48 protein-coding genes (1 of these 48 running past the window's edge) are annotated in these 57,671 nt (G+C 37.3%); 9 read left to right on the top strand and 39 right to left on the bottom strand.

Features of this window, described 5'->3' with window-relative positions; genetic code table 11:
• Positions 1 to 193 precede the first annotated feature (193 nt).
• The 25 genes from NSQ77_RS15595 to NSQ77_RS15475 form a co-directional block, all read right to left on the bottom strand.
• Positions 194 to 1,399 carry a CoA transferase gene (locus tag NSQ77_RS15595; RefSeq protein WP_339231035.1) on the bottom strand — a complete coding sequence of 402 codons (1,206 nt, stop codon included), beginning with the start codon at positions 1,397 to 1,399 and terminating at the stop codon, positions 194 to 196.
• Positions 1,400 to 1,433: 34 nt separating this feature from the next.
• Entirely contained in the window at positions 1,434 to 2,339 is a 906-nt protein-coding gene (locus tag NSQ77_RS15590; protein WP_339226973.1) for a hydroxymethylglutaryl-CoA lyase, read from the bottom strand.
• Positions 2,340 to 2,354: 15 nt separating this feature from the next.
• A complete protein-coding gene (locus NSQ77_RS15585) occupies positions 2,355 to 3,644 on the bottom strand; it encodes a TRAP transporter large permease (protein ID WP_339226971.1) in 1,290 nt (429 codons plus the stop codon).
• Positions 3,641 to 4,153: a TRAP transporter small permease gene (locus tag NSQ77_RS15580; RefSeq protein ID WP_339226970.1), complete on the bottom strand. Its 513-nt coding sequence runs from the start codon at positions 4,151 to 4,153 to the stop codon at positions 3,641 to 3,643. The genes NSQ77_RS15585 and NSQ77_RS15580 overlap by 4 nt, the downstream gene beginning before the upstream one ends.
• Before the next feature lie 27 nt (positions 4,154 to 4,180).
• Positions 4,181 to 5,179, bottom strand: coding sequence for a TRAP transporter substrate-binding protein (locus NSQ77_RS15575; RefSeq protein ID WP_339226969.1), 999 nt, complete (start codon positions 5,177 to 5,179; stop codon positions 4,181 to 4,183).
• Complete coding sequence (locus NSQ77_RS15570; RefSeq protein ID WP_339226967.1) at positions 5,169 to 5,855, bottom strand: GntR family transcriptional regulator; 687 nt, start codon at positions 5,853 to 5,855, stop codon at positions 5,169 to 5,171. The genes NSQ77_RS15575 and NSQ77_RS15570 overlap by 11 nt, the downstream gene beginning before the upstream one ends.
• Before the next feature lie 299 nt (positions 5,856 to 6,154).
• Positions 6,155 to 7,372 carry a DUF819 family protein gene (locus tag NSQ77_RS15565; protein ID WP_339226966.1) on the bottom strand — a complete coding sequence of 406 codons (1,218 nt, stop codon included), beginning with the start codon at positions 7,370 to 7,372 and terminating at the stop codon, positions 6,155 to 6,157.
• Between the two features lie 163 nt (positions 7,373 to 7,535).
• Positions 7,536 to 8,540, bottom strand: a complete 1,005-nt coding sequence (locus NSQ77_RS15560; RefSeq protein WP_339226965.1) for a TAXI family TRAP transporter solute-binding subunit — start codon at positions 8,538 to 8,540, stop codon at positions 7,536 to 7,538.
• Between the two features lie 32 nt (positions 8,541 to 8,572).
• Complete coding sequence (locus NSQ77_RS15555) at positions 8,573 to 10,513, bottom strand: TRAP transporter permease (protein ID WP_339231033.1); 1,941 nt, start codon at positions 10,511 to 10,513, stop codon at positions 8,573 to 8,575.
• Between the two features lie 298 nt (positions 10,514 to 10,811).
• The gene (locus NSQ77_RS15550) at positions 10,812 to 12,110 is read right to left on the bottom strand and encodes a S8 family peptidase (RefSeq protein WP_339226964.1); all 1,299 of its coding nucleotides are present in this window, start codon (positions 12,108 to 12,110) and stop codon (positions 10,812 to 10,814) included.
• 342 nt (positions 12,111 to 12,452) lie between these two features.
• Positions 12,453 to 13,424 (bottom strand): threo-3-hydroxy-L-aspartate ammonia-lyase, encoded by a 972-nt coding sequence (locus NSQ77_RS15545; protein WP_339226963.1) that lies wholly within the window; start codon positions 13,422 to 13,424, stop codon positions 12,453 to 12,455.
• 273 nt (positions 13,425 to 13,697) lie between these two features.
• Positions 13,698 to 15,059, bottom strand: a complete 1,362-nt coding sequence (locus NSQ77_RS15540; RefSeq protein ID WP_339226961.1) for a sodium/glutamate symporter — start codon at positions 15,057 to 15,059, stop codon at positions 13,698 to 13,700.
• 399 nt (positions 15,060 to 15,458) lie between these two features.
• Positions 15,459 to 16,907 (bottom strand): sodium:solute symporter family protein, encoded by a 1,449-nt coding sequence (locus NSQ77_RS15535; protein ID WP_339226960.1) that lies wholly within the window; start codon positions 16,905 to 16,907, stop codon positions 15,459 to 15,461.
• A gap of 24 nt (positions 16,908 to 16,931) precedes the next feature.
• Positions 16,932 to 17,075, bottom strand: coding sequence for a hypothetical protein (locus tag NSQ77_RS15530; protein WP_339226958.1), 144 nt, complete (start codon positions 17,073 to 17,075; stop codon positions 16,932 to 16,934).
• Between the two features lie 127 nt (positions 17,076 to 17,202).
• Positions 17,203 to 17,988 carry a glucose 1-dehydrogenase gene (locus NSQ77_RS15525; RefSeq protein ID WP_339226957.1) on the bottom strand — a complete coding sequence of 262 codons (786 nt, stop codon included), beginning with the start codon at positions 17,986 to 17,988 and terminating at the stop codon, positions 17,203 to 17,205.
• Positions 17,989 to 18,097: 109 nt separating this feature from the next.
• The gene (locus tag NSQ77_RS15520) at positions 18,098 to 19,831 is read right to left on the bottom strand and encodes a hydantoinase B/oxoprolinase family protein (protein WP_339226956.1); all 1,734 of its coding nucleotides are present in this window, start codon (positions 19,829 to 19,831) and stop codon (positions 18,098 to 18,100) included.
• Complete coding sequence (locus NSQ77_RS15515; protein WP_339226955.1) at positions 19,812 to 21,905, bottom strand: hydantoinase/oxoprolinase family protein; 2,094 nt, start codon at positions 21,903 to 21,905, stop codon at positions 19,812 to 19,814. The genes NSQ77_RS15520 and NSQ77_RS15515 overlap by 20 nt, the downstream gene beginning before the upstream one ends.
• 136 nt (positions 21,906 to 22,041) lie before the next feature.
• Positions 22,042 to 23,187 carry an N-methyl-L-tryptophan oxidase gene (gene solA / locus NSQ77_RS15510; RefSeq protein ID WP_339226954.1) on the bottom strand — a complete coding sequence of 382 codons (1,146 nt, stop codon included), beginning with the start codon at positions 23,185 to 23,187 and terminating at the stop codon, positions 22,042 to 22,044.
• A 17-nt stretch (positions 23,188 to 23,204) separates the two neighbouring features.
• Positions 23,205 to 24,479, bottom strand: a complete 1,275-nt coding sequence (locus NSQ77_RS15505; protein WP_339226953.1) for a Zn-dependent hydrolase — start codon at positions 24,477 to 24,479, stop codon at positions 23,205 to 23,207.
• Entirely contained in the window at positions 24,476 to 25,384 is a 909-nt protein-coding gene (locus tag NSQ77_RS15500; RefSeq protein ID WP_339226952.1) for a MurR/RpiR family transcriptional regulator, read from the bottom strand. Before NSQ77_RS15500 ends, NSQ77_RS15505 begins: the two co-directional genes overlap by 4 nt.
• Before the next feature lie 368 nt (positions 25,385 to 25,752).
• Positions 25,753 to 26,814, bottom strand: a complete 1,062-nt coding sequence (locus tag NSQ77_RS15495; protein ID WP_339226950.1) for a tartrate dehydrogenase — start codon at positions 26,812 to 26,814, stop codon at positions 25,753 to 25,755.
• 145 nt (positions 26,815 to 26,959) lie between these two features.
• Entirely contained in the window at positions 26,960 to 27,649 is a 690-nt protein-coding gene (locus NSQ77_RS15490) for a GntR family transcriptional regulator (protein ID WP_339226949.1), read from the bottom strand.
• A gap of 666 nt (positions 27,650 to 28,315) precedes the next feature.
• The gene (locus NSQ77_RS15485) at positions 28,316 to 29,287 is read right to left on the bottom strand and encodes an ornithine cyclodeaminase family protein (RefSeq protein ID WP_339226948.1); all 972 of its coding nucleotides are present in this window, start codon (positions 29,285 to 29,287) and stop codon (positions 28,316 to 28,318) included.
• Between the two features lie 92 nt (positions 29,288 to 29,379).
• Positions 29,380 to 29,976, bottom strand: a complete 597-nt coding sequence (locus NSQ77_RS15480; RefSeq protein ID WP_339231030.1) for a hypothetical protein — start codon at positions 29,974 to 29,976, stop codon at positions 29,380 to 29,382.
• A gap of 24 nt (positions 29,977 to 30,000) precedes the next feature.
• Positions 30,001 to 30,675, bottom strand: coding sequence for a serine/threonine protein kinase (locus tag NSQ77_RS15475; protein ID WP_339226947.1), 675 nt, complete (start codon positions 30,673 to 30,675; stop codon positions 30,001 to 30,003).
• A 212-nt stretch (positions 30,676 to 30,887) separates the two neighbouring features.
• Between NSQ77_RS15475 and NSQ77_RS15470 the strand changes: the two genes are divergently transcribed.
• The gene (locus tag NSQ77_RS15470) at positions 30,888 to 31,061 is read left to right on the top strand and encodes a hypothetical protein (protein ID WP_339226946.1); all 174 of its coding nucleotides are present in this window, start codon (positions 30,888 to 30,890) and stop codon (positions 31,059 to 31,061) included.
• 154 nt (positions 31,062 to 31,215) lie between these two features.
• On the opposite strand, the gene NSQ77_RS15465 is transcribed toward NSQ77_RS15470, so the two are convergent.
• Positions 31,216 to 32,112 carry a glycine betaine ABC transporter substrate-binding protein gene (locus NSQ77_RS15465; protein WP_339226944.1) on the bottom strand — a complete coding sequence of 299 codons (897 nt, stop codon included), beginning with the start codon at positions 32,110 to 32,112 and terminating at the stop codon, positions 31,216 to 31,218.
• Between the two features lie 271 nt (positions 32,113 to 32,383).
• The gene (locus tag NSQ77_RS15460; protein ID WP_339226943.1) at positions 32,384 to 33,793 is read right to left on the bottom strand and encodes a PLP-dependent aminotransferase family protein; all 1,410 of its coding nucleotides are present in this window, start codon (positions 33,791 to 33,793) and stop codon (positions 32,384 to 32,386) included.
• A gap of 106 nt (positions 33,794 to 33,899) precedes the next feature.
• On the opposite strand from NSQ77_RS15460, the gene gabT reads away from it, so the two are divergent.
• Both gabT and NSQ77_RS15450 read left to right on the top strand, forming a co-directional pair.
• Positions 33,900 to 35,213 carry a 4-aminobutyrate--2-oxoglutarate transaminase gene (gene gabT, locus NSQ77_RS15455; protein WP_339226942.1) on the top strand — a complete coding sequence of 438 codons (1,314 nt, stop codon included), beginning with the start codon at positions 33,900 to 33,902 and terminating at the stop codon, positions 35,211 to 35,213.
• Positions 35,214 to 35,261: 48 nt separating this feature from the next.
• A complete protein-coding gene (locus NSQ77_RS15450) occupies positions 35,262 to 36,653 on the top strand; it encodes an NAD-dependent succinate-semialdehyde dehydrogenase (RefSeq protein ID WP_339226941.1) in 1,392 nt (463 codons plus the stop codon).
• Positions 36,654 to 36,813: 160 nt separating this feature from the next.
• Here the strand turns inward: NSQ77_RS15450 and NSQ77_RS15445 are convergent, their stop codons facing one another.
• The 4 genes from NSQ77_RS15445 to NSQ77_RS15430 all read right to left on the bottom strand — a co-directional run bounded on the left by NSQ77_RS15445 (position 36,814) and on the right by NSQ77_RS15430 (position 42,549).
• A complete protein-coding gene (locus NSQ77_RS15445) occupies positions 36,814 to 38,154 on the bottom strand; it encodes an aspartate aminotransferase family protein (protein WP_339226940.1) in 1,341 nt (446 codons plus the stop codon).
• A gap of 36 nt (positions 38,155 to 38,190) precedes the next feature.
• Positions 38,191 to 39,603, bottom strand: a complete 1,413-nt coding sequence (locus tag NSQ77_RS15440; RefSeq protein ID WP_339226938.1) for a sodium:solute symporter — start codon at positions 39,601 to 39,603, stop codon at positions 38,191 to 38,193.
• Between the two features lie 422 nt (positions 39,604 to 40,025).
• Positions 40,026 to 40,991 (bottom strand): agmatinase, encoded by a 966-nt coding sequence (gene speB, locus NSQ77_RS15435; RefSeq protein WP_339226937.1) that lies wholly within the window; start codon positions 40,989 to 40,991, stop codon positions 40,026 to 40,028.
• Positions 40,992 to 41,139: 148 nt separating this feature from the next.
• The gene (locus NSQ77_RS15430; RefSeq protein ID WP_339226936.1) at positions 41,140 to 42,549 is read right to left on the bottom strand and encodes a sigma 54-interacting transcriptional regulator; all 1,410 of its coding nucleotides are present in this window, start codon (positions 42,547 to 42,549) and stop codon (positions 41,140 to 41,142) included.
• Between the two features lie 418 nt (positions 42,550 to 42,967).
• Between NSQ77_RS15430 and NSQ77_RS15425 the strand changes: the two genes are divergently transcribed.
• From NSQ77_RS15425 to gltS, 3 genes are all read left to right on the top strand, one after another.
• On the top strand, positions 42,968 to 43,630 hold the full coding sequence (locus NSQ77_RS15425) for a GntR family transcriptional regulator (protein ID WP_339226935.1): 663 nt from the start codon (positions 42,968 to 42,970) through the stop codon (positions 43,628 to 43,630).
• 258 nt (positions 43,631 to 43,888) lie between these two features.
• Positions 43,889 to 45,103, top strand: coding sequence for an NAD/NADP octopine/nopaline dehydrogenase family protein (locus NSQ77_RS15420; RefSeq protein WP_339231028.1), 1,215 nt, complete (start codon positions 43,889 to 43,891; stop codon positions 45,101 to 45,103).
• A gap of 300 nt (positions 45,104 to 45,403) precedes the next feature.
• The gene (gene gltS, locus NSQ77_RS15415; protein ID WP_339226934.1) at positions 45,404 to 46,609 is read left to right on the top strand and encodes a sodium/glutamate symporter; all 1,206 of its coding nucleotides are present in this window, start codon (positions 45,404 to 45,406) and stop codon (positions 46,607 to 46,609) included.
• A gap of 241 nt (positions 46,610 to 46,850) precedes the next feature.
• Here gltS and NSQ77_RS15410 read toward each other — a convergent pair whose 3' ends face one another.
• A complete protein-coding gene (locus NSQ77_RS15410; protein ID WP_339226933.1) occupies positions 46,851 to 47,780 on the bottom strand; it encodes an LCP family protein in 930 nt (309 codons plus the stop codon).
• Between the two features lie 713 nt (positions 47,781 to 48,493).
• Here NSQ77_RS15410 and NSQ77_RS15405 point away from each other — a divergent pair.
• Positions 48,494 to 48,901, top strand: a complete 408-nt coding sequence (locus tag NSQ77_RS15405) for a hypothetical protein (protein ID WP_339226932.1) — start codon at positions 48,494 to 48,496, stop codon at positions 48,899 to 48,901.
• Positions 48,902 to 49,011: 110 nt separating this feature from the next.
• Here NSQ77_RS15405 and NSQ77_RS15400 read toward each other — a convergent pair whose 3' ends face one another.
• Positions 49,012 to 49,608 (bottom strand): hypothetical protein, encoded by a 597-nt coding sequence (locus NSQ77_RS15400; protein ID WP_339226931.1) that lies wholly within the window; start codon positions 49,606 to 49,608, stop codon positions 49,012 to 49,014.
• 314 nt (positions 49,609 to 49,922) lie between these two features.
• Here NSQ77_RS15400 and NSQ77_RS15395 point away from each other — a divergent pair, with 314 nt between their 5' ends.
• Together NSQ77_RS15395 and NSQ77_RS15390 are read left to right on the top strand one after the other, a co-directional pair.
• Positions 49,923 to 50,465, top strand: a complete 543-nt coding sequence (locus NSQ77_RS15395; protein ID WP_339226930.1) for an NAD(P)H-dependent oxidoreductase — start codon at positions 49,923 to 49,925, stop codon at positions 50,463 to 50,465.
• Positions 50,466 to 50,712: 247 nt separating this feature from the next.
• On the top strand, positions 50,713 to 51,111 hold the full coding sequence (locus tag NSQ77_RS15390; RefSeq protein ID WP_339226929.1) for a hypothetical protein: 399 nt from the start codon (positions 50,713 to 50,715) through the stop codon (positions 51,109 to 51,111).
• 238 nt (positions 51,112 to 51,349) lie between these two features.
• On the opposite strand, the gene NSQ77_RS15385 is transcribed toward NSQ77_RS15390, so the two are convergent.
• The 6 genes from NSQ77_RS15385 to rbsK form a co-directional block, all read right to left on the bottom strand.
• Positions 51,350 to 52,288, bottom strand: coding sequence for an LCP family protein (locus tag NSQ77_RS15385; protein ID WP_339226928.1), 939 nt, complete (start codon positions 52,286 to 52,288; stop codon positions 51,350 to 51,352).
• A 70-nt stretch (positions 52,289 to 52,358) separates the two neighbouring features.
• Positions 52,359 to 53,717: a glycosyltransferase gene (locus NSQ77_RS15380; protein ID WP_339226927.1), complete on the bottom strand. Its 1,359-nt coding sequence runs from the start codon at positions 53,715 to 53,717 to the stop codon at positions 52,359 to 52,361.
• Positions 53,718 to 54,375: 658 nt separating this feature from the next.
• Positions 54,376 to 55,293: a nucleoside hydrolase gene (locus NSQ77_RS15375; RefSeq protein WP_339226926.1), complete on the bottom strand. Its 918-nt coding sequence runs from the start codon at positions 55,291 to 55,293 to the stop codon at positions 54,376 to 54,378.
• Positions 55,294 to 55,365: 72 nt separating this feature from the next.
• The gene (locus NSQ77_RS15370) at positions 55,366 to 56,304 is read right to left on the bottom strand and encodes a nucleoside hydrolase (RefSeq protein ID WP_339226925.1); all 939 of its coding nucleotides are present in this window, start codon (positions 56,302 to 56,304) and stop codon (positions 55,366 to 55,368) included.
• A 53-nt stretch (positions 56,305 to 56,357) separates the two neighbouring features.
• Entirely contained in the window at positions 56,358 to 57,593 is a 1,236-nt protein-coding gene (locus NSQ77_RS15365; protein ID WP_339226924.1) for a nucleoside transporter C-terminal domain-containing protein, read from the bottom strand.
• A 39-nt stretch (positions 57,594 to 57,632) separates the two neighbouring features.
• Positions 57,633 to 57,671: the 3' end of a ribokinase gene (gene rbsK, locus NSQ77_RS15360; protein WP_339226923.1), read on the bottom strand. It continues 873 nt past the right edge of the window; the window shows 39 of its 912 coding nt (coding positions 874–912); its start codon lies off the right edge, out of view; it ends in the stop codon at positions 57,633 to 57,635.

Raw genomic sequence — 57,671 nt, 5'->3', positions numbered from 1 at the left:
CGAGTCCTACGCTTCTTCTTTGTTTATCAGGCAATACAAAATTAAACAAAATAGGAGATTAACGTGTTTTTGTTTTAGTTAAAAACTTATCTAAGATTTAGGAACAAAAATTAAAAATGTGGTACCTCCAGCAGAATGATAAGGTACCACACTTAACTACTTTCATAGGCTTTGTATCTGCCCCTTTACATTGTTAAATAACCCCTTTTTCTTTCAATTCTTCATAGTCTTTATTATTATAGCCCAATATATTTTTATATACTTCCTCATTATGTTCCCCAAGCTCCGGTCCTGTCCAATCGACAGTACCAGGAGTCTCACTCAGTTTAGGCACAATACCCGGCATATGGAGTTCGCCAAGTTTCTTGTCTGTAATTTGCAGAATCATATCCCGCATTTGGTAATGGATATCGTTCGCGATATCTTCCGCCGTATAGATACCGCCAGCTGGAACTCCCGCTTGATCCAGCATTTCTGTCAACTCATCTAACTCGTACTGAACTGTCCATTTCGAAATAATGTTGTCAAGTTCTTCTTGATTTGCACCACGTGCATTATGACTTGAAAACTTATCGTCTTCTGACAGTTCTTCTCGATCCATTACTTTCGTTAATCGCTTGAAAATATTGTCTGCATTTGCACCAATTACAATCCATTTTCCTGATTTAGTTGGATAATTATTAGTCGGTGCCACCCCCGGCAAAATAGTTCCCGTACGTTGCCTGATAGCACCAACCTTCATAAATTCCGTTAAACTGCTTTCCATGATCGCAAAAACAGATTCATATAATGCTGTATCCACTAATTGCCCACGCCTATCCGGGGATTGATTCCGATGATGCAGCGCGATGAGAGCACCTATTACACCAAACATGGCTGTTAACGAATCCCCAATGGAAACCCCAACACGAGTAGGTGGTCTATCCGGATAGCCTGTAATGTGTTTCAGCCCACCCATCGCTTCGCCGACACTGCCAAACCCTGCCTTATCTTTATATGGTCCGGTTTGACCAAATCCAGAAATGCGAACCATTATAAGAGAAGGATTAATTTCCTTTAAATCATCATAGCCCAGTCCCCATTTTTCCATCGTACCAGGACGAAAGTTTTCTACGACGATATCCGCTTCCTTTACTAACTTCTTCGCTATTTCCTGTCCTTTATTTTCCTTTAAATTTAAGGTAATGCATTTTTTATTTCTTGCTTGAATTGGCCACCATAATGATTCGCCCTTGTACTTAGCCGATCCCCAATTTCGTAAAGGATCACCGCTCGTTGGAGATTCAATCTTAATTACTTCTGCTCCAAAGTCAGCCATTAATCTCGTACAAAAGGGTCCAGCAATAAAGGACCCAAATTCCAGAACTTTAATATCTTGCAATGGTTTGTTTTCTTTCATATTATTTAACGACATTATTCCTATCTCCCCTCTATTATGCTTGATGCAGATCAGTTGATAGACCTGCCTTCATGACCTGTCCTGGAAGCTTATATCCCAATACCTCTTCCAGCTTCTTGGCAGCCCTTATCAATTTAGTCAGATTGGGATCTATAGGGATGTTCATCTGGTAAAACATATGTGCAACATCTTCCAAGGCCACATTTCCAGTTGCCCCTGGTGCAAATGGGCAGCCGCCAATTCCCCCAAGGGACGCATCAAAGCTTCGGATTCCTGAATGGTAACCAGCAAGTATGTTTGCCAGTCCCATCCCCCTCGTGTTATGAAGATGCAAACTAAGGTCTGTACTTGGAAAGGCACCTTTCAGACTTTTTATAAAATTGGAGACCTGTAATGGATTTGCCATACCCGTCGTATCCGCAAGCATGAAGCTGCTTAAACCATTGGCTGTCAGCTTTTTCATAACCTCCGTAACCCGATTCACTTCATATATCCCTTCAAATGGGCAGCCGAAAGTTGTTGCTAATCCAACATTCACCTTTTTACCTGCTGATTCCACTAATCGATAGATTTCAATGATCCCTTCTAGTGATTCATCTACCGACTTCTTTACGTTTTTTCGATTATGTGTTTCACTGACTGAAACAACTACATTTACCTCATCCACGCTCGACTCCAAGGCAAATTCTGCACCTTTTACATTGGGAATGAGCGCAATAATATTTACATTCTCGCGATTAATATGTTTCATTACTTCTTTTGCATCCTTCAATTGAGGAACTGCCTTTGGTGAAACGAAGGAGGTTGCCTCGATTCGTTTCACACCAGCAGCAATAATTTCATTAATAATAATGATTTTCTCCTCTGTTTCAATCCAATCTTCCATCTGAAAACCATCTCTGCCTGTAACATCAGTAAGCATTACTTTTTCATGTATCAATCATTTCATCTCCATTCATCCAAGGAATAAATCAGGTAAGAATGTAACAAGCGATGGGAAAATAATAAGTATGACAATTAATATTAAAATTGGGATGATATAAGGCACGACACCCCGGACCAATTCAATAAACGGTATATTTCCGACCCTTGTAATAGCAAACAGCACCATACCAAAAGGCGGTGTAATTTCACCAATCATCAGCGCAACAATCATGATAATTCCAAAGTGAAGCGGGTCTCCTCCCACTTCCATAATCAGCGGAACTAACACAGGCGTTGCAATCGTAATAGAGACGATGGATGACAGAAACATCCCTAATAAAAGCAGAAACACAAGACACAGACCCATTACAAAATAATAGTTATCTGTGATAGCTGTAATTGCACTTGCAAACGTAACTGGAACGCGCTCACGAATGAGAATCCATGCAAATATATTCGCTACCCCAAGAATAATCATAATTACCGCACTATCACGCATCGTATGTTTGAAAATACGGTATAAATGCGGCAGTGTAATCGTTCTGTAAATGACAGTTGATAAAATAATGGCATACAATGCTCCAACCGCTGCCGCTTCTGTTGCAGTAAATACACCTGTCAGCACGCCACCAATTAAAATAACAGGTGTTAATACTGGCAGAAATGCCCTTTTAGCAGTAATTGCTATTCTCTTTAAAGATGCTCTCGCTTCTGTAGGAAAATTATTGCGGGTTGCTTGAATTGCTACAAAAATACTTAAAGAAGCAGCCATCAATATCCCTGGAATAATCCCCGCAATTAACAGCTTATTTACGGATACACTTGCAATAATTGCATAAAGCACAACAGGAATACTAGGTGGTATGATTGGTCCGATTAAAGAAGATGCTGCTGTAATACTTGCAGAAAATCGTTTCGGATATTTAGCATCTGTCATTGCCTTGATTTCGACTGCACCAAGTCCTGCAGCATCAGCTGTTGCAGATCCACTCATACCAGCAAAAATGACACTTGCCAAAATATTTACCTGTCCCATTCCGCCCTTCAGATGACCTACCAATGCTTTTGCAAAATCAAATAAGCGCGTCGTCACATTGGATTCGTTCATGACCTTTCCGACCAACAGGAATAACGGAATTGCCAGCAATGTAAAACTATCTAGCCCAAAGACTGTCCGTTGAGCGATCAGGATATCTGGAATTGCAAATAACCCTCTATCCAGCAGAAAATAGATAAGAGTAGCGATACCCATTGAAAAAACAGCTGGAATACCAATGATCAATGCGATTACTAAAGTGAGCAGCATAATCAACATTATCATTTAACATCACCGCCTTCATTTCTTTTAAAATCGATGAAATAACGAACGAGGTGATATGCAAAGAAACCTAACATAAATAACGAACTAACGAATAGAGCCAGGTACAGGATGCCCTGCGATATCGGTACCATCGTTAATGGGATATGCCAGCGATCAATCGTCATTTTTATACTGCCCGTCAGAAAACTCAGCACCACCAGCACTGAAATAACTGTGGTAAACATATAAAACCCTATCTGTGCCCTATATGGCCATTTTTTTACCAATCCGTCGATTAAATCTACTCTTAAATGATCTTTGTATTTTACTGCAAGTGCAGCACCAAGCAATACCGACCATAGATTTAAATATCTGGAAGCTTCTTCACTCCATGTTAATGGCATGTTCAAAACAAAACGAAAGAACACTTGCAAGATTACGACAATAAAAAACAAGATAAATAAGATTGTTGCTAAATGTTCAATCACAAATGCAATGCCTGCCATTGCTCTCCTATAAAGTTGTAGCATGTATTCCCCTCCTCACAATCTACCATTCTATTTCTCTATTATTCTCTGAACTTCTTCATATACACCGGGAGCTAATTCATTCTCAATTATCTCTTGAATTGCCGGCTGTGCTTTTTCCCGCAGTTCTTCTTGGTCCGGATAAATAATCTCCATGCCATTAGCTTCAATTTCTTCAAGAAAAGCCGCATTACTTTCGGCAACAATTTCATCTGCATATGCGAGCGTTTCATCGATTGCCTGGGAGACGATTTCTTGCTGCTCTGGATTTAGCTTATTCTCCCATGTTTCCTCACTGACAACCCATTGCTGAAACAGTTGGATATGTTCTGTCTTCATCAGGTATTTCTGATAATCCCACATTTGCCGACCGGCGATGTTTGTAAGGAAATTCTCCTGCGCATCCACAGTCCCTGTCTGTAATGCAGATACAATTTCTGTAGCGGCAATCGGTGTCGGAAGTGCTCCTAATTCTGCCCATACATCGACCCACCATTCAATTTCAGGCATTCTGATTTTCAATCCTTTTAATTCCTCGATGCTCGAGAATGGAACATTCGATGTTGTCCAACGTGCCCCATAACCGTGCAGCCCCATTGGAATGATACCACCTGATTCCCTTGCAATTTCTTTGATTTCATCCCCTACCTTGCCGTCCATAAATTCTCTCATGGAATCAAGATCCTCAAACAAAAATGGGATAGAAATTGCATTATACTCTGGGAAATACAGTTCGGCCTGCAATACACTATAGCCGATATCAATCTCGCCCATATTCATTTGTTCCAAAGCCTCTCGCTCTCCACCTAATTGACCATTCATGTAAAATTCAATTTCGATCGAGTCGTCACTCAATTCAGTTATTTTATCACCGAAAAAGTCCTTTATCTTTTTATCAATACCTGAATCATCCATCGTTGTTGCGAAAACAAGCGATAATTTATCTTCCTTTGAACTTGCTGTAGGACTATCGCAAGCCGAGATTACCAGCGTAATCACAGATAACATCAGTATTAACTTAATTTTCATGTCGCAAGCCTCCTGTTAGTGTTTGATTAGGAAATAAAGCTATTATTCGATCCAAATCCTTCTGTATATGTGTTTCCATTAAACGTTTGGCCTCCTCCTTTTTTTGCTCACGGATCGATTCATAAATCGCTATATGTTCTTGGATAAAACTATCCACACGCATATAATCAAACTGGACTAACACATTTCTGCAATAAAGAACTTTAGCTTGTAAACTATCCATGACTGTTATTAAATGTTTATTTTTCGAGGCACCAATGATTGTTTCATGAAACAGCGTGTTCCACTCGTATATTTCCTGCTTATTACCTTTTTCTAAAGCTGATTCTGTCATCAAAATGATTTCTTTTAGATAAGCTAGCTCTTCTTCATTTGCAGCTTCGGCAGCTAAATAGCAGGAAAGCGCCTCCAAGCTGTAACGCAGCTGATAAAGCTCAATAATATCTTCTACAGAGGGATGGTATATGTATAGATTTTGATCCTTCTTAGTAAGAAGACCTTCATGTTCCAAAATACGTAATGCTTCCCTTACCGGGCTTCTGCTCAATTTAAGCTCTGCAGCAATTTTCGACTCGATTACTTTTTCACCAGGTTTCCAATTTTGGCTCAAAATATGTTGCTTCAACTGTTCATATACTTGGAGATATAATGGATCCTTTCTATCAATTTTTAACATAGGCAGCTCCTATCTTTGTCGATTGTCGCCTGTCGACAATTGTAAATTTATAAGAGTATACCATAGTGCGATAATTTAGTAAATAAGAGTTTTGTAAAGTATCAGAATTTTTTTGAGCGCGTTTATTAATCTCTCTTAAATGAAATTGAACGTTGAAAAAATGGTCAGTTAAAGGCGATAACCTTAATCGGCAGGATTAAGGTCTAGTCAGATATATTCACAACCAACTGGAAGAATACCGCGCTCAATTTCTGCATTGACCCGTTATAACAGGTGAATGCAGACTGCGCCTTTGTCTATTAAAATCCACCAAACCAGGAACCGATAGCGACACCGGCATAGTTCCCGATGATATAGCCTAACGTGCCTACAAGCAGGATGGGGCCAACTAATTTTGTCCATCCCTTGGATATTGCCATTGCTGCTGCAGTAGTTGGTCCGCCAATATTCGCATTGCTTGTAAGGATAACTTCTTCTAATGAGAATTTAAACAGTTTACCAAACGTAAAAGATAATAACATATTAATAAACACCATAATCGTTACAAAGACTAGAATGAGTGGGGCATGCTGTAAAATTAATGGAAGTGATGCTGGAACACCAATAACAACAAAGAAAATATAAATTAAATAAGTTCCAATTTCCTGTGCACCATTTATATTTTCGAAATAACGTGGAATGAACGTTACGAGAAGCATCGTAATTGTAGTCAACATTAAGTAAGGGTCACCTAAGATTCCATTTAATACATTCCAGACAAAATTCACATTCTCACCAGAAGGGATGATTCCCGCCAATATTTCAGCAAGCTTAAATGATACAGCTACTATAACGAAAGCAGTACCAACTGCCAGTGCGATGTCCTTTAAAGACATATCTTTTCTTTTCCAATAGGTTTCTGCAGGATTTTCTTCTTTATCAGCTCCTTTTTGCAGTTCATCCATATATGGGGTTTTGAATCGGTTTCTAAAGAATGACAGTGATGGTATGAGAATTAAAACGAGAAAATACAAAGCCATCAGCATATTGTCTGCCACAACAGTAGCGGAAACCGTTTCACCTGGAACATCGAATCGTCCCGATAATGCTGCGAAGTTTACACCACCACCAATGTATGATCCTGTCATCATTCCTGCAATCTTATTAAGACCAGGAATAATATCCTTTAAGAGGAAAAAGCCAACAATGGCACCTGCTACTGTTCCAATTGAACTTAAAAGGAACATAATCAGTAACCTGCCACTTTCATTCCATATTTTGAAGATGTTTGAACGGAATAATAATAACGGAATAGAAAGAGGTACTACATAAGACCAAACCGTGTCATAAACCGGGGACTCAGTTGGGATGACATTAAAATTTGCTAATAACATAGCACCAATCAGTGCGATAATCGCTCCGGAAAGCTTTGATGCCCATTTATATTGTTGTTCTAAATAGATGCTTACAGCAGCCCAGCCTGCTAAAAAACCCCAAAGTATCCATGTATCATTTGGATTTACTATAGAAAAAATCATCCTGCTTCCTCCTTTGGTTTAGTAATCTATTTTCTGCATTAATACGAAATCGCTTTCAATATAACTTACAATAATTGAACAGAAATCAACTAACAAAGACCACCTGATAACAAACACATACCAAAACAGGTGAACGCCCACAGACGAATCACCTGTTTTTATTTTATTCCTCTGTAAACACATTCTCTTCTTTATAATATTGTTTTGCCCCATCATGGAGCGGTATCCCCGAAAGGTCTGCTGTTGCTTCATCAATATCAATCTGTCCTACAATCGGATGTGTTTCTTCTAATTGATCAAGATTTTCCCAGAAAACCTTTGTCATTTCATAGACTTGTTCATCATCGACTGATGCATCAACTAACAGCAACATTTTAATACCAAGCGTATCCACATCTTCCTCCTGGTTTTCATATGTACCAGCCGGAATTGTTACATTGGAATACCAAGGATATTCTTCTATTAAGGATTCACGTATTTCCTCATCAATACCAATTAGCTTGCCACCAGCAGTGGCCGTCATTTCTGTCACTGCAGCGGTCGGAAGTCCAGCTTGAATTAAAGCCCCGTCGATTTGTTTATTTCTCATTAAATCAATCGCTTCCGTAAATCCAATGAAGTTTTCCTCAATACCTTCAGGATAGTCAATCCCATAGGCAGGAAGAATAATGCTTGATTCTACTTCTGGTGTACTCCCCACAGCTCCTGGTGCAAATTTACGCCCTTCCAGATCTGCGATAGACTCAACACCGGAATCCTCTCGAATAACGAACTGGTTCGGATTATAATATAGCCCAGCCAAGACACGAACATCCTCGTATGCACGGCCCTCGAAACCACGTTCACCGTTATATGCTTCCCAAGCAATACCTGCAGTAGCGAAGGTGATCTTACCTTCTCCTTCTTTTAATAGATTCAAGTTCTCCACGCCGCCATTTGATCCTTGAGCACTGACGCGAATACCTTCCACTTCATTGTTCCATATATTTGCCATAGCAGCACCTAATGGATAAATGGTGCCAGTTGTACTTGCCGTTGGGAAATTTAATGTTGTATTTCCAGAGGAAGAACCTCCCTCCCCTTCGTTATTACTTCCACAAGCAGTTATAATTAGAGCTATCCCGATTACTATTCCAATTTTCCACAGCTTTTTTAATGACTTTTTCATCCAATTTGCTCCCTTTCCGATAATGTTTCATGTTATTTTGTGAGTTTGATCGTTTCAGAGAAATCATCCTGTTTATTTTTCTTATCCTTCGCGAATTGCCAAACAATACATATAATGATTATTCCCACCCCAACAAGATCAAGCATAAGACTAGGTTCAATCATGAAAATCCCCGCAATGATAAGTAATAGTCTCTCAAGTGGTGATGCAAATGTAATCAGCCAGCCTTGCAAACCGGAAGCAAATGCGATTACTCCAATTGAAGCAGTGATTGTTGGAATAATGCTCTCCATCGGCGTTTCCATATTAATCAGTAAATCTGGTTCAAATATGAAAAAGAATGGCAGAATAAACCCGGCCAATGCTAGCTTCATCGCTGTTAAAGATACTTTATTCTGGTTCGTATCTGCTATACCTGCTGCAACAAATGAAGCAAGTGCTACAGGAGGAGTAACATTAGACAAACAAGCATAGATCAGCACAAACATATGCGCGGCCAGCGGCTCAGCTCCCAGTTCAATAAGTACTGGTGCTGCAACGGTTGAGACAATAACATAAGCAGCCACTCCTGGAACACCCATTCCAAGAATAATACTCATGATCATAACTAGAAATGCTGCAATGAGAATACTTTCATTTGTATATTCCATAATGCTATAACCAAAAGATAGTCCGAGTCCTGTCAAAGAAACCGTCCCAATAATAATCCCAATAACCGCACAGGCCATCCCTACACCAATAGCACCTTTTGCGCCTTCTTCCAATGCTGCAAGAATCTTTTTTATTCCCATTCTTGTCTCAGGACGGATCCAGCTTGCGACAACACAGGCAAGAATAGAAAACACTGCTGCATAAAGCGGTGTATATCCCATAAATAATAAAGCCATCAAAACAATAAGCGGGATGGAGAGATGTCCTTGCTTTTTTAAAACGTGAAGAATTTTCGGAAGATTTTCTTTAGATATCCCTTTCAGACCCAATCGTTTTGCTTCAAAATGCACTACAAAAATAAGTGTTAAATAGTAAAGAAAAGCGGGGACAATAGCTGCGACCATAACAACTGTATAAGAAACCCCTAAATATTCTGCCATCACAAAACCGGCTGCTCCCATAATCGGCGGGGCGAACTGACCACCAGTAGATGCAACAGCTTCTACAGCTGCTGCAAATCGCGCTTTATACCCATTTTTCTTCATCATCGGAATGGTGATCGTACCTGTGGTTGCAACATTGGCAATCGCGCTTCCGTTAATCATCCCCATTAAGCTGCTGGCAAGTACAGCTACCTTAGCCGGTCCTCCTGGAGAACGTCCGGCAATGGTCAGCGCAAGATCATTAATAAATTGGCTAAATCCACTTATTCGGAGAAATGCTCCAAATAAAATAAACAAAAAAACGAAAGTAGCCGAAACACCAATAGCTATACCAAAGACTCCCTGGCTTCCCCAAAACATATGATCAATCACTCTATTAAAGCTAAAGCCACCGTGACCGAAAACCCCAGGTATCATATGGCCAAGGAAATTATAAAGCAGAAAGATTAACGCAAGTATCGCTAAGTTTCCTACTACTCTCCTCGCCGCTTCAAATACCATTAATATTCCAATTCCACCAAATATGTAATCCTGCGTTAGAAGAAAGCCGCCTCTTAAAGCAATATGATTATAATTTAATAGAAAATAGCCAAAAGAAACGAGCGATAAAATAATGCATATGATATCCAAGACTTTCGGATATTTCATAACTTCCTTTTTTCTCTTACGAGCCGGATATAATAAAAAAGCCATCATCAGCAAAAAGATAATATGCCATGCTCGAAGGCGAATCGCATCAAGTGCCCCAGTTCCTGTTGCGTATAACTGGAATATTGACCAAATAACAGCTAAAACGGATATAAAAAAAGCTGTTTTTCCTATATACTCCCTTGCCAATCCTTTACTTTCGTACTTTGAATCCAACTCTGTTGCCTCCACAGCATTCAAAGTTTCCCCTCCTTTTACCACTTTAAGAATAGTTAAAAAATTCTAGTTAAAAGTTTGTTTTTTAACTAGTTTTTTATTATCTAACCTTAATACAATTCAGTAAGCTTTTCAAGATAATAATCAGATAATATTTTTATTAAAAGAAATATTATCAGGTTACCTTTTACGGCTGTTTTTGGTATAGACATACAATGAAGGAGGGACAGTTTTATTGTCTATAAATCTGCTAGTCAGTTATTGATGAAATAGGAAAAGGGAGAACACTAGTGTTCTCCCCTGTTAAGCTTCCTTAAACTGCTTCCGTTGAAGCGGGCAGCTGATAATTCTGTGCCATACGGACAGCACCTTCAGCTTCGATATGCCCCCATATATCATCAAGTGTTGGATGAGATGTCGCTTTTAGAATGCTCTTAACATCATTCGGACTGAGATTCGGATTGGCTTCCAGCATTAAAGCAATGATCCCCGCACAAATCGGAGTTGCCATAGATGTACCAGATAATTGGAGATAATTTTCATCGATAACCATCTCCGGCAATTCGGATTCAATCGCTGATCCTGGAGCCAGTAGAGAAATAATATTTGTACCCGGTGCATAAATATCTGGCTTTACGAACGTATCAATTGTAGGGCCCCTGCTGGAGTAATCTGCTATAACATCATCCGCGCGCTCTAATGTGTTCTGATCATCCGTTGACCCAACTGTAATAATAAATGGGTCGATTGCAGGAGTGCTGATTGTTGCTGCAGAAGGTCCACTGTTTCCAGCAGCAGCACATACAACAATCCCTTCATGCCACGCAGCTTGAGCAGCTAATGATAATGGATCATCCCTGAACGATTCATAAGCAGGTGCTCCTAGTGAAAGTGAGATGATGCGGATATTATGCTCTTCTTTATGATCGATGCACCATTCCAAGCCTTCAATAATAGCGGATAACCTCCCGCTTCCTTGTTCATCTAAAACCTTTATTCCAATAAGAGAAGCTTCTGGGGCTGTCCCCACATACTTTCCATTAGAGAGGCTTCCATTTCCTGCTGCATCACCAGCACAATGTGTCCCGTGTCCATTATCATCATAGGCCTCACTTTCCCCGTTTATCAAGTCTTGGAAAGCGATAATTCGATTTTCAGGATTCGTTAAATCTTCATGTGGGTGGATACCTGTATCTATTACCGCAATCGTAACTCCTTTGCCCGTTAATCCAAGCTCTTCTTTAACTTTCACAGCACCTGTTTGCTCACAGGCAATATCCAAAAAGGAAGTTACAATCCGATCATAAAAAATCCGATCTACTGCTTCATGGTCTTTAATTTCCTTTATTCGATCTGGTGTTAGGTGTCCTTGCATCGCATTTATACTTCGGAGTTCTCTGCCTAGCTTGTTGCAGGAGTCTGCATTGCATACTTTTAAGAGGTCGTCTTTTTTGCCTTGATCACAATTCTTTTTCAAATAAACGATAATGGGGATTTCCTTGTTGTTGGATTCCTGATTGGTTACTTTTCGAGAATGTCGTAATTGTTCCACTAAGCCAGGGTCAAGTTTACGTTCGGCATTTTCAAACCATACTTTTTTCCTGTCAGTCATTTTACTCCTCCTCGTAAAATTATTGTAACTCAATAATAGATTATCAATGATAAGGAATTAAAACAATCGGACAGGTTTACTATTTTTCGAAAATTCCATTAAATAAATAGTAGTTTTGTTGGTAGTTTTATACAATTTTTTTCATACCGATGTAATGAAGTTACCGTGTTTATTGAACTTGTTCTGTTGCTGGTATAATGGTAATAATAGGCGGTTATCCATCTTGAGCATGCACACACTGCAGAGAGAAATCCCAGGTTAATAGGATTTCTGACGGTTTAATCGTAATATCATTTTCAATCAATTCTACTCTTTTATTGTCCATAAATAGTCCTAAAAACATTATGTTTTCGAATGCAGATCGGGAATACTATCAAACAGATTCCCAACTTCTTTGACATCAACATTGCCACCACTTATTACTACGCCAATTTTCTTATTTTCCAGTGATAGTTTTTGATGAAACGCTGCTGCTAGACCAACCACTCCTGAAGGTTCAGCTACAATTTTTAGTCTTGTCCATAAATAGTACATAGTAGTCAGAATCTCATTTTCAGAAACAGTTACAAAATCATCAGCATATTCACGAATCAGCGGAAAAGTGATTTTTCCTAATGAAGGGGTATTCAGACCGTCCGCGATTGAATTTGCAGACTCAGCCCTATGTAATACACCAGTTTTAAATGATATAGTGGCATCGTCTGATAGGCACGGTTCTACTCCTATCACCTTGCACTTAGGAAGCAAATGCTTTGTGCTAACTGCACAGCCACTCAATAGTCCTCCACCCCCACATGGAACAAAAAGGTAATCAAGTTCCCCTGCTTCTTCAATCAGTTCCTTGGCAACTGTCCCCTGGCCAGCAAGTATTTCTTCAGCATCAAAAGGTGGAATAAGCGTATAGCCGTATTGTTCAACAAGTTCCTCCGCTATTTTTTCCCGAGATTCACTGTTACGGTTATAGGATATCACAGTAGCTCCATAGCCTTTCGTTGCTGCAACCTTTACCATTGGGGCATCCTCAGGCATAATAACAGTAGCTGGTACATTAAGAATTTTACAGGTCAAGGCTGTAGCCATAGCATGGTTGCCTGAAGAAAATACTACTATACCCTTTTTTCTTATTTCCGGTGAGAGTGAACTGATCGCATTATAAGCACCACGAAATTTAAACGCTCCCACACGCTGAAAGTTTTCACATTTTAAATAAATCTGGTTGCCAGTTATTTCATTTAGAAGCGTTGAAGTCATAACCGGTGTTTTATGCACAATACCCTCTAGTCGTTCGGCTGCCTTTAATATTTTCTCATACATTCATTATTTCTCCTCTGCTGAAGTTAGTCTATTTACACTCAATAACTCCTAATTACCGGTATTGCTTTATAAAATACAATTAGGTGCTTGATAAACAACGAATATAGGGAAAGGATGATCTGAAAGTTTGTTCAAAATTGTTAGTGGCAATTCTGGCTCCCAGTAAGTAATCACCTTTCCCTGTGGTTAGATATATTCATCCTTTTTTGTCATTTAGCCCGTATATAATGCATCTACGGCATCCGTTCTTCTTAGTTTAATTGTTCCTTCCTTTTAGCTACCTATTTTTCGTTCTGTTGGCTGTATGTTTGTTGGTGCTTTTCCCCACCAGCCTAATAATTTAGTTACGACTAATATCAATATACCTATAGCAAGAGCGGTGAATGTGAAAAACCAATGATGACCAGATATTATTAATGTAGGCAGTAATGCAATCGTAATAATATCCATAAATCCTATTGGGATATAGGCCAATCCATATTCATCTAAAGCTTTGCTTTTGAGTTCAGGATCGACTATTCGCAACAATGCCATTCCCATTGCAACAGTTCCTGTACCCCATCCCCAACAGAAGAGTGATTTTTCAACAGTGTATTGATGGAAGAACTTAGGTGCCAAATAGAAATACAGAAATAAACAGAACGCAATACCAAATAGTAATAAAAGAGATAACGGAACTGCATAACTTGATACTACAGAGATGTTTATAGATGCGACTCCAAAGGCAACTAACAGATCAGTTGAAGCACCACTTGTACGTTCAAAAATCTGTTTATCAAAATAAGAATCTGCCTTTAAAGCTTTTAAAATAAGTACGATAATATAGCCTAGAATAAAGGCTAAAGAAAATACTGGAACGGTTATCTGTGGAAATATTGCATTAGCTAATTCACTTAAATAGTAACCTATCATAGCTATAAGGATAAGTAATCCACTATGATAAATTAATGGATCAATTGACATTGCGGAAACTGTATTATATCCAAATGGCTTTCTGTCATTTTTTTCTATTAAGCCTGTTCTTAATTCATTTGGAAGTTCTTTAAAGCTAGTTATAAACGATGTTTTACCCCGCTGTGTTTCAAATTTCGTTATTATTATACCTCCAACAATGGCTGTTATGATACCTATTGTTGCTGAAGTCATTCCAAGAGAATGTGCTTCTGGCCAATTCGTTCCAAAACCATCAGCAAGAGCTGCAGCTGTTCCATGACCTCCAAAAAAACCTGCCGCAAACATTAAACCAAAACCATTTGGTAATCCATTCCAAAAGGAATTTAAAATTAACAAGGCAAACAGCATTCCTGCTGCCCACTGCAATATGGTAAGTACTTGAGAAAAAGCCCACATGTTTTTCGCATTTTTTATTATTCTTGTAAAGGATTCCAGTTTTGAAGTAAAAGGCAAGGATGCCCATATTATTGCTATTAAAACAGCTGAGTAAACTGGCAAATTATCTGAAAAAGGTATAATCGATAAACCACTTGGACCTAATATTAAACCTAAAACACCCGCTATTAAACTTGCAGGCAAAAACAGCATTTGTATAAATTTTATCTTTGCCCTTAAAAATGCACCAATTAGCAGCAATAAAGAAATAAATCCAACGTCTGTTAATACATCCCACAAAGTCATCTAATCAACCCCTTATTTTTTATTACTTCCTTTCCTTAGCAAAATTCGTTTTTCTTAAATAGTCGCTGTTTTTTCCATTTCATTCTACTAATATGAAAATTGTCCAGTGAATATTTGCAAAATCTCAGTTAACAGCCGAAAGATGAATGAGCAGAATGAAACATAACCATAGGTAAATTCTTCTTTTTTTACAAGAGTAATCAACAATTATCTATTGGATAAGAGACAGTCATAGCATTTCCTGAGGAAATGGGGAATATCGTTCAAATCCTAATACTTTCGCACTCGAGAAGCATGCTGCTGCACTTCCCATTCCCCCAACACCAATTTCCGCTTCATCTGCATTCAACCGTACACTCCCTTTTCTAATAAAAGGTAACGGAATTTTATGATTTTCCTTTATGAAATATTGGAATCTGAACTAATGTCCTTCGCTAATTTATTTCGTTTAATTTTGTTTTCAAGCAACGTTCCTAATATAAGGACAGATAGGGTTATTGGCAGACCAATTAAAACAGGGTCCAGCCCCCACACAAATACTACATCTCCTTCTGAATTACTTGCCGCTCGGTTACCTAAAACAACCCCAAAAATCGTTCCAGATGCACCTAAAAACATTGCTGCAAGTGTTGTATAATATGCCTTACGCGCTGCTTTCCAGAACACAAGAGCAATGAATACTGGCGCCAGAGATGCAGCCATAATTCTTCCACCAGTAAGGAGTAATTCAAGAATATAAGGTAATGATCGCCCTATTAATGTACCAATTATTGCTACTGCTACAACTGAAATTCGTGTGACCAAAACAACCTGTCTTTCAGAAGCTTGTGGTTTTATCCATTGTTTATAAATATCTATTGAGATATTTGAAGCAGTAGTTAAAACTGTTGAGCTTAGTGTAGAAATACTTGATGCAACAATTATTATTGCAAATATAATACTTCCAACTGATCCAAAAAGCTGGGTTAGGCTAATAAATGCATCTGATGCATTTATTTCCGGGAAAATAACTAAAGCTATAATACCTATTACAAATGGAACCATGTACCAAGCAAGCGCAATAAAACCACCATAAACAAATGATTTCTTTGCCGTTTCATCACTATCAGCAGATAATCCTCTTTGAATTAACGTTTGATATCCTATAAAGGTAAGTGTCCCCGCAATAAACCAAGCAAAAGTCTGGGATCCACCTGCACTAAAAATATCGATGTGAGTCGCTGGTATGTTATTGATAAATTCCGACCAACCACCAATGTAAGCTATCCCCAATGGAATCATAATTGTTGTTCCAACTAAAATGATAACAGTTTGTATAGTATCGGTTATCATTACAGCCCACATTCCACCAATTACCATGAAAATTATGGTGACTCCAAGTGTAATTATAAGCCCCATGTCGAGTGATATATCAAATACAGATGCAAAAACGATTGCCATTCCTAGAGCTGAACCTGCAGTTACCCCAATGTCACGGCACATTACTAGAATAACTGCTGCTAGTTTATGTGGTACTCCAAATAAACGATTAAATAACTCTGGGATCGTTGTTAAGTTTGCTCTTCGCAGCCGTGGAATAAACCAGTATCCCATCCATGCTAGAGCTACCATATATCCCATACTTGAAAAGTAAGCAGTTAATCCTAGTGAATAACCTGAACCACCATATCCAAGCAATGTAGTAGCATTAATTAATGTTGCGATAATACCTCCAACTACAAGGAAAAGAGGTACGGACCTACCTGCTAAAATAAAATCCCCTGCATCCTTCTTTTTCATCATTTTTGCTGCAAGTGGACCGATAATAATCATTATTCCAAAGTAGATGACGAATAAAGTGATTGCCATATAAACACCCCACTCTTATTAATTTTAAAGTAGCAGACTCCAACTATATGCATATAGAACACCTATTACAGTTAATAATAAAAACGCACCAATCATCTTAAACGGAGGTGATTTCACCTCATCCATTTCGGATCCATCATATTGTTTTTCATTTATTTGTTTTTCCACTTGTATGACCTCCCTTTATTTAATCTAGCGTCCTTCATATCAAAAATAATCCAATATATGAACTTTATATTTACTCATTTTTACTCGATGGAGTGCTGATTGGCATTTAAAACAACTTCATAATCTTTCAATCAAAAGCTATTGGTCTTGCAAATTTATTGATTTGTCCACCATCCACAAAAATCGTTTGACCACTTACATATTCAGAGTCTTTTGAGGCCAGGAATAAACATACTTTCGCAATATCCTCAACTTTTCCCAGACGTCCCATAGGATTAAATTCTAAAGTGTGTTTAAACGCTTCTTCAGGATCCCCTAAGTCCTCATAAGTTTTTTGTAACATTGGAGATTCTACAGACCCTGGTGCCACTGCATTCACTCTAATTTGATTTTTGCCGTAATCCAGTGCCATTTGACGTGTTAACGCAGTCAGGCCGCCTTTGGCAGTTGCATATGCTGCAAGCCTAGTTATAGTTGTATTTGCATGTGTTGATGCCATATTTATAATGGATCCATAATTTCGTTTTTGCATTTCTGGAATTGCATATTTACTACATAGAAAAGCACCGGTTAAGTTAATATCTATTAACTTCTTCCATTCATCTAAGGTAGTTTCATGTACTGCTTTACGGTAGGTGATTCCAGCATTATTAACCAAAATGTCCAGTTTACCAAATTCCTCAACTACATAATCTACCAGATTGATAACACTCTCTTCGTTACTAACGTCTGTTTTCTTAAAAAACGCTTGAATCCCTTGCTGATCAAAATCTCTTACTGTTTGTTGTCCAACTTCTTCATTTATATCTGCAAAAACAACTTTTGCTCCTTCACGTCCGAATAATTCCGTAATTCCTCTCCCGATACCTTGACTGCCACCTGTTACGATTGCGACTTCTCCTTCTAACCTCATAGAATCCTCCTAAATTTGTTTCATTCCGTTAAATATCTTATTAGTTTTATATAATTATCCCCTTTCTTCATTTAAAACTTAAAATTCCTTCCATATATGTTTGATGCATTTACATTCTTTTACGTAAATTTTCCGTTTCCAACTCATCAACCATTAATGTCTCTTCATTAATCACAACACCGTATTGATCACGTGCTTGTTCTACACTGATATTTCCATGAACTACATCCTGCAGGACTGCTTTTGTATCCCGTTCACTCGGCAAACCGTAGCCTCCACCTCCAGCAGTTGAAAGGATGATCGAACTTCCTTTTGGAACAGTAATTGTTACTTTTGAGGACAAATTTTTCCGTTGCCCCTCTGGAGTGACAAGTGTACATGATGAGGTTTTGGCACCTTCTCCACCAAATAATCCCCATGGTGAAATTTTTTGACGATCAGACATTAGGGTAAGCGTGGAATCATCGACTAACACATCTATCTCACGCATTAAACCTAATCCACCACGATGCTTTCCCGGTCCTCCACTTCCATCAACCAATCCATATTTTTTTACAAGAAACGGAAACGTTTGTTCCATTACTTCCACAGGAGTATTCAGTGTATTTGTCATATTTGTATGAACTCCATCCATACCATCCAAGTCTATTAATCCACCTTGACCTCCACCATATGTTTCTACATATGAAAAATACTCGCTGTTTTCTTCATCAAATCCACCAATCGCAAATCCATTCATTGTTCCTGAACATGCTGCCATCGACTCTTCAGGCAGAATTTGTGAAATTGCACCGAAAATCGTATCTGCAATTCGTTGAGCGGTATTCAGGTTGGCGTTGGAAACAGACGCTGGAAAATTCGGGTTAACAATCGTGCCTTTAGGCGCAATAACTTTTATGCTTCGATAGGCACCTGCATTCGGCGGTACCTCAGAGTCTAAAACAGATTTAAGCGTATAATACGCACATGCATTTACGACACCTTGTGTCGAATTAATTGGTCCCTTCCCTTGCTTTGATGTACCTGTAAAGTCGACTTCCACTTCATCATCTTTAATAACAACCTTGACCTTTATTTCAATTAAATCGTCTGTAATTCCATCACCTTCTAGAAAATCATTGAATTCATAGCTGCCGTTTGGAACATTTTGGATTGCTGCTCGCATCCTGCGGTCAGAATAATTCATAATTTCTTCCATACAATTGAAAACAAATTCAACGGAGTACTTTTCAAATAACTCAACTATCCTTGTTTCAGCTAATTTATTTGCTGCAAGCTGTGCATATAAATCACCAAGTACTTCCTTCCCTGTACGGACGTTCGTTTCAAGCAGTCTGATCATATCATCATCAAGAACACCCTCCCTGCGAATCCGTATCCCTGGAAGTCGTAAACCCTCTTGATAGATTTCAGTCGCCTTTGACGACATACTCCCCGGAGCCATTCCACCAACATCGACATGATGGGCAACATTCGCTGCTAGTGCTACAAGCTCTCCGTGGTAAAAAATTGGACTTATCATAAAGATGTCAGGAAGATGGGACCCGCTTATATACGGATCATTAATTAAAATGGCATCCCCAGGTTTTAATTGATTCGGAGGAAATATCTTTAATACTTCCTTTACTACAGAGGGCATTAAACCAAGATGGAGGGGAACATGCTCTGCCTGTGCTACTAATTCCCCATCTTTTGTATAAATGGCTGTTGAACCATCCATTCGATCCTTAATGTTTGTAGAAAGAGCTGTTCGTATAAGTGTTACACCCATTTCCTCCGCAATTGTATGAAAAGCATTTTTCATTATCTCAAGTGTAATTCCATCAATTTGCTGAGTACTCATATTCCGCTTCCTCCTTTGCATCCGTATTCGTAAGATTGATGATTAAATTTCCGCTTTTATCTGTGACCGCCTTTTGCTTTGGATAAATAACAATTGTGGAGTCAAGTTGTTCAATAATAGCTGGTCCTGCAATTGTCACTTCGCTGTGCAAATCAGTCCGTTGATAGATTGGAGTTTGAATAAATGAACCATCGAAATATACGTTACGTTCGCTCACAGGTTCAATATTATTTTTTAAAGCAATTTCTTGTTTTGTATTTTGTAATTCTTTAATTTTCCCTATACCAATTAAACGGATATTAACTAATTCCAGTTCTTCAGATTGGCGATTAAATCCATAGATTTTTTCATGCATTTCATGAAATGTCTTAACTGCTTCACTTAGAGATGCTTCTGTTACTGTACTGCCATCCACTAGTGGGATGTTAATTTCATACGCTTGACGCACATAACGGAGATCAAGACTAGCTTGTAATTCAATATCCTGATTTTCAAAGCCTTCATTACTAAGCTCGTCAATCGCCTCTTGTGATAACGCTGCTAAAATATTATTTGTTTGATTAAAATCCAAGACTGAAAGAGTCGAGGTATATGTTTGTACATAATCATGTCTTACATCGGCCTTAAGCATTCCCTCCGCACAAGTAATACCAGGATTTGGTGGAATTATTACCTCTTTGGAACCAAGTTCGTTAGCAATATCTACAGCATGAAGTGGTCCCGCTCCACCAAATGCCATTAATGAAAAATCACGCGTATCATGTCCCTTTTCAATTGAAATGACCCTAATTCCGCGCATCATATTAGTATTAATAACCTTTAATATTCCTTCTGCAGCCTCCTCTATCGTTAATCCTAGTGGATCAGCAATTTTTTCTTTTATGACTTTCCTTGCCGATTCCACATCCATCTTCATTTTCCCGCCCAGAATGGAATTCGGATTTAACCGGCCAAGTATCACATTAGCATCACTAACAGTCGGTTCTTCCCCACCATTGCCATAGCAAACAGGTCCTGGATCTGCCCCTGCACTATGTGGTCCAACTCGTAATGCGCCGCCAGCGTCTATCCAAGCGATACTACCACCACCAGATCCAATTGTATGCATTTCAACCATCGGTACTTTTACTGGCCTTCCATCAATTTCACTCATGGTTGTGAATTGAGCCTCTCCATTTTCAATGAGGGCAGTATCTAAACTAGTTCCCCCCATATCAATCGTAATAATATTCTTATAGGATGTATTCTTAGCCACAATAGTCCCAGCTAATACCCCTCCCGCTGGTCCAGATAAAATTGTACGGATTGGCATAGTAATCGCTGTTTCAGCACCAATAACTCCACCATTTGATTGCATGATATAAAGATTGCTAGATATTTGCATTTCCTTTAAATTATCGTTCAAGTGCTCAAGGTAATATTTCATTTTTGGCAAGACATACGCATTTCCTACTACTGTACTTGTACGTTCATATTCCTTAAATTCTGGGAGAACCTCACAAGATAGAGTAATAAAGGTTTCCGGTATCAGCTCATTAAGTATTTTTTTAACTTCCGTTTCATGGGATGGGTTTGCATATGAATTTATAAAACATACAGCAAGTGATTTTATGTTATATTTTTTTAGTGTTTTTGATAATTCAATAACCTCACCTCTATCAATCCCTTTTAAAATATTACCTTGTGTATCAATCCGCTCATCCAATTCTAACCGTAAATTACGAGGTACTAGAGGTTCTGATCTGCGTGCCTTGAAATCATAGAGCTTTGGTCGCGTCTGCCTCCCAATTTGAAGAATATCTTTGAAGCCCTTTGTTGTTAATAAAGCTGTTTTTTCTCCTTTTTGTTCAAGTAAGGCATTTGTCCCTACTGTAGTTCCATGAATAAAAAAGGATATATCCTGATAGTCAATACCAGTTTCTTGTACGATTTGCTTTACTCCATTAATAACGGCTAATGAAGGATTACTCGGAGTAGAAGGTACCTTCGTAATAAAGGATTTTCCTGTACTTTCCTCCACCAAGGATACATCTGTAAATGTTCCACCAGTATCTATTCCAATTCGATATTGCATTTACCTTACCCCTTTTCGTTTAGTCTCAATGTTTATTGTTTTTTGCTGCTAATGCATTTTTTAAGCTAGACTATCAGCAATCGATTCATAAAAACGTTTACAATCACTGGTTTTATAAAATCCTAAAAACTATTCACTAAGCCTGCTGTTCCATAAATCGCTTAATCTGAAAAGAAGAGATATCATGAGTAGTTTCGCCCTCGACAACTAAATCGGAAAGAATACTTCCTATAACACTGGCAAATTTAAATCCGCGACCGGAAAATCCTCCAGCAATAATTATATTGTCAAATTCTGGATCCCTGTCCACAATAAAATCCTCATTCGGTGTCATAGAAAACATACAAACCTTTCCATTCAGCATAGTACCGCTTGCATTTGACATATATTTTTCCAAAAATCTCCTTAAATCTCCTTCATCGTTTTCAAAAGAGCCAAATTCACGGTTCAGCTTGTCAGGATCTGACAAATGCCCTTCATCCATTCTTCCTAATTTCACACCAGAACCGTTAAAATTTGGAAATCCATAATAATTCCCGTCCGATTCTGTTTTAAAGACAAAACAAGGAAAATGATGATCGTACATTCCCTTTTTCATTGGTTCAAACCAGCCGATGGTCTTTCGTATGATCGTTATTGGCAGATTGATATTTTTTACTAGTTTGTGTGTCCACGCTCCAGCTGTAATAATTAAATGATTAGCCGAATACTGCTCTTTACCTGTTATCACTTTTACTTCATTTCGCATTCGGATTATCTCTGTTGCCGGCTCGTATTCTTTTAAAACAGCACCTAATTTCTCTGCTTCCTCTTTATATGTTCTAATGCATTCCTCACTAAATAGAAATCCAGCATTCGGATCTAAACAGCCATAATAATCATCTGGAATAGTGATCCCTGGCCAGCGATCCTTGATTTCATCTGCTGTCAATTTTTCATATTCTAATTGATGTGTTACAGAGCTTTCTATCGCTTTTTTTATAAAATCTGACCCCGAATAACCTATCGATAGCGCACCCGATTTTTGAAATAGTGTTTTTCCTGTATCTGCTTCTAGCTCTTCCCACAGACGAAGTGCTGCTTTCCCCAATGGCACATATTTTTCTCCATCTCCATTTGCTAATCGAAACATGCGTGTATCCCCATGATGACTTGCCTTATCATTAGGAATGGAAAACTGCTCCAGTACTAATACCCGCTGTCCTTTTTTTGACAAATAATAAGCTGCTGCGGTTCCCATGGTTCCTCCGCCAATAACAATGGTATCAAAATGGTAATTCACCTTTTTTCCCTCTTTCTTTATTTGGAATAAATAAGTTGAAATTGTTTACTTAACTGTTGATCTAACAATAAAATGGAATGAAGTAGTGTGTTACAAACGATTTCAATATCTGACTTTCTACTTTCTTCTTCAGGACAATGACTTTTTCCGTCTATACTTGGGACAAATAACATCCCCGCTTTCGTAAGGGTTGCCATATGTGCCGCATCATGACCTGCCATACTGCCAAGCCTCATTGTTGCATAGCCAAACTTTGTTGCTGCTTGTTCAGAAGTGTCCATCAGAATTGGATCCATTGTCACTGGTAATTGATCCTTTGTGACATGGCGGTGTACCTTTCCGTTTCTACGTTGCCTTATTTCTTCTAGCTTTTTTTCCCATTTGTTTATGACGTCTTGGATAGCATCCCTTGACCCTCCTCTAATCTCAATATGTAGTTCAACCTGGCCTGGTATTACATTGGCGGCATTTGGGTAATTCTCAATTTTTCCAATCGTCCCTACCAATTCTTCATCTGGATAATCCTTAACCGCTGTCTCAAAGGCGAGCATCATTTCAGAAGCCTGCATGAGAGCATCTGTCCTGTCTTTCATCAATGTTGTTCCTGCATGATTAGCTTCACCAGATACGGTCACTTGCTCTCGGTATATTCCCGTTATCCCGGTCACAATTCCAACTGGAATCTCTCTGTTTAAGAGTCTTTTGCCTTGTTCAATATGGACTTCTAGATAGGCGGCCAGTTCATTTGGATTCCTTTTTGCCTTTTCAAAATGAACCGGGTCACCTCCTGCTTTTTGTAGTGCCTGAGTTAACGTCATACCTTCGTCATTTATCGCATTAAAAATGTCCTGCTGCTTCAATTTTCCAGCTGCTGCTCTGCTTCCTAAAGTAGAAACCCCAAATGGATTTGCTTCTTCTGCACTAAAGGACACCAATTCCAATGGATAAGTTGTTTGGATTCCGTTCTCTTCTAGTGTTTGCATTACTTCTAATGCCATTAAAACACCTAAGGCTCCATCATATTTCCCTCCATTTGGCACCGAATCAATATGAGAACCAAATACAATGGATGGATACTTTGGGTTCGAACCTTCCCTTTTAGCCCATATATTTGCTATTTCGTCTACTTTAACCGTCAAATTTATTGCATTTAATTTTTCGAACAGCCAATTTCTGGCTTGTAGCTCTGCATCAGTAAATGCCGTTCGGTCCAACCCACCTGATTCATTTAGCCCTATTTTTCCAAGGGTTTGTAAATTACTTACCAGTCGATCCATATTTATTTTTATCATTTATTATTTCCTTTCTGGGCTGCATTTTGTTCAGTGAAAAAAACCTGATTCTTTCGGTATAGATCTTCTAAATTGTTAAGCATGGTTTGAGACTGCTCAAAATCAACCCTACCGATTTTATCTAAAAGAATACTTAAAACACTGAATGTCGATGTATAAGAATCAAATAAGTTATTTAGGGTAATTGGAGTGACTAAATCAACATTGCAGACTCCGATTTCTTGCAATTTATAACTGTCTGAAATAGTAATACATGGGTACTTTTTTTCTTTTAAATACTTGATTACATTAATCATTTCATTTGGATACCTAGGAAAAGCAAACAGCAAAATGAGTGATTCTTGAACATTTATAGAATGGAGTGTATCAAGCACTTCACTATCAGCACGGAAACAAACTTGAACATTTGGATGTATTTTTCTTAAAAAAAAGTAAAAATAATCGGCTAATGGCTTTGCTGAACGAAACCCAAGGATTAAAATTTTTTTCTTACCAGCTATTTTCTTAGCAATATAATCTAGCTTTTCTTCCGAGATGTAATCACCAATACTTTTTAAACTGTCAATTTCCTGATCAATAAAGTAATAAAAATCAGAATCCTGATTTTCCTTTTTCATTTGATGGCGATCAAGGGTAGTAACTTCCAATCGTATAATGTTTTGAATTTCTTTAATGAATTTACTAAACCTGTCAATCTTTAAATGGATTGCAACAAATCTAGTAATAGTAGGCTGACTGACTCCTATTTTTTCTGCTAATTCTGATGCCGTCATAAAGGCAACCGACTTATAATTCAATAAAATATATTCTGCAATTCGACGGTTATTAGGAGTAATGTTTTCATTCATTATAAAATTTGTAAGCGTTTCCTTTAGTTTTTTTGAAGAGTTAATTGTATTATTCAATTCATATACTCCTTTAATGAATATATTCATTCATTTTGTTATTTTATATAGTACCACCACTCAAATCAGAATTCAATATTTTTTAGTAATTTTCTAAAATATTTATTTAGTCTGATGAATCAGACGCAAAACTGCATCGTTGAAAATGATTAAAACAACCGTTCAGGTTCACTGCTTTTCGAAAACTAAGATAAAAGTAAGATGTTTTTGCTGGTAATTGGAGCCCATTTTTCTATCAAGTCTATTCCATGTGGCACTAATTTACCTAGTTGGAAACGCCCTACTCCCTGAATCAGCAAGGACGCAAAAATTAAAAATAGGGATCTATCAGATACCTGATAGATCCCTATTTAAACTTTCCTATTGTATTATGCTTTAGCCTTCAAACGACTAATAATTTCCTCTGTAACTTCCCTTGTAGTATGTTTCCCACCTATATCAGGGGTCGTAATTCCGTCATTCGTAACACTCTCGACCACATCTAAAACAACCGTCCCAATTTCTTCTTCCCCCATATGGTCAAGCATCATTTTAGCTGTCCAGATTTGGCCAATCGGATTAGCAACGCCCTTTCCAATAATATCTGGTGCTGAGCCATGTACAGGTTCAAACATGGATGGGTATTTTCCATTTACATTAATATTTGCAGCTGGTGCAATTCCAACACTTCCCATAATGGCAGCACCAATATCGGTTAGAATATCACCGAATAAATTACTGGCGACAATTACATCAAATTTTTCTGGATGTGTTACAAAAAAAGCGGCCAGGGCATCGATATGCTGGGAGTCTGTTTGAATATCTGGATAATCTTTGGCCACATCCTGGAAAACTTCATCCCAAAATGGCATTGTATGAACAATTCCGTTTGACTTTGTGGCACTCGTTACATGTTTATTTCGTTTAGATGCCAACTCAAATGCATAGCGCATTGCACGTTCTGTACCTTTGCGGGAGAAAATATTATTCTGAATAGAAACCTCATCCTCTCCGCGAAAGATCCTTCCGCCAACCTCACTATATTCTCCTTCACTATTTTCCCGAACAACCATTAAATCAAAGTCCTTTGGGTTAACCAGTGGAGATTGGATGCCACGCATAATTTTGGCTGGCCTCATATTAATTACTTGTTCAAATTCACGTCGAAGCTTAATCAAAAGACCCCATAATGAGACATGATCCGGAACAAGTTTAATATTTCCTACAGCCCCCAAAAAGATAGAGTCAAAATCTTTTAATCTCTCCAGCCCATCTTCAGGCATCATGACTCCATGCTCTAAATAGTATTCACAGCTATATGGGAAATCTGTAAATTCAAAGGAAAGCCCACCATGCAATTCTGACACCGTTTCCAAAACATTGATAGCAGCAGGAACAACTTCTTTACCAATCCCATCTCCTGGAATGGAAGCGATCTGAAATTTCTTCATTTAATCTGTCTCCTTAATGAAAATGAATGATTTTAGTCGTCGGTCGACTCTTTATGCTAAACAAACTATATAATAAATTCTGTCTTTTAGCAATAGTATTTTAAAAAACCGCATTCTTAAAGAATACAGTTTTAGTTTCCTATTATTATTGTTCTAGTAGATTTGCTACCTCTATTGAATCTGAGAAAATCTCCAGAAGATGCTCCACATCCATTTTCAAATGCTTAATCATTTCTTCAGCAGCTTTCGATTCATTTCTATCTTTGATATAACGAAATACTTGCCGATGCTGATTTAATATCTCTTTCGCTCGCCATTCACCTTTAAAATTCAAAATTCGGTAGTAATTAATCAGCCCTTTTAAATCATTGACTTGTTTCAGCAAGCGAGGATTTTGAGAAAAGGTAAGAATAAAGTGATGAAATTGTTCATTCAGAGCGATAATTTCATTCGCATCCTTATTGGCATTAATTGCAGCTTCCGTTTCATCAAGATTTGCTTCAATTTGCTGCAGCTCTTGATCACTTGCTATGCTGGTTGTTCGTTTGACTGCAAATGATTCTAATGCCATTCGGCAATAGTAAATATCCTCGACATCTTTTAACGTAGGCTTATAAACCATCACTTTAGATCGATCAACTACTAACAGACCTTCCTTTTCCAGGATCCTTATCGCTTCTCTTATCGGACTCTTGCTTACATTATACTCTTTGGCAAATTGTGTTTCATTGATGCGCTCACCAGGTTTAATTTTTCCCTCAAAAATCATTTGTTTAATCATCTGATAGAACTGTACATAGTATGGATTCTTTCTCTCTAAGCTCATTGGAATCATTCCTGTCGTTTGGATTTATTAATTCAGTAGTAACAAATTAACAGATTTCCGTGCATTTTCTATTTCTTTTATTCCACTATATCCAGATATCCTAAAATAAACAACTGAATAAGGCATTAAAGACTTAGAAATCATCCACATAACAAGAAAACAACTGGATTTAAAAACAATTACCCGAATCCAGCTGTTATTAAAATTTAAACAATAAAAAATTCTTAATCCTTACTACTCTCACGTGATATTATATAATCCACATATATAGCTCATCATGATATTGCACTTTTTTTGTACAGACTCATTTATCCATTCATTTCTTTAACATTTGTGGTTTATGAATGCCAAAATAAAAGAAACAAAACAGAACTAACAAAATCATCCCAGTTATTCGTACATTTAAAATTTGCTTTACCAATGAATCCCTTCTACTTATACTATAAATTTGTAACTTCCCCAAAAACTAAATTTCGCCAATGTTCCGAGCGGCTCATTAAAAGAATTTCCAGCAATAACAACTTTTACTATAATTTTCTGTTATCCAAGCGAATTCAAGATAACTCTTTCAACGTCTCTTGGATAAATACCGTGGCGTCCCATAGAGTAGCCCCTAATCAAAAAAGGGGCTTTCTCTAACCAAATCAGCATTCCTTTACGTATAGTAATAATTATTTATATTTCTACAACTACACCGATATTTTGCTCTTGAGCTTTTTTATAAACATAATTACCAATTAGTGCATCAAACAATGCCATACTTACCGTTTTAAATACAATCGGTTTATCACTTGAGGCATCATATTTTTTATTTCCGATGATTAAGTCTGATAGTAAAACAACGTTATTTTGATCGATCCATCCATTTTGAATGGGATCGATAATATCACCACATTCTTTCTTGCCGTCTTCCGAATCAATAACGTAATAGGGAGTGCACTTAAATAATTCCTCCGGTAATTCGCGCATGTTTTCCTTATAAGAGCCAACACCAACAACAAGTTTTCCAGTATAAAGCGATGCATCATTCGGAATAACTGGCGATAAGGATGTTGTCGCAGTGATTATAATCTCGGAGTTTTGAATCAATTGTTCTACAGAATTGACTGCAACCACTTCAACAGTTTGATTTGTTAATTTATAAAAATCCTTTTTAAACGATTCTATTTTTTCAGGCGTACGGTTGTATACGTAAATTTGTTCTACGTTCGTTGATTCAATTGCTGCAAGAAGTTGATATAACCCTTGTAAGCCTGTACCGATTAAACCGATTGTCTTTGCTTCTTTCTTAAAATAACGCATCGCCACTCCAGAGACCGCTGCCGTTTTTATCGCAGTTAATAAAGTGCCGTTCATCAAGGACAAATTTTTCCCCGTTTCTCTGTCATTAATCATAATAACCCCTTGTGTTACAGGTTCATCACGCCCATTGTTTGAAGGAAAAGAAGTGACCACTTTCAAACCGATACAATCATCCACATAGCAAGGCATCAGTAAAAATGTATCTTCCTCTTTTACTTGTGAGAACATCCGCTCAGGCATAATATAGTCTTGCTTCGCATAAGTAACGAAAGCTTGTTGCATGACATCAATCGCTTCTTTCATGGATAGAGATTGATTGACATCATTCTCCGATAAAATTAACATTTCGATTCCCTCCAGAATAGGTAGATTTGAATAGTTTACAATTACATTTAGTTTTTCGCCCAAATATCCCCTACCGTATATCCATCACTTTGTTATATTGCACTTTTTTGCACCAACTCAAATTCCTCATTCATTTCTTTAGTTGGCCGTGAACCAATTTTCGAAAATATGATAATAGCTATCGTAAAAAAAATGAATCCTGGTACAATTTCATATAATGGAATAATTCCATTCGAGGTAAGTATGCTCCAAAATATTACGGTTAGACCACCCACAATAATACCAGCCAGTATTCCATTTCTTGTAGTACCTGTACAATATAGAGAAAACAAAACAGCTGGCCCAAAAGCAGTACCAAAACTAGCCCATGCGTAGGCCACTAAATCTAAAATAGAGGACTCGGGATTCAATTCTATCATTACAGCAATACCAATAACCACTATAATAGACAATCGAATAACCCCCATAAGCTCACGTTCTGAAGCATTCTTCCTAAACCAACGTTTATACAAATATTCGGTCAAATCTGTAGCTGAAACTACTAATTGTGTACTTACTGTACTCATAACCGCAGCTAATATAGCAACTAACAAAACACTTGTGACCCAGGGACTGAACAACGCTCGAGCTAGCTGAATAAATACAACCTCCGGATTACTTAAAGGGTAATGGTAACTTTCTTCCCTAATTAAATCGGCTTCCTAAGAAAAAAACTATTTTTTATTCAAGAAATTTGCAATCGAATGAATAAAGTCTTCATAGGAAACAAAATATTTATCACGCTGGTTATACCATTTTCGTACGGTATTAACTAACCAAAATGGCACAGAATGCCCATCAATTAAGTGATAAAATTGTTCGTATCCTTTCTTTAAATGCTCCCATCTGAAATCATTACCAGGCTGAATGTATTCAGAGACATCAAGTATTTTTGCTCTTCCATTTTGAAGCAAAATGTTTTTCAGATGAATATCACGTGGATTAAGACCTTTTTTACGAACATATTCCCTGCCAGCCTCCACATCATTTATAACCTGTTCCGGAATGTGTATCCCTTGCAGAATACAGTCAAAGAGCGTAATCCCTTCCTCATAGTTTAAAACCAAGTATTCGTCAAAAGAAGCAAAACATGTGGAAAAGAAAGGAGAATCGCCTAATATTCCATAAACCTTTGCTTCAGCGTTAGCTTTATCTATTTTGTCCTTAGCATATTTTTTAAACACAAAGGCAGGAGCATGTACGGATTGGAAAACTGCTGCATCAGTCCCGACACCAACACATCTCAAATTATCAGCAACACCGCTCATCGTTACAGGTTCGTTATTTGGATTTGAAGAAACAGTAATTTTCGAAAGTGAATCCCTTGCTATATCCCAGTCGTTTTCCATATAACTTTCTCCCTTCAGTGACATGCCTAAAAACATTTCGTTCAAGCAAAACATAAAGTTAATAATAATAAATTAACTGTTTTAGATAAAAATTGCAAAAGTAAAACCGTGTGTAATCAAGTTGTAATTTTTACCCTTAGAAATACTGTGCACCTAAACAGCTGTACATAACTAAAATAACTCCGGAAATAATACGATCAGGAGGGATTTATATGAAGAAAAATAAACCAACTAAAACAGAAGAAGCAAATATAAACTTGAACAAAGCATTTTATGGGGAAGAAGAAAAAGAGCCAGATCTCGATCCGTTAATAAACAATAATAATATTGCTTTAGTTCTTAATGAAAGCAGTAAAAATAATGACAAAGATAATGAGGATATGTGATTCCTATTAATTGCAAATGAATACAGGGGCCTACCGAACATAATTAAACAGCTCACACTACGGCTTATCCCCTAGTGTGGGCTGTATGGCAAAGAGATCGCTATTTATATTCTCTAACCAAAAAGGCCAGGTATCGCTACCTAACCTTTATGTTTTATTTTGTTGGCAAATCCTCAATACTGTCAATATCCATATATTCCGGAACTACAAAACCTTGTTGCGCACCTTCCAGACTTGGGCCTAAATCAACAATTTCGTCTTTATATTGCTCAGCATAAGATGCCGCACCTACAGGAAGCCAGGCAATTAACATCCCATCAATTTCACCAACAGCAAGACTTTCAAATGCAATCCCCATATCAAGAGGAGTTAATTCCACGGTATAACCAAGTTCTTCCAATATAAGGGCAACCACATTTGTGGATGAAAGTTCTGTATCCCAGTTAACATAGGCCAATTCAATCGTTTCATTTTCAACTGGCTCAATCCCCTCTGTCCATGCTTCCACTTTATCCCGGTTGTCAGCAATCCATTCCTCTGCCGCTTCTCGTGGCTCAACATCATCATTCTGTCCAAATTTCGCCATCACTTCATTCATGTCGGGTACTTCCCAATAGAAGTTGTCTAAAAGCTTGTATGCTGATGGATGCTCATCCTCAAGACCTTGCCGGACCATTGTGTGAATATTTTCCGACTCCCCCAATGTTCCTTGTGGGTCCTCCAGGAATTTCAAATCATATTCACTGAACATCCAATGCGGCTGCCAGAGTGTAACAACAATTGGTTCTTCATTTTCAATCGCTCGCTGCAATTCCGTAATCATCGCCGGTTCTGTGCTTGGTAATAAATCCAGATCCAGATTGTATGCTTCAACTGTTTCTTCTGCGATGTTCATGGTACCTGATCCCGGTTCAATCCCCACAATTTCTGAAATATCAGCTGCTGCATTATTTTCTTCATTCGAATCGCCAGTCTCCCCCTGGCATGCTGCTAGTATCATTAAAATACTTGTACTCAGGAAAACAATGCCTTTCTTTAATATCGAGCTCATAATTTTAGCAATCCCCCTCCCAAATTCAGTAAATTTAAATTCGACAAACTTTTATGAATGACATTAAGCAATTATAAAATAGAACAAATTTTATCGCAAAGCGCTTAAATGGCGATTCTCAGCCATTCTGATTGCTTAGGTTTGTACAGGGGGCATATGGTCGAGAATAGTTAAAATTTTAAGTGTGTTTGAATATTGTTAATTTTGCTGCGCTGTAGGTTTATTTACTGAAATATAAACTTCTGTATGGAACGCTCCTTCGTTTTAACATTTAAACACACTGATATAATCGGTCAACTGCTTCTTCGATATCCTCTTCTTTTATACTAGCGAAGCCCAAAATCATATCAACCTTGTCATTTTCCTTCATTTTATCTTTAAGCATAAAACGCGTCATTGAATAAATCTCTAACTTCACTTGTGTTGCTTTGTCTAAAATTTCTTCATAGGTCTTTTTCGTTTTAAAACTTACTTGAAAATGTAAGCCAGCTGGTATATCGACTATTTCTATATTCGTTTTAAACCTTTTTTTGAGCTGTTTAATTAGTAACTTTCTTTTATGCTCATAATGATGGCTCATGCGTTTAATATGCTTGCCATATGCTCCGCTCTCAATAAAATAATGCAGCGTATAAAGGGCCATCGAATTACTGTTTTGCATCCAATTAGCAGATTGCTTACGATATTCCTTTAAAAGTTTTGGCGGTAAAACCATATAACTGATTCTAATTCCCGGGAATAATGTTTTAGAAAATGTTCCAGTATAAATGACACGGTTATTCCTATCTAAGCTTTGTAAGGAAGGAATACTGTCTGTTTCATATTTAAATTCACTGTCATAATCATCTTCCACAATATATCGATCACCTGATTCTACAGCCCAGTTCAATAGTTCAATCCGCCTTGATACTGGCATGATTATTCCTGTCGGGAATTGATGTGATGGCGTGACAAACAAAAAACTCGCTCCAGATGATATCACTTTTTCTATTTCTATTCCCTTCTCATCTAAAGGAATCGGTTTCACTTTAAAACCCATTTTTTTCAATAGAGAATAAAAGCGTAAATAACCAGGATTTTCAACTGCTATGACACTGTCCTGGTTTTGCAGTTCCATTAATTGACTTACTAGTAATTGGGTACCTGCACTAATTACAATCTGTTCGGCTTCACACGTCACACCACGTGTTAAACCAATCATTTTAGAGATTGTTTTCCTTACCTGGTATGGCCCTTGGGGATGAGCTAGCTCTGAAAGTTCTTTTATATGATTTTTTATTGCCTTTTGCTGGCATTTTAACCATTCATTGAATGGAAAAATAGACAAATCTGATGTCATATGTGATAGGGACAGCCATCCATCTTTATCATCTGTCGCTTTTTCTTTTAAATCTTTAGGCAGTTTATTATGTATGCCTTTTTCTATCCCAATAATATGATCTATATTTTCAATATAATATCCTTTTCTTTCAACCGTATATATGTATCCTTCTGTTTGCAATTGTTCGTATGCATTCGTAATGGTATTAAGGCTAACTAGTAATTGATCCGCTAATTCACGTTTAGAAGGCAATTTTTCATGAGCATGGACCTGCCCTTTTAGTATTTTTTCGCGAAGTCCTTCATACACTTGCTGATAAATAAACTTACTTTTTCTCTTTTTATCTACACGGAAATCCATCAAACTCCTCCTAACTGGTACTAAAAATAATTCACTTCTGGTTCTTTTAATTATACCAGATAGTTGGCATACTTATTAGTATATTCAAACTTGGAGGTTGATTACGATGACAGTATCCTTTTTAACAAGCGAAGAGCTACAAGCAAAAAGAATAAAGTACATTCCAAAAGGCATCAGTAATGGCAACTTAAATGTAGCTGAGAGAGCTTCCGGGGCAACAATCATAGATATCGATCAAAATGAATGGATCGATTTTGCTGGGGCAATTGGGACTTTAAATGTTGGTCATAGTCATCCCAAAGTAACAGCCGCTGTTAACAAGCAAGTAGAGAAATTTTTACATCCTGGATTTAATGTCATGATGTATGAAGGCTATATTAATCTTGCTGAGAAACTTTGCGAAATTACACCAGGAGACTTTGCTAAAAAAGCCGCTCTATTTAATTCTGGTGCAGAAGCTGTTGAAAATGCTGTAAAAGTTGCTCGCCGCTTCACGGGTCGACAAGGTGTTGTTTCATTTACCCGCGGCTTCCACGGAAGAACAAATATGACAATGAGCATGACAAGTAAAGTAAAGCCTTATAAGTTCGGTTTTGGTCCATTTGCACCAGAAGTATATCAAGCACCATTCCCTTACATGTACCATAAACCAGACGAAATGTCAGAAAAAGCGTATATTAACCTCGTAATCAGAGAGTTCGAGGATTTCTTTATCTCTACTGTTGCACCGGAAACAGTTGCATGTGTTGTGATGGAACCCATTCAAGGGGAAGGCGGTTTTATCATACCACCAAAAGAATTTGTTCAATTTGTAAGTGAATTCTGTCGAAAACATGGAATTATTTTTGTTGCAGATGAAATTCAAACTGGATTTGGACGTACTGGAAAATTATTTGCTATCGAGCATTTTGATATTATTCCTGATTTAATAACTGTATCCAAATCACTTGCCGCTGGATTGCCATTAAGCGGAGTTGTTGGCAGAAGTGAAATATTGGATGCTGCTGATGCTGGAGAAATCGGTGGAACGTATGCAGGAAGTCCAGTTGCCTGTGCTGCGGCCTTAGCCGTTATTGATATAATAGATGAAGAGAATTTATTAGCTAAATCTGAAATGATCGGTGAGAAAATTGAATGCAAATTAAAAGAGCTTGCTGTGAAACATGATTGTATAGGCGATATTCGCCGTTCAGGATCAATGGTTGCAGCTGAAATTGTAGAAAATCGAGCAAGTAAATTACCGAATAAGAAGAGAACCGCAGAAATTACTGCATTTGCAAATAATAATGGTTTATTATTGCTTTCAGCTGGTATTAATGGAAATGTCCTTCGCTTTTTAACACCTCTTGTTATTACAGATGAGGAATTAGCAAAAGGGTTAGCAATTATTGAACGTGCATTTGAACAAACAAATCTCTAGAATTTATACCTGATAGAATCCCAATTAATATAATAGGAGCTGATACAAATGACTAATTCAATTAAAGTAACAAATCCGGCAACTGGAGAATTAATCCAAGAAGTTAAAGTAAATTCTGAGGACGAAATTAAGCAAGCATTAAAGAATGGTCATGAAAGTTTTAAATCATGGTCTAAGATTAATGCTCACGAACGTTCAAGATTAATTGATGCATGGTCACAAAAGATAAAGGAAAATAAAGAAGAACTAGCTCATATCATGACATTGGAAAATGGTAAACCACTTAAAGAAGCTTTAGGAGAGGTCGATTACTCTGCTAGTTATCTTGATTGGTATGCAGAAGAGGGAAAACGTGTATATGGCAGAACCATTCCGGCTCATACAGAATCGAAACGAATCATTGTCACCCAACAACCGGTTGGACTTGTTGCCGCCATTACACCTTGGAACTTCCCAGGTGCGATGATGGCAAGAAAAGCCGCTCCAGCTTTAGCAGCTGGCTGCACATTTATCATTAAACCTGCCGCAGAAACACCATTAACAGCAATAAAGTTAATTGAGCTGGCACACGAAGCTGGGATTCCCGAACATGTAATTCAATACGTAAATGGCTCTGGCAAACAAATCGGTGAGCTGTTCACAGAAAGTGAATATGTGAGAAAAATTACGTTTACTGGATCAACTCCTGTAGGAAAAACATTAATACAAGACAGTGCGAGCACCATTAAACACGTCTCAATGGAATTAGGCGGTCATGCTCCACTTATCATAGCAGAAGACGCAGATCTTGATTTTGCAGCAAAACAAACGATTGCAACTAAGTTCAGAAATGCTGGACAAACATGTGTATGTGCAAACCGAATTCTTGTACATGAAAGTATTGTCGATGCATTTACAGAAAAGTTTGTTGCTGAGGCTGAAAAGCTAAAGGTTGGTAACGGATTAGATTCAGAAACAGATATCGGCCCAATTATCAATGAAAAGGGCTTTGACAAAATTGTTTCTCAAATAAATAATGCAATTGAAAAAGGTGCACAGGTTCTTGTTGGTAATAAATTCGATGTAGATAAAGAAAAAGGATATTTCTTTATCCATCCAACTGTATTAAAAAACGTCACTGCTGAAATGGACATTATGCATGAGGAAACCTTTGGACCAGTTGCGCCAATCACAAGCTTTAAAACGATCGAAGAAGCTGTTGAAATTGCCAACTCTACTCCATATGGATTGGCTGCCTATTTCTTTACGAATAACTATCAGACTGGAACATATTTACATGAGAATCTAGACTTTGGTATTGTCGGCTGGAATGATGGGGCTCCGTCTGCTGCCCATGCACCATTTGGCGGTATGAAGGAAAGCGGACTTGGACGAGAAGGTGGACTGGAAGGGATTGAACCGTATTTGGAAACGAAGTATTTGTCGATTGGGAATTTGTAAGATATACCAGGATTAGAGTAAACAAAACAAACAAACTAACATTAACAGCATCGTTTCATGTTGCTAATGTTAGTTTGTTACTTTTTGAAGTCTTTCCGATTCTTTTTTCTCAGCTTTGCTAAAATTTATATTAAGTTGGAGAGTATCAAATAGAAGCTGTTTAAACCATTGCAACTCCCTCTTTTACTTCTTCAATCGCACTTCTTACTCGCACAATCAATGAATCTACCTGTGATTGATTCATAATCAACGGCGGTGCAAAACAAATAATATCTGTACCTTCATACGTTACAGCTCTGCAAATTACTCCTCTCTCGTGAAGTGCCTCGATTACTTTTGCCGCAATTTGCAAGTCTGGAGAGAATCGTTTATTTGTTTTAGGGTCTTCTACTAATTCGATAGCACCTAACAGACCAATTGCCCGAACATCACCTATAATATTGAATTCCTCTTTGATCTTTATAAATCCCTTTAATAATTCCTCTCCCATTTTTCTGGAGTTCTCAACTAACTCTTCACGTTCGATAATTTCAATATTTTTCAAAGCAACAGCGGCTGCAGTTGGGTGTCCACTATAGGTGTATCCGTGGAATAGGGTACCTTCCGACTTTTCTTTCAATACTTCATGGATATGATCGGATACAATCACACCACCAAGTGGTACATATCCACTTGATACTCCTTTAGCAAATGTGATTAAATCTGGAGTGATACCCCAATTTTCAACACCAAACATTTTTCCAGTTCGGCCGAATCCAGTGATGACTTCATCGGCAATAAGGAGAATTCCATATTCATTACAAACATTTCTAACTTCCTTAAAAAAATTTGAGGGAGGTATTAAAACGCCCCCTGCCCCTTGTACAGGTTCAGCAATAAAGGCAGCAATTGTTTCTGGACCCTCTTCTTCGATTACTTGACGAAGGGAAGCAATTGCTTTATCTGTACCATTTTCATATGGTGTATTTGCATGCCTAAAATCGGCCATCATATTTCCTGCCATATTCCAAAATTCAGGGATACCGGTCGCACTTGTTGAAGCAGCAGCAACACCATGATACCCACGTTTTAATGCAATAATTTTATTGCGCTCAGATTTATTCTGTATTCTCCAATAATGACGAACCAGTTTAATCGCCGTATCATTTGATTCTGAACCACCAGATGTGAAAAATACTGCATTTAATCCATTTGGAGCAAGCGAAGCTATTTTTTCCGCTAATTTTATTGCTGGCTCATGGGTAAACGTAGAAAAAGCAGAGCTGAATGCAAGTTTTTTCATTTGCTCTGCAGCTGCTTCAGCAAGTTCCTCTCTTCCATGGCCAACATTTACGTTCCATAGAGACGACATCGCATCGATAAAAGTTTTTCCATATTTATCGGTTAAATAAATCCCCTCTCCCTTGTCTACAATGAGTTTTGCTCCCTTTTCCTGTTGCTGTTGAATAGAAGATGTCGGATGAATAAAATGTTTTTTATCCAATTCAATTAATTTATCCAATGTTATCTGCCCCTTTATTCTATTAATCAATGAACCTTAACCACTAGCTTCAATTTTTTCACTTTCTCCTCGATTGCCTTTATTTGTTTTATCCGTTAAGGATATGACAATCATCACTACGATATTAACAAAGATTCCGTATAATATCGGATTGCTTGAGGATAAACCTTCAATAGCGAGACCACCTAAGACAACTAACGAGCTAATCAAAATGGAGTAAAAAGCAGCCTTTGCTGTAGCCCTTTTCCAAAATAGCCCAAATACGATCGGAATAAAAATGGCACCGGCAAGTAATGCATAAGCAACGTCCATCGCTACAAGCAGCTCTTGTATCCATAATGCAATAACAATAGCAATAATGCTGATAATCATTGTCGTAATACGTGACAGAAGTAAAAATTGCCGATCTGTAATTTCCTTAAAGAAATGGTCTTTTAAAATATCCTTTACAATTAAAGTTGAAGAAGCAAGTATTGTTCCAGATGCAGTTGACATAATTGCTGCGGCAACTGCGGCAAAAACAATGCCAAGAAGTCCTGTAGGCAACGTTTCAAATGCCATACTTGAAAACACATTTTGGGTATTCTCAATATTAGGCAGGACAATAAGTGCACACATTCCAATAATAACCATTGCCATGGAATATAAAAGGCTATAAATGCCGACAAGGATTCCCCCTGTTCGGGCAGTTTTTAAATTTTTGGCAGTAAAGAATCGCTGCCAAATATCTTGTCCAACCATCATTCCTAACGTAAATGTTACTAAATACTGGAAAATTTCCTTGAAGCCAATTGCCGAGAAGTCAAAATAGGAACTTGGTAATTGTGATGTCAAACCATCAAAGCCACCTACTGCCGTTAAACTGTTTGGAAGCATAATCAGAAAAATACCAGCAGTCATAATAGTAAATTGAATGATATCGGTCATGGTGACAGACCACATTCCACCAAGGATCGTATAGAAAAATACAACCCCTCCCCCAATTAACATAGATACTATTAAATTCCAGTCAAAAATCGCACTAAGTAAAGCACCGATGGCAATAACCTGGGTCACACTCACCATTAATGCATAAATTGCTGAAATAACAGCACCAATTATTTTGGATTCCACATTAAAAAGCTTTCCAAGTAATTCACTTATTGTCATTAAATTTAAGCCCATCACTCGTTTTAGCAAAAGCAAGCCAAAAAGAGTAATCCCAAGCCCCATTGAAAATACGAACCAAATTCCCGAGAAACCGTTTTCATATCCAAGCTGGGCTGAACCAATTGTTGATGAACCGCCAAGAAAAACGGCTGTAAGGCAACCAAATACCATAAATATCCCCAGATTACGACCCGCCAATAGATAAACTTCAGATGTTTTAGCTTTTAACGTTCCAATAATACCAACGCCGACAAGTATAAAGAAATAAATAAAAATGATAATAAAATCAAGCGAAGACATTTCCTACCACCCTTCAATGTTTTATAACTAACCTGATAGCCGAATTCTCGACTGTATTACACCTGCTTTAAAAGTGATTCATTAGCTTTAAAGCAGGGAGACAAATCTTCCGCGGAAAAACAGCACCACCCTCCTAGGAAACAGCACCATCATCAAGGGAAACAGCACCATCCGCCAGGGAAATAGCACTACCCTCCTAGGAAACAGCACCACCCTCCTAGGAAACAGCACCATCATCAAGGGAAACAGCACCATCATCCTAGGAAACAGCACCATCATCCTAGGAAACAGCACCATCATCCTAGGAAACAGCACCATCATCCTAGGAAACAGCACCATCATCCAGAGTAACAGCACCACCCTCAAGGAAACAGCACCATCATCCAGGGAAACTTTGTTCCTCCCTGCATTTAAATGTCTAATTAGATTTTCAGTTCTTTCAGTTTCAGCTCTGTCCGTTTTTTCATCGCAACTAAAGTAATCATTTCAAAAATAATCGAGGATGCTGCAACAGCAGTAATCTCTCCACTATCATAAGTTGGAAGGACCTCAACTAAATCAAAGCCCTTAATATCAAGACCATCTAAACCGCGAACATATTCCAGACCTTCGTAGCTTGTTGGACCGCCAACTTCTGGTGTGCCCGTTCCCGGTGCATATGCTGGATCAAGAAAGTCAATGTCATATGAAACAAATACGGGTTTTTCACCAACACGAGTATGAATTCTTTCCATCACCCTGTCATAGCCAATTTCTCTTACTTCCTTCATTGGAATTACTTCATAGCCTAGCTCTCTAGCATCTTCTATATCTTCTGGACCATAAAGCGGACCGCGCATCCCAATTTGAATGGAATGGTCCACATCAACCAGGCCTTCCTCCACTGCACGGCGGAAAGGCGTACCATGCATGTATTTTTCTCCAAAGTAGTGGTCCCATGTATCCCCATGTGAATCAAAATGCACAAGAGCAATCGGTCCGTACTTTTTAGCAAATGCACGTAAGTGACCTAGTGAAATAGAATGGTCTCCGCCCATCATAATTGGAATAATCTCTTTGTTTAACACTGGTTCTAAACCGCTTACAATATTATCATAGGTTGCGTGGATATTTCCTGGAACGACATCAACATCCCCGTAATCAATTCCAGAGCAATAATCAAAAATATTAATATCCTGATCTGGGTTATACGGCCTCAATAAAACAGAAAAGTTTCGAATATGCTGCGGACCGTATCGTTGTCCAGTTCGGTTTGATGCAGCTGTATCAAATGGAACTCCTATTACTGCAAAATCAACATCTTCTGTTGTCTGGATATGTTCCAGTCTCATAAATGTACGTGGACCTGTAAACCGTGGTGATCTTGATGAATCTTTCGGACGATACATGAAAATTTCCCCCTATATATGTATTTGTTAATATATAAGCAAATTTCGTGCCAACTCTTAAAATAGGAATCTAACAATTGGATTGCAGCTAATTTAATTCAATTATGAATTTAACGGACCATATTAATTCATGATTGAATCAATTGATTCATTTTGAATTAATATGGTATTTCTTCAGTCTGCGAACTACAGTTGGCTGGCTTATTCCGAGATACTCAGCCATTTCATAAGTCGTTTTATATTGCCGGTAAGCACGTTTTAGCCAGCTTTTTTCTACTTCTTCCAACGATTCTTGAAGTGTCAACCCTTTTTGCTCAAAGGTTTCTAACGGCCAATCTTCTATCCCTGATTCCATCTCTTTTACTTTTTTAATAAATGGGATACTTGCAGGGTAAATGATAGCTGTAGGTGACGTGATAACTATACGTTCAATAAGGTTTTCAAGTTCACGGACATTTCCAGGCCAATCGTACTCCAAAAATGCATGAACAGTAGATGAATGGAAAGACTTATTCATTTTATACTTTTTATTAAAGATAGCTAAATAGTGTTGTGCAAGAAAATATATATCATCCACGCGCTCACGCAGCGGCGGGATAGTAATAGGAATTACATTTAATCGGTAATATAAATCTTTCCTAAATCTCCCTTCCCTTACCATTACCTCTAAATTTTGATTGGTTGCGGTAATAAGCCGGAAGTCGACTTTCTTTGCCTTTGAAGCCCCGATGCGGGTTACTCTTTTCTCCTGCAGCGCTTTTAATAATTTTACTTGTATGGAAAGTGGAAGTTCGGCAACTTCATCAAGAAATAAAGTTCCTCCTTCTGCAAGCTCTATCATTCCTGCTTTTCCCTTTTTGCTTGCACCTGTGAAAGAACCTGGTTCATAACCAAAAATTTCCGATTCAAAAAGCGTCTCCGGTATCGCACCACAGTTTAATTCAATAAAATCTCTATCACGTCTATCACTTCCATCATGCAAAGCACGTGCAAATACATTTTTTCCTACACCTGATTCTCCAAGAAGGACCACATTTGCATCAGACTTCGCTACTCGGTTTATTAGTTCATGAATTTCCTGCATAATCTTACTTTTAATTACAACCTGATTCTGCTTGGTTTCTTGTCCCCGTAATTCTTCAATTTCAGATTCATATTTCATCATTTTCTTCCGCAGTTGCTCATAATCTTCTTTCAGACGCTGAATTTCTGTCAAATCATGGGAAAAACTGATAACCCGAACAATGTCTCCCATTCTGTCAAAAATAGGGATACCAGTAGCCATAATAACCTTTCCGGTCGGTGTTTCCTGCATTACTTGAACTTCTTTCTTTTCTTTCAAAACTGTCACCGTTACAGAAGGGTAAAAAATCTTCTCCTTTTCCAATTGGTGCACCGTTTTCCCAATTAATTCATTTTGTGCTTTCCCATAAATACTTGTACAGTTTGAACTAACTCTCAGTACAATTCCATCTCCATCCGTTACAACGATATTATCATTCGAAGTATTTAAAATACCTTCTAATTCGATATTGATCAGTTCTAATTCATTGCTCACTGATGTTGCCTCCTTTGAAACTTGTTGATTAATCCCAAGTAAATTCTATTTATTATATTAGGTTGATAATAATTGTATTTATCGCGCAATTCAATACGAATTTTAACTTTCTCCAAAATCTTTCTCAATTTCTTTATCAATACTTTTTTTACTTTTAACAGTTGACAAAATTAATAAATAATTCTATCATCAAAATGTGATCACATATCAAATATCATAAATAAGAAAAGGAGGTCTCACCTATCTATTAAATTAACAATTGGTGAACAAATACTTCTTGGCTACAGGATAAACAAGTTCAAATGATAATTTTTGATAAAGATTATCATTTATCCCCTGCTACAAGGCTCTTATCCGTACAATTGTGAGTTGATCAGTTGTCAATTTAATTATAAATTAAGTCTAGGAGGGGATCGATTTGGAAAAGAAAATAACTGTAAGTCAACGAACGATGTCTGAACACGCTTATCAAATCATGAGTGATTATATTTTTAATGGCACATGGGAACCAGGAAAAAGCATCAAAATTAGGGATACAGCTAAATTGTTGAATACGAGCGAGATGCCTGTTCGAGAAGCAGTTAGAATGTTAGTCGAACATGGATTAGCAATACATCGCCCCCACAGAGGTGCTGTGGTGACGAGGTTATCTCTTCAGGAACTTCATGATTTTTATAAAGTACGTATACTGCTGGAGGCAGAAGCAGCACGTTTAGGCGCAGAGAATATTTCATCAAAAGACTTGGATATTATGGATAAATATTGGTTGGAACTCGAACAAGCAATAGCAACTGGCGACAGCTTGAAAGCGCTTAATATAGACTCTGAATTTTTAACCACGCTATATAATTCATGTGGCAATAATGTTTTAGTAGATCAAATTCATTCTCTTTGGAATCGGGTACAACCATACAAAGTACTTTGGGCACGTTCTTCACTTCAATCTGGATTATTCAGCTGGAAAAATAAACCTAAGATATTGAAAGCGGCTAAACAGCATGATGGTGAACTTGCTTCCCAAATTACAGTGGAGTCGTTGTCTGATGCAGTAAAGTCCATGGAAAAAATGATCACCGATTGATCAAATCAGGATAGTAAATAATAAATTAAAATATATTTCACATAAGTCATAAAGCATGAACAACATCCATTGAAAAAATCAATCCTTAATAAAGGATAAGTACAGATGAAAATTTAGAGAATGTAAGTTTCAATTTCAATTAATTAACTAAATAGTTTTTCAGATTTGGACTTTATTTTCATACTCTGCATAAATTCATTGAAAGTTTTTTAAGTAAGTATACTATTACCAAAAATGGAGGAAAACATAGTGAATAAAATGGACTATTTAAAAAATATGCCTTTCACAGTTATTGGAGCAGGTGCAGTAGGCAAAACAATTGCTGCGGATTGTAAACTTGCTGGCCAAGAAGTTAGATTGTACGATGCTCCGCCTTTTGCTGAAAAATCACTATTTAATGTAGCAAGAACAGGAATTGAAATTGATGGAGTACAGAGAAATTTATACAACTTTAAAAGATCTGGAGTTGCCAAGTTGGATATGGTAACAACTAATATGGCCGAAGCTGTTTCAGGTGCTGGAATTATTGTTATTGCTATGCCAGCAGTAGCTCACGAGAAAACTTTTATTAACTTAATTCCTCATTTGGAAGATGGTCAAGTTATACATATATTTACTGATAACTTCGGGACGCTTCTATTGCGGAAATTGATGAGAGAATTAAATTGTACTAAGAAAGTTATTGTTGGCGGATGGTCTAGTGCTCCATTCGGAACCAGAATAGAGACAGTTGGTGGATTTATGTTCCCTCATTGCTCTATAAAATATAGAGCTATCACATTGAGAGGTGCAACTTTGCCGATGCGTGATATTGATGATTTTATGGAAACAACAAAATATTTGGGATGCCTTGATGCAGTAACTACCGGTAGTGGACCTGTAAAAGGAAATACTGTATTGGATATAGGTTTTAGTAATATTAATCCCGTTATACACGTTCCAGCTACTATACTTGGAGTTTCTACAATGGAAAACTGGGGGAAAATATTTGGGGACTTTGACAAATCAGGATACTCCATGTATGCTCATGCACTTAGCCCGTCTATCTGTGAAGTACAGTATAATTTTTATAATGAAGAGGTCTTCCTGGCTGATGCAATAGGTGTTGATCTTGAAAGATACGAAAAAGACGATTTCTTTTCAAGAAGAAGTGTATTAACTCTCGAATATATGGGAAGAGGAAACATGCATCTTTCTCTTGACGAGCCAACGACTGAGGCTAATGTAGGTCCAAATAGTATTTATCACAGATATATAACAGAAGATGTACCTGTTGGTTGTAAAATATATCATGACTTAGGTGTCTCTTATGGCGTAAAAACACCTATCATCGATTCTATGATTGTGCTAGCATCCGTAATGGTGAAGAAAAATTACTTTGAAGAAGGATATACGCTTGACTATATCGGCATTGATAATATGGCAAAAGAGGAATTGCTGCTTTATCTTAATGAAGGAGTTTATAACAACTAGACTGGTACAAAAGTGTTTTAACATTTAGGAATTTGAATGAACCACTCTGGAAATATATTTCGCACACCTAGAAAACAGCTGGTGAGCCTCCTTGTGCTATTGCATGATGGTGACTCACCTAGACCTTTCCTCCAGTAGAATCAGAATCTACATGTATTTCCTACGCCAATTTCGTATATGTTCATATTTTTAAGCTAAACAATTTAGTAATGCACAACCTTTAAATTATTCAATGTTTAAGAAATCTTCATCCCATCTAATTACGTAAATGGAAAATCTATTAATTTAGGAGGTACATCTATGACATTTGAATTTGACATTTTGCAAACGCTAACAATCGCAACTGTCGTTTTATTCATCGGGGGATTTATAAAGGGCAGAATTAGGTTATTAGAGAAGTTCTTTATTCCTAACCCAGTTATTGGAGGTATAATAATTGCCCTGGTTGCTCTAATTGGTTATAGTACAGGGAGTTTCTTCTTCGAGTTTGATACAACTCTCCAAACCATTTTCATGACAGCATTTTTTACTTCAGTTGGTTTTTCTTGTGATCTTAAGGCTTTTGCGCGAGGTGGCAAACTTGGATTCAGATTGGCCATCGTAATTGTATTATTAATTACCTTTCAAAATATACTTGGAGTTTCATTGGCTAAGTTATTAGATATAAATTTACTTATTGGTTTATCTAACTCTTCAGTTGCTCTGACTGGAGGACATGGAACTTCTGCTGCATTTGGACCTGTATTCGAGGACCTTAATGCAGTCGGTGCAACCACAGTGGCTCTTTCAGCAGCAACATTTGGTCTAGTATCCGGAGGTATTTTGGGCGGACCTATTGCACGTTTTCTTGTAAAAAAACATAACTTGATGGCAACTACTGATAGGACAAAATCTACTAAAAGTGAAATTAGCTCTACTAAAGAGTCTGAAGCGGATGAAGTATTGTCTACTAATAAAATGTTTACAGCTGCTTATCAAATAATAATTGCTATGGGTATTGGTACTATCATATCGATGTTTTTAGAGAATATTGGTTTGATATTCCCTGGTTATTTAGGTGGTTTGCTTATGGGGCTAATTATTAGAAATTTAGGCGACTATACCAACAAATTCAGTATACCTAAAAAAGAAATAGATACCATAGGTGAAATCTCTCTTTCATTGTTTATATCAATGGCTCTTATGACTTTAAAACTATGGGAATTAAAAGATTTAGCTCTTCCAATGCTACTTATATTAACAGTACAAGTTATTCTAATAATCTTCTTTACAATATATATCGCCTTCAGACTATTAGGTAAAGACTATGATTCTGCTGTAATGGTAAGTGGTGTGGTTGGTTTTGGATTAGGAGCAATGCCCGTTGCGGTAGCTAATATGCAAACTCTTATGAAAGAACACCCTGCTTCACCAAGTGTATTCTTTGTAATTACAGCAATAGGATCATTAGTTATAGATATCAGTAATAGCTTTTTAATCACCTTCTTTATGAATTTAGTTTCTTAAAAAACTTATTTGGAAAGAGTCTATCGTTTCATAAAAGGCTGGAATGGTGAGCATTAAAAATGAAAGTTTTGCTTGGCTGATCAGGAATTCGTCTTTTGTATGACATGATGTTCGTAATCGTCAAATAATCTTCACCTGCATTGTAGATGGGGGATATTTGACGATTACAAGGTTATTTATGATAAAGTTGGGACAACTCTATTTGTTCCAGCCGAGTGGTTTAGTTTTAAGAAAAGTTCTTTTATCTCCACAACTGCCCATTCAGCTCCTCAGAAAGCCGCTCCATCTCACTTTCATCAGGTACATAATAAAAGGTTTTATTTTTTTCTATTTCTTCCCCTACTATTTCATGCTCTTCAATATGATTAAGCGCATCGCTGTAATTCTTTTGGATGTCCCACATTTCCTTTAGATCCAGGTTTGTTCGGACGTTATCTTCAACAGTTGTAATAATTTCTTCAAGATTAGAAATGGAAGATGTTAAACCTGGAATGGTTGTCCCTTTTTCTAGCAGTGCTTGGATTACTTGTCGCTGTCTTTTCTGAGGTCCGAAGTCTCCTTTTGGATCTTCCTTTATCATACGTATATAAGATAAAGCTTCTTCCCCTCCTAAATGAATAGGGCCTTCTTCAAAAGTAAAGTTTCCTTGCGTAAATTCAAAAGGGTTTGTTACATCTATGCCATTAACCGTATCAACAATGTCCTGAAACCCTCTCATGTCTACTTTTACATAGTAGTCAATCGGAGCGCCCAGGAATTTTTCCACAGTTCTTAGTGCCATTGCTGTGCCTCCAAAAGCATAAGAATGATTGATTTTATCTTCCGTTCCATGTCCAACAATTTCAGTCAATGTGTCACGAGGTATGCTGACCATATGGGTTGATTTAGTTTGTGGGTTTAATGTTAAGTAAATGAGTGTGTCTGAACGACGATAAATGTCATCCTTTCTTTCCGGTTCATCAATCCCCATCAGTAAAACAGATATCGGATGTCCCTCTGCTAAATCGGTGCCTTGCAGTTGTTCATCTGATCTTTTGTAATCAATTTCTTCCTGAATATTTGTCATGGCAGACGAAAATAATTTCCATGCATAGCTCCCTATTGCTGCTGCACCAACAATTAAAACAATGACTACTATTAATACAGTTTTCTTTAGCATACTTTTATTCATTCTTTCCCCCTCACCTTTGGCTTCATTTATTCTGGCTGGTTACAGACAGCAATTGGCTCTGCCACACTTACTATGAAGCAACATCTGTTTATCGTTTTCTCTCCTCTTACTAATCCATGGTAAGTAATGGAACAGGTGGAGTATCGGAAAAAGCAAACATAAATAAAATAAAATCAAAATAGATTTCCAAAACAGTGTTCACTTCCTAAAAAAACGACTTCATTTAATATACTCTTCCAAAATAAGCTAGCGTTTTCAAGGGTGGATGGACGATATCATTCTCCTGACCTATGAATCTTAACACTTGCATATGGTTTTTGTTAATTTAAGGCAGGAATACCCATGTCGTTTGTACAAAAAACTAGTAAAAAATTCAGCTGGAAGTTGAAGTGATAGGGTTTGGGCATAAGTGACATATTTCTGCGTAAAGGGGTGAAAGCTAGTGCCCAAGATAGATATTGCATAAATAGACAGATGATTCATTTGCGTTTTGAGTAATTGAGCAGATATGGTGTTTTCTATTAAAAAACAGGCAGTAATAATTAACTATCATCCATTTCATTGGCGTATAAAGCAGTTTTTCATTCAAAAACCCATTTACAGAAAACAGGGATATTGACTCATTAAAGGACAGGTTAAGGAATGTTATTATTTTCTATAACAATTTTTGTTGTTAATTATTAACCTTTTTAATCAAAATGGGAGGGAAAATAATGAAGCGTATAGGTCTGCTTTTGGCTTTTTTCGCACTTTCATTGGCAAGTATCCCAGCCACTTCATATGCATATGGAACTGGGGATTGGGATCCTCAAGGGAGCGATGAATTTACCAACCAAAGTGAAATCTTTCTATCAGGTGGAGGCGATTTTAAAATTTGCCTCAGTTCTGATAGTCAACCAGGTTTTTATCAGCTGTATGAAGAAGATCCATATAATAGAGATGATGCAGTATATTCTAATGGTACTAGAGGTCTCTACTTTAAAACAGCCGGCAGTGATGATTTTGATGAGAATGGCTGTCATGTCTTTAGAAACATCGGTGGATATGTCGATGGTGATCAAGCCGAGTTTTATTTAAAAAAATATTCAGGTGGAAATTCGATTGTATATGCCTATGATTAATTCCAGTTTGATGAAAAAGTGCTCTAAAACTGAACTGCACCTCCAATTGTTAGAGATTGATAAACAATTGGGGGGCAGTTCACCACTGAAGTAATAAATGCCTTTCACACTCAAAGAATTAAATAAATAACCCGGTAAACAAAATAGAAACCAGCGACGAACAATACCGCTGTCTTTAAGTTGTTTTTAGCAACAAAGAAATAAGAAATCAAAAATATAGATAAATACAAAAATGTATATGCTAATGAGCTGAACCATGAATAAATAGTGATATCTACTAGCTCTAACGGAATGGATACGATTAATAATATGGCTGGAACAACAAGCATAGCCCCCAGTTTTTCAAAGAAAAAGTTCAGATCATATGCTTTTCCGTTTTTATTAGCGACATTTTTAAAAACAAAAATCAATAAAGCTAGTGCTGCCCCGTAAGCAAGAGTGCGTTCAAAATAATCAAAGTAATCACTGAATCCTAAGTAACGCAATGCATCTAAATAAGTAAAGATACCAACAATATTACTTAGTAAAATGAGGCCGAGAAAAGCTATTAATGTTATAAGTCCAAATTGCTGCTTGCCTTGCGTCTCATCTGAAAGAATATAATCTGGATTCTTTATGACCTGCACTACATATTGAAAGTAGTTACCAAGCTGTCCTTCCTTTCCTTTATTATCTGCTGCTACTTCATTTTGGTTTTGACTATCCATTTTTCTTTTCATCCCTCCAATGTATTTATTACTTATGATATATAAGTTTTAGGTAAATTTATATACAAAATCCGAAGAATGAATCGTTAGTACCTTAATTTCCGTTTTATGGGTATAAAGTATGTAATCAACCTAAAATGGGATTTTTAGCCGTGCTTTATTCAGCTGTCTTCATTTAATATCGCAATGAGGATATTATAAACCAGCAACATCTCCAGCATAATCCCGAAAATAGAACCTTTCCACCTTAAATGATAAACTCGTACTATGCTAGAGCAGATTTAATAAATAATAATTGAAATGAGGTAGAAATAATGAAACTTGTTGGCCTATCAGGAGCACTTGCTGGTGAAAAGACATCCATCGTTGTAAATGATGTTTTAGTCGCGGCACAGCATTTCGATTCAAGCATACAGACTGAATTAATCGATTTAAGGGACTATGAAATTGAATTATTTAATGGATCCCCATTAATAGCATATAACGAAGATACTTGGAATGTGGTTCAAAAAATTACCTCTGCAGATTTCCTCGTGTTTGGGACACCGATTTATCAAGCATCTATTTCAGGAGCTTTAAAAAATCTGTTAGATCACTTACCCGAATATGTATTTAAACATAAAGTGACAGGCATGGTTGCGACTGGGTGGTCAAACAAACACTTTCTTGTAATGGAATATCATTTAAGATCCATCTTATCCTACTTCAAAGGATTAGTTCCGACAGGCAATGTCTTCGTCCACAATAATTCCTTTAATGAAGACAGCGATGAAATTATAGATGAACGTGTTTCGGAAAGGATTCAAGCGCTTGCGGAAGAAATTGTTTATTTGCAGCACGGGATAAATAACAGGTAATCATACTCTGTCAGAGCGAGGTGATAATTTAATTGATAATGTAATTCTGCTAAAAAATACCTTCAGTAAACTCTTATGACATGAAAAACGCAATGAATCCTTACATCGCGCGTAATTAAACGTTAAATGTAATTCAATAATGCAGCAAAAACAGGCAAGTATTCCAATGCATGTATTATTTTAGCTATTTTACAAATGGTAGTAATGTCAGTTCTATATGAGAGGAGGAGTTTACCTGAGGTTTTCGATGCGTGGAGATGCACATAAACTCTATCTTCGACTAAGAGAGATGCCAAGTGAAGACATAAAGAAAAGCCCATATTTAAAGGAAGCGGCAACCATTAAAGAATTTTATCAATCACTCGACAGTGAAACATTACAATTAATTTATTACCAAATAGTAAAAGAAAAAAGCGGGATTGGAATCATTCCAATTTTTGCAACTGCTATACCATGGCTGCTCTTTCTCTTTGCGAATCCATTGGAAAATTTCCTCTTTCACGATGGAAGTACAAATTGGGTGATTTTCTCCATCATTTACTTAATTTTACTCACGATTAGCTTGATTCTGCATTTTAAAGAAAAAGCATGGGCTGGTGTGCACACGAAGATCATTCAAGATATTTTAGCGAGAAGAAGCTCCTAGCAGAACATCGAAGGAACATCGCGATTCTTTGCGGGAGTTCTTTTTCATATACAATCGGATTCCACTAACAGGGTTGAAACGTCAGTAATTGGACCATTAATTAACAATAAGCCGGAAACAAGACAATAACTTGAATCGGCTTATTGTTATTGCGAGTTGAAGCCTTGCCTTGGTTTTTTTCGTTCAAGAAAAGTTTGTTTAAAAAAGCACTAATTGCATATATTTCTCTCGAAAAAACTTATTCCCCACTTCTCCCCAACTGCTCATTTAAATCCTTAGAAAGCTGCTTCATTTTCTCATCATCAGGTATATAGTAAAAAACTTTACTTTCTTTCGTTTCTTTTCCTTCTATTTCGTGCTCTTTAATATGACGAAGAGCATCAACGTAATTCGATTGGATATCCCACATTTCCTTTAAGCCTAAGTTTGTTCTGACACTGCCTGAAACAGAGGTGATAATCTCCTCAAGGTTCGTAATAGAAGATGTTAAGCCTGGTAAGGTACTCCCTTTTTCTAAAAGGGCTTGGATAACTTGTCGCTGTCTTTTCTGGCGACCGAAATCTCCTTTTGGATCCTCTTTCCGCATCCGAATATAGGATAAGGCTTCTTCTCCTCCTAGATGAATTGGTCCTTTTTCAAAGGTAAAGTCATCCTGTGTAAACTCAAATGAGTTCGTTACTTCAATACCGTCTACCGCATCCACAATGTCTTGGAATCCTTTCATGTCTACTTTCACGAAATAGTCAACCGGAGCATTTAGGAATTTTTCCACCGTTCTTAATGTCATTGCTGTGCCTCCAAACGCATAAGAATGGTTGATTTTATCTTTCTTTCCATGTCCAACTATTTCAGTCAGTGTGTCACGGGGTATACTTACCATATGGGTTGATTTAGTATCCGGGTTTAACGTTAAGTAAATAAGTGTATCGGAACGACGATAAATGTCTTTCTTTCCTTCAGGTTCGTCAATTCCCATCAGCAAAACAGATATGGGATCGCCCTCTGCAAGATCGATGTTTTGCAGTCGTTTTTCTGTTTTCTTGTAATCTATTTCTTCCTGAATATCTGTCATGGCAGACGTAAATAAATTCCAGGCATAGCTGCCAGTTGTTACAATCCCAACAACTAAAACAGTGACTACAATTAGTACAATTTTCTTTAACATATCTCTATTCATTATTTTATCCTCGCCTATCGCTTCACTTTATTCTGGTTGGTTACACAACAACTGTAGTTCAAGTTGCTTCCTATGAAGCCACATCTGTTTCATAATTTCTTCCGGTTCGAGCAACCTTTTTCCAGTCTCGATTAAAGAAATAAGCAACGCTTCCGTACATAACGAAGTACATCGTAACAAATCGATGCACAAAAATATCATAGAGAACCGTTAGCAATAAGCGAAACCGGTCCCCCTTTTCAAATGAGAATCCATACCGTTTTACTTGTCTAATTGCCATTGTAGTGTAAATAAGGTTAAATAAAAATATATACACTAAATAGAGAAGAATAAAGCTAATCAGTGCAGGAGAATAACCTGTTATTGCTGTATAAATAAATACTCCTGCTGTGATATAAGCTGCTAGTATTGCTACTACAAATGATTCAACGATATAGAAAAAAGAAACAGACTTTGTAAATAATGTCTTCAAAAGGAAAGGCAGAAAGTGAACAAAGCAATCCATATATCCTTTTTGCCAGCGTATACGCTGCTTAAATAAGTCTTTCCACGTTTCCGGTAATTCCGTGTAGCTAATGGCATCTGATATGAGTACGACTTTCTTTTTCCTGTTCTTCTTTTTGGAAATGTATCGCTGGATTTTTAATGTAATGTCAATGTCTTCGCCCACCGATGATCGATAGCCACCGACTTCAATCAGTAGATCCTTCTTAAAGATGCCAAATGCTCCCGATATAATAGCTAGCCCTTGAAAACGTGCAAGCGATATTTTCGTAATATAAAATGCTTTTATAAAATCTAGCATTTGCACGCGCAGCAGCATATTTGCTTTAGAAAGAGAAAGCTTATTTAGGGGATTAGCTGTTTTGGTTTGCAAAACATGCACCATCCCACCTGCCGCAACGACATTCTCATCTTCAAATTTATCGTTGACTGCAGTTAAGGCTTGCTCTGTTAACACAGTATCCGCATCTAATGTGACAACCAATTCTTTTCTGGAATATTCTACTCCCGCATTTAACGCATCCGCTTTTCCACCATTTAATTTATCGACAACATAAATATTCGGGTAACGCTTTGATTGATATGTACCCACTACCTCTTGAGATGAGAGTTGATTTAATGGTGTTTTCCACAATGTCTCCAACTCTAAATATTTTTGCAAGAGATGAAATGTATGATCGGATGAACCATCATTGATATAAATCACTTCAAAATTTTCATATGCTAATGATTTCATACTGTTGATCGATGTTTCAATAATTCTTTCCTCATTATAGCAAGGGACTAAAATACTTATCCCTTTTTCTGACGCCAACTTATGTTTATCGTTTTCTCCCTTTAAACTAAACCATGGTAAGCAATGGAATAGATGGAGTACCGGAAAAAGCAAACATAAGTAGAATAGGATCATTAAATAGATTTCCAAAACCGATTCCACTCCCTAAAAAACGACTTTATTTTATTTATTTATTTATATTCTTCCAAATTATAATGGAGTTTACTAGGGTGGATGGGGGAAATCATTCCCATGACCCATGAATCTTAACACTAGCTTATTATTTCTATTATCTTAAGACAGAGTACCCATGTCGTTTTGTGTAGAAAAGCAGTAAAAAACTTAGTTGGTAGTTGTAGCGATAGGGTTTGAATAGGAGAGATGTATTTCAGTGTGAAGGTATGAAAGAGTAAAAGATAGTACTGAAGATAGATATTGCATCTGGACAGAGGTGGGCTCTTGATTGTTTTTATCGAGAAAAAGCATGGGTTGGTGTGCACTTGAAGATCATTCAAGATACATTAGCCTGGAGAAGCTCATAACAGAACATCGAAAGAACAAGCCGATACTTTGCAGAAGCTGGAAAAGGTTAAGTCCTGCCAGCTAATACTTAGAATCGGCTTGTCCATATTATTTGTTTGTGCAGGTGTGCCTTGTTATCGACAATAACATGATCAAATGTAACCCCATCTATTCAGTTAAAACTAACATTGTTTGGGACTAATTCGAATAGGGAAAAATCTAATCCTCTTGATATTCTAATGCCTTTGGATTCTTCTATAGATTTGCCCCAAACAAATCGCAAACTTTAGCACATTACATTACTATTAATCTCTTGAAATACGTTTACAAATTCCTCCCGAAACGCTTTCACATTTGCGTCCACACAAACGGAAACATTGCCACCATCTATATAATTCGTTACCGTACATCCTGCTGCTGGACCTTCTGTCACCACATCTACTTTTGCCTGTTTAACAGTAAAGAATTCAGGTTTTGTCAGGTAAAAAATGGTACATAAATCATGTATTGCAATAGCTTCATTTGAATAGGCGTTTTTATAATAATGCAGCATCTCATAAATCATTTTGCCGATACTGCCATGGTCCTTCACCTTCATAACATCCCCCATGGTGACACTTGTCAGACGAGTGACATCAAGTCCGCACATGACAATTTTAATATCGGTATCGAAAACAATCTTCGCTGCATGTGGATCTGCATAAATATTGAATTCCGCTACAGGTGTTGCATTACCACCTTCAACCGCTCCACCCATCAACACAACCTCAGCAATATTCGCTTTAACTTCTGGGAATGTTTTAAACAGAAGTGCAATATTCGTAAGTGGCCCAATTGGTACAAGCGTTACAGGTTCAGCAGCATTCATAATCGTATTTCTCAATTCTATAACGGCATTCTCATTAGAAAGTATAGCAGGATTCGGTTCTGCTTCAAATTTATATTCGCCGATACCACTGTTTCCATGCACCTGAGTTGCCGTTTTTGCTGATCTTAATAGTGGTTCACCAAATCCCTTTGCAACCCGCGTATCCTTTTCTAAAAAGGTTACAAGATCAATAGCATTTTTTGTTGTGTTTTCAATACCAACGTTACCACCAACCGTTGTTATTAATTTCACATCAAGTTTCTCAGAAAATAACGCTGCAGTTAATGCAACAATATCATCAATCCCAGGATCTGTATCAATAATAATTGGTTTCATAATAAAATCCCCCTGCATTTACGTTTTATGTTAATCATCACAAACTAGTAATTCAAACAATTTTCTGTTCCTCTATGCTTTTACGCTTTTTAAAGCATCAATAAACAAGGTAATAAATCTTTCGTGATCAACATCAAGACAAATTTCGACATTTGGCTCCTTCTCCCAAATGTTTCTAAAATCACATATCGTTTGTCCATAGCTTAAATCACTCTTCGTCTCGACATCTACAAAATACTTTGCAGTTTTTACGAGCGTTGGGTCTAATACAACACCAACAGTTAATGGATCATGAAGTGCGCAACCATCTATTCCATATCTTTTCTTGCTGAACCCCCGAAAGACTTCGGTACTTTTAATCACAAAATCGTAATATTTGCTCCCCTGTAACTCTTCCATCCGTTCTCTAGTTAAGAATGTTTTTAACGTCACGTCCAAGCTTACTAGTTTGACCGGGATACCAGAGTGAAACACCATTTTAGCAGCTTCAGCATCGGCATAAATATTAAACTCTGAGTTTGGAAGTTTATTTCCTTTCCCACTTTCAGAAACAAGTCCACCCATCACCACGACATTTTTAACCCAATGTTCCAAGTTTGGTTCCTTACGAAGTGCTAAAGCAAGATTTGTCAACGGGCCAACCATAATTAATGTCAAATCACCTTGATGTTTGTATGCCTGTTCAATAATGAAATCCGGTGCAAACAGATTAGGATCTTCCTCATCAACATGGATATCATTTAATGCGCCGCCAATTCCATCCTCCCCATGCACTCGAAATTCATGATGTGGTTCTGTCAAAATGGGACGGCTTGCTCCTTTATACACTTTGATCTCGTTATTCCCTAAAAATTTTAATACCTTTTTACTGTTTTCCATCACATATTCAAGCGGAACATTCCCATTAACAGCAGTAATCCCCAAAATATCAAGTTTCTTACTTTCAGCTGCATACAGAATGGCTAATGCATCATCTATCCCAGTATCTACATCTAAAATTACTTTTTCCATCATAAATCTCCCCTTTATTATTATTTTCAATCTTTAATACGCTTACATTAGAATTAAAAGAAGAATATACCTGCGATTGCTCCATTTAATAAATTAGCTAATGTAGCAGCTATTAAAGCCTTAAATGCCATATCTTGAATTTCCTTTTTTCGATTAGGTGCGATTCCCAACATAACACCTAAAATAATACCGATTGAACCGATATTTGCAAAACCAGAAAGTGCAAATGTTAAAACAGCAGTTGACTTTTCGGAAAATTGTTCGATAATCGATGAAAAAGATGCAAATGCGACAAATTCATTGATAATAATTTTTTGCCCAAGTAAATTCCCTGCCATGATTGCTTCATTCCATGGTATTCCAATAATAAAAGCAAAAGGGGCAAAAATATATCCGAGTATGAGCTCAAATGATAGACTTGGTAATCCAATTAATGATCCAACTCCACCTAGAATTCCATTAAGCAAAGCAACAAGCCCAATGATAGAGATTAATATAATGACAGCATTAACAGCAAATTTCAAACCATCGTTGGATCCTTCTACAATAACTTCCATCATACTGGTATCTTTTTTAGAGTCTCCTGAGAATTCATCCGCCTCATTCCACTCATTTTGATTTAAGGGTTCTGTCTCCGGTATCATAAATTTGGCAATCATTAAACCTGCAGGTGCTGACATAATTGCTGCTGATAATAAATAGTTAATTGGAATCCCCATAGCAGCCAAACCTAGTAAAACGGCACCTGAAACAGAGGCTAACCCTCCTACCATGATGGCAAATATTTGTGATCTAGACATATTTTTTATATAAGGTTTTACCGTTAAAAACGATTGTGTCATACCTAAGAATATATTGGACGCTGCGTTTGTAGATTCTACGTAACCCGTCTTCATAAATTTTGATATGGTTCCTCCAATCACACGGACTCCCCACTGCATGATCCCAAAATAGTAAAGCAACGAGATGAGAGCGGACAGGAATATCATGATTGCCAGAACATTAATGGCAAAAATGGGACCGGCTGGACCTTCTTTATCTGCTAAAGAGCCAAATACAAAGGCTAACCCTTCTACACCATAATCCATTACTTTCGAAACTCCATTCGAAACAACCTCAACAATCTTGATTCCAATATCCCATTGCAAAACGATAAATCCTAAAATAATTTGGGAAATAAACCCCATGCTGACAGTCCATATATTAATCGCTTTTTTATTTTCAGAGAGCAAGTACGAGATCAAAATAATACCCGCACATCCCATTAATCCCCACAAGATATTAATCATTTTTTAATCCTCCTTTGACTGTTGTACTGTAGCTAATACTTAATCCCTAATCTCTGCATTTGCAATCCCTTGAGCACG

The organism is Oceanobacillus sp. FSL K6-2867 (assembly GCF_037963145.1).
GTDB lineage: Bacteria > Bacillota > Bacilli > Bacillales > Amphibacillaceae > Oceanobacillus.
The sequence above is the reverse complement of the archived record's forward strand: the minus strand, read 5'-3'. Positions and strand labels throughout refer to the sequence as shown.

Excerpts from the sequence above, each read along its gene's own strand:
- NSQ77_RS15475 (WP_339226947.1), bottom strand. The coding sequence starts at position 30,675 with ATGGAAAACGACTGGGATATAGCAAGGGATTCACTTTCGAAAATTACT.
- NSQ77_RS15535 (WP_339226960.1), bottom strand. The coding sequence starts at position 16,907 with ATGGCAATCACTTTATTCGTCATCTACTTTGGAATAATGATTATTATC.
- NSQ77_RS15460 (WP_339226943.1), bottom strand. The coding sequence starts at position 33,793 with ATGGATTTCCGTGTAGATAAAAAGAGAAAAAGTAAGTTTATTTATCAG.
- gltS (WP_339226934.1), top strand. The coding sequence starts at position 45,404 with ATGACATTTGAATTTGACATTTTGCAAACGCTAACAATCGCAACTGTC.
- NSQ77_RS15390 (WP_339226929.1), top strand. The coding sequence starts at position 50,713 with ATGCGTGGAGATGCACATAAACTCTATCTTCGACTAAGAGAGATGCCA.
- NSQ77_RS15560 (WP_339226965.1), bottom strand. The coding sequence starts at position 8,540 with ATGAAAAAGTCATTAAAAAAGCTGTGGAAAATTGGAATAGTAATCGGG.
- NSQ77_RS15595 (WP_339231035.1), bottom strand. The coding sequence starts at position 1,399 with ATGAAAGAAAACAAACCATTGCAAGATATTAAAGTTCTGGAATTTGGG.
- NSQ77_RS15370 (WP_339226925.1), bottom strand. The coding sequence starts at position 56,304 with ATGGAAAAAGTAATTTTAGATGTAGATACTGGGATAGATGATGCATTA.
- NSQ77_RS15505 (WP_339226953.1), bottom strand. The coding sequence starts at position 24,479 with ATGATAAAAATAAATATGGATCGACTGGTAAGTAATTTACAAACCCTT.
- NSQ77_RS15515 (WP_339226955.1), bottom strand. The coding sequence starts at position 21,905 with ATGCAATATCGAATTGGAATAGATACTGGTGGAACATTTACAGATGTA.
- NSQ77_RS15580 (WP_339226970.1), bottom strand. The coding sequence starts at position 4,153 with ATGCTACAACTTTATAGGAGAGCAATGGCAGGCATTGCATTTGTGATT.
- NSQ77_RS15440 (WP_339226938.1), bottom strand. The coding sequence starts at position 39,603 with ATGTCTTCGCTTGATTTTATTATCATTTTTATTTATTTCTTTATACTT.
- NSQ77_RS15410 (WP_339226933.1), bottom strand. The coding sequence starts at position 47,780 with ATGAATAAAAGTATGCTAAAGAAAACTGTATTAATAGTAGTCATTGTT.
- NSQ77_RS15485 (WP_339226948.1), bottom strand. The coding sequence starts at position 29,287 with ATGTTAATTTTATCGGAGAATGATGTCAATCAATCTCTATCCATGAAA.
- NSQ77_RS15470 (WP_339226946.1), top strand. The coding sequence starts at position 30,888 with ATGAAGAAAAATAAACCAACTAAAACAGAAGAAGCAAATATAAACTTG.
- NSQ77_RS15365 (WP_339226924.1), bottom strand. The coding sequence starts at position 57,593 with ATGATTAATATCTTGTGGGGATTAATGGGATGTGCGGGTATTATTTTG.
- NSQ77_RS15420 (WP_339231028.1), top strand. The coding sequence starts at position 43,889 with ATGGACTATTTAAAAAATATGCCTTTCACAGTTATTGGAGCAGGTGCA.
- NSQ77_RS15375 (WP_339226926.1), bottom strand. The coding sequence starts at position 55,293 with ATGAAACCAATTATTATTGATACAGATCCTGGGATTGATGATATTGTT.
- NSQ77_RS15495 (WP_339226950.1), bottom strand. The coding sequence starts at position 26,814 with ATGAAGAAATTTCAGATCGCTTCCATTCCAGGAGATGGGATTGGTAAA.
- NSQ77_RS15545 (WP_339226963.1), bottom strand. The coding sequence starts at position 13,424 with ATGTATGAGAAAATATTAAAGGCAGCCGAACGACTAGAGGGTATTGTG.
- NSQ77_RS15450 (WP_339226941.1), top strand. The coding sequence starts at position 35,262 with ATGACTAATTCAATTAAAGTAACAAATCCGGCAACTGGAGAATTAATC.
- NSQ77_RS15575 (WP_339226969.1), bottom strand. The coding sequence starts at position 5,179 with ATGAAAATTAAGTTAATACTGATGTTATCTGTGATTACGCTGGTAATC.
- NSQ77_RS15550 (WP_339226964.1), bottom strand. The coding sequence starts at position 12,110 with ATGACTGACAGGAAAAAAGTATGGTTTGAAAATGCCGAACGTAAACTT.
- NSQ77_RS15465 (WP_339226944.1), bottom strand. The coding sequence starts at position 32,112 with ATGAGCTCGATATTAAAGAAAGGCATTGTTTTCCTGAGTACAAGTATT.
- NSQ77_RS15540 (WP_339226961.1), bottom strand. The coding sequence starts at position 15,059 with ATGACTTTGTGGGATGTATTAACAGACGTTGGATTTATTTCTTTATTG.
- NSQ77_RS15525 (WP_339226957.1), bottom strand. The coding sequence starts at position 17,988 with ATGAGGTTAGAAGGAGAAGTCGCAATCGTAACAGGTGGCAGTCAAGGT.
- speB (WP_339226937.1), bottom strand. The coding sequence starts at position 40,991 with ATGTATCGTCCGAAAGATTCATCAAGATCACCACGGTTTACAGGTCCA.
- gabT (WP_339226942.1), top strand. The coding sequence starts at position 33,900 with ATGACAGTATCCTTTTTAACAAGCGAAGAGCTACAAGCAAAAAGAATA.
- NSQ77_RS15585 (WP_339226971.1), bottom strand. The coding sequence starts at position 3,644 with ATGATAATGTTGATTATGCTGCTCACTTTAGTAATCGCATTGATCATT.
- NSQ77_RS15405 (WP_339226932.1), top strand. The coding sequence starts at position 48,494 with ATGAAGCGTATAGGTCTGCTTTTGGCTTTTTTCGCACTTTCATTGGCA.
- NSQ77_RS15570 (WP_339226967.1), bottom strand. The coding sequence starts at position 5,855 with ATGTTAAAAATTGATAGAAAGGATCCATTATATCTCCAAGTATATGAA.
- NSQ77_RS15395 (WP_339226930.1), top strand. The coding sequence starts at position 49,923 with ATGAAACTTGTTGGCCTATCAGGAGCACTTGCTGGTGAAAAGACATCC.
- NSQ77_RS15400 (WP_339226931.1), bottom strand. The coding sequence starts at position 49,608 with ATGGATAGTCAAAACCAAAATGAAGTAGCAGCAGATAATAAAGGAAAG.
- NSQ77_RS15490 (WP_339226949.1), bottom strand. The coding sequence starts at position 27,649 with ATGATTCCAATGAGCTTAGAGAGAAAGAATCCATACTATGTACAGTTC.
- NSQ77_RS15385 (WP_339226928.1), bottom strand. The coding sequence starts at position 52,288 with ATGAATAGAGATATGTTAAAGAAAATTGTACTAATTGTAGTCACTGTT.
- NSQ77_RS15565 (WP_339226966.1), bottom strand. The coding sequence starts at position 7,372 with ATGATTTTTTCTATAGTAAATCCAAATGATACATGGATACTTTGGGGT.
- NSQ77_RS15520 (WP_339226956.1), bottom strand. The coding sequence starts at position 19,831 with ATGAGTACTCAGCAAATTGATGGAATTACACTTGAGATAATGAAAAAT.